This is a genomic window from Pseudomonas sp. RV120224-01b, from assembly GCF_003208145.1.
Classification (GTDB): Bacteria; Pseudomonadota; Gammaproteobacteria; order Pseudomonadales; family Pseudomonadaceae; genus Aquipseudomonas; species Aquipseudomonas monteilii.
This window is the reverse complement of record NZ_QKMQ01000003.1, coordinates 345,582-401,988: the sequence shown is the minus strand read 5'-3', so window position 1 is coordinate 401,988 and position 56,407 is coordinate 345,582. Positions and strand designations below refer to the sequence as shown.

The following is a 56,407-nucleotide window of genomic DNA, read 5'->3' as shown; positions in this document are numbered from 1 at the left end:
TGGACTACAAGCTCAACGGCCGCGAACGGCGCCTGCGCATCCGCCCCCACTCGCCGCTGATCGGCCACACCCTCGGCGAACTGGAACTGCGTACCCGGCACGGCGCCAACGTGATCGGCATCGAACGCCAGCACAAGTTCACCACGCGGGTGATGGCTGCCGACTCCAGCACCGTGCTGCACCAGGGCGACGTGCTGCTGCTCGACCTGTTCGCCAACCGCGACGACCTGCGCAGCCTGTGCCAGACCATGCAACTGGAGCCACTTCACTTCAAGGCCGCCTATTTCATCGACCAGTCCCAGGAACTGGGCATGGCCGAGGTCTCCCTACCACCGGGGTCGCAGCTGATTGGCAAGAGCATTCTCGAACTGGCCTTCCGTACCCGCTTCGACCTCAACGTGGTCGGCCTGCGCCGCGAGCAGGCAGCGATCGAAGACCAACTGGTGGAAGAAAAGCTGCGCCTTGGCGACACGCTGCTGGTGGTCGGCCCGTGGAAGGCCGTACGCCAGCTGCAAAGCAAGCCCAGGGACTTCCTGGTGCTGAGCCTGCCTGCCGAAATCGACCAGGTGGCCCCCGCCCGCACCCGCGCGCCGCAAGCGCTGCTGAGCCTGGCGGTGATGGTCGGGCTGATGGTCAGCGGTGCCGTGCCCAATGTCATGGCCGCGCTGATCGGCTGCCTGCTGATGGGCGCCGGCCGTTGCATCGACATGAACAGCGCTTATCGGGCCATTCATTGGCAAAGCCTGGTGCTGATCGTCGGCATGCTGCCCTTTGCCCAGGCGCTGCAGAAAACCGGCGGCATCGACCTGGCGGTGAGCGGGCTGGTCAGCGTGCTGGGGGGGGCCGGCCCCAGTGCCATTCTCGCCTGCCTGTTTGCCGTCACCGCGGTGATTGGCCTGTTCATTTCCAATACGGCCACTGCGGTGCTGATGGCGCCGGTGGCTGTCAGTACCGCAGCACAGCTGGGGATGTCGCCCTACCCGTTCGCCATGACCGTGGCGTTGGCTGCATCGGCGGCGTTCATGACGCCGGTGTCATCGCCGGTCAATACGCTGGTGCTGGGCCCGGGGCAGTACCGTTTCGCCGACTTCGTCAAAATCGGCGTACCATTCACCCTGCTGGTGATGCTGGTGACCGTGTTGATGGTGCCGTGGTTCTTCGGGCTGTGACGACACAATCGAGGAATGAAGGCAATTTGGCATTATCTCGACCGATCGCGGCAGATTGACATCAACTGCCCTGACGAAACACACTGCGGGTCATTGCCCCAGGTGCTTCAAGGCGTTGTCCTGGATTTCGTTTCCGCTTGCCGGTCGAGCCCATGGTTTTTGCTGCCCAATCGCGCTTGTTGCCTTACGTCGTTCTGCTCTGCCTGACCTTTGCCCTCACCCTGGGCGGCATCCTGGCACGCCCGATCGAATCGCTGTCGCTGTTCTGGCCGGTGAATGCCGTATTGGCCGGTGTACTGCTGCGCTACCCTCGCCAGGCCACGCTTACCGGCTTTGGCCTCGTGTGGCTGGCCATGGTCGGTGCCGACCTGCTGTGCGGCAGCGCCTGGGCCCCGGCCCTGTGGTTCAACCTGTGCAACCTGGGCGTGGTGGTAACCCTCTGGCAATTGCTGTCGCGCTTGCCGCGCCTGCACCGACGCATGCGTACCCCGCACGGCGTACTCAGCGTATTTGCCGCCTGCGCCGCTGGCGCCATGGTGGCGGCCAGCATGGCGGCGGCGATGGCCGCACCCTGGTTCCAACAATCGTTGCGCGCCACTTGGCTGGCCTGGTTCAGCGAACAGTTCTCGACCAGCGTGCTGGTGCTGCCGGTGCTGCTGACTGCGCCCTCGGTGCGGGCCTTGGTGCGCGGTGGTGCCCAGGCCATCCGCCTGGCACCGCTGCTGGTGCTGCTGGCCTCGCTGGCGTTCAGCATTGCCTTTGGCGGCCCCGGGGCCATTGCCTTCCCGATTGCCGCCTTGCTGTGGTGTGCCTGGACCTACTCGCCCTTCATGGTTTCGCTGCTGGCACTCACCGCCGGCAGCACCTTGATTGTGGCGGTGGCGCAAAACCTCATGCACTTTAGCGTGCCGCAAAGCGAGCCAGGGGTGACCACGCTGATGTCGGCGCGCCTGGGCATCGCCATGCTGGTGCTTGGCCCGCTGGTGGTGGCCTGCGTCAGCCAGGCCAACCGCAGCCTGATGGCCCGCCTGGCGCACCAGGCGACCATCGACCACCTTACCGGCGTGCTCACCCGCAGTGCCTTTACCCGCCGTGCCAACGCGTTGCTGGACAGCCGCCAACAGCATGCCCAGGCGCTGCCGCTGACCCTGATGATGCTGGACATCGACCATTTCAAGTCGATCAACGATGCCCACGGCCACGCGGTCGGTGACCAGGTGCTGCGCCAGTTCGCCAGCACCTTGCAAGACCAGTTGCACAACGATGAACTGCTCGCGCGCCTGGGTGGCGAGGAGTTCGTCGTCATTCTCCCGGGCCTTGCGCCAGAACGGGCCAAGTTCACCGCCGAACGCCTGCGCCGCGCCGTACAGGACCTGCATGTGGTGCAGGCCGACCAGCGCCTGCAAATTACCGTCAGTATCGGCCTGGCCGGCTGCGACGCCGACCGCCCGGCCCCCAGCCTGGACGCGCTGCTGGCAAGCGCCGACCAGGCGCTGTACCGGGCCAAGGCCCATGGCCGCAATCGCGTCGAGCAGGCCGAGGCGCAGCGCCAGGTGATCTGAGTCAACCGGCCAGCAAGTCCCACGACAGCTTGGCGATCAGCACGCACAACAGCACCAGGAACAACCCGCGGACAAAGCCGGCGCCCTTGCGCACTGCCAGCCAGGTACCGGTCAGCGCGCCCAGGATGTTGCACACCGCCATGGGCAGGGCGATGGCATACAACACGTTGCCCGTCGGCACGAAGAACACCAGTGCCGCCAGGTTGGTGGCGATGTTCACCACCTTGGCCGACGCCGAGGCGTGCAGGAAGTCCAGGGCAAAGAAGCGGATGAACAGGAAGATCAGGAAGCTACCGGTGCCCGGGCCGAACAGGCCGTCGTAAAAGCCGATCGCACCGCCGATCAGCACCGCCAGGCACTGCTCCTTGCGGCCGATTTGCGCAGGCTTGTGCAGGGTGCCGAAGTCTTTCTTGCAGAAGGTGTAGATGGCCATCAGCACGATCAGCACCAGCACCGCCGGGCGCATCACGCTGGGCGGCACCAGCGACACCGTGGCGGCACCGGCGAACGACATGACAAAGGCGCTGAGTGCAGCGGGAACGATCAGCCCCCAGTCCAGCGTCACCTTGCGGATAAACGACCGCGCCGCGAAGGCCGTGCCGCACACCGACGCCAGCTTGTTGCTGCCGAGCAATGCCGCTGGCTGTGCGGTGGGCAGCACATTGAACAAGGCCGGGATCTGGATCAGCCCACCGCCCCCCACGGCGGCATCGATCAGCCCAGCGGCAAAAGCGAACACGGAAAGTACAGCGATATCCATCATGATGCAGGCCCAGAGGCAGAGAAGACGCCTGCAAGGCTAATCAAAGTACCGTGCTTGTGTTGAAATGCCATATTGCGAAAACTGCAACAAGGAGCAGGCGATGGCATTGGACATGCTGCGGGAAATCCAGGCGTTCGTCAGCGTGGCACACAAGCGCAGCTTCGTCGCCGCTGCCCGCGCATTGGGGCGTTCTCCCAGCGCAGTTACCCGAGCTGTGCAAACCCTGGAAGACAACGCCGGAAGCAAGCTGCTCAACCGCAACGCCAACGCCGTGACCTTGACCGAAGCCGGCGAGCGACTGTTGCCGCACGCCGAACGCTTGCTGGATGTGCAACGCGATGCAGCCGACGAACTGGCCGCGCTCAGCGGCAGTGCCCAGGGCTGGATCCGCTTTGCCGTGCCGCAGTTGCTGGGGGAGCATGTGTTGCCGCAGGTGCTTGCCGAGTTTTCTCGCTGCCACCCGCAAGTGACCCTGGACGTGCAGTACAGCGACGAAGCCCTCGACCCACTGCAAGGCAAATTCGATTTCGTGGTGCGCGGCGCCTTCCCCCAATCAAGCGAGCTGATCGGCTACCCGCTTTGGCCCTATCAGCGCCACCTGTATGCCAGCCCCGCCTACCTGGGCCAGGCCGGCACACCGCAACACCCGGAAGACCTGGAGGGGCATACGCTGATCCTGCATACCGCGCCACGCATCCTCAAGGCCTGGCATTTCTGCCGCGAGGGCCAGATCACCAGCCTGCGCCCCAGGCCCAGGCTGCGCCTGGGTTCGGGTGATGCGGTGTACCACAGCACCCTGGCCGGTGCCGGTATCGCCCGCCTGGCCGCCTGGGTTGGCGAAGCGCAGGTCAAAACCGGGCGTCTGGTGCGGGTGTGCCCGCAGTACCGCCTGACCTCCAGCAGCGGCCAGGACCCGCAGATGCATGCGCTTTACCCTGCCGGCGAGCTGCCGGCACGGGTACGTGACTTGCTGGCGGCCCTGCGCCGAGCCGGCATGGCCCAATGAAACAGCCACTGAAACGGCTGTTCAATTTCTGCTCAATTTAACAGAGCCCGCCGTGGGCTTGGCTTACAGCACTTTATCCACAGACCTACCCACGTTTTTTGTGGACAGATTTCCCAGCGCAAAGAATGACTTATCCCATGCGCGGGTAAACGTTGAACCTCAGCTTGGCGGAATCGTGCCAAGAAGACCAATCAGAATGGTCAGTAGCAGAAAACCACCCAGGAATAGCGCCAGCTTGCCCATTGGAACCTCTACAGTTGTGATGCGGGAATGGGCATATTCTCGGCCTTGGGCTGATACGGTTACAGATTCAGCTTTATGGAAAAAAAGCGGATCAGATGGAAACCTGCTGAAGCTTTTCTGCAGGCAGCCAGCCCAGTTCGCCATTGCCATGGCGACGGCACCAGACCCACCCGTTGAGCGGGCGCAGCATCTGCACCCGTTGCCCGGGGTCGGCATCGAGCTCATGCGCTGAGTAATTGTCCAGTGCCCTGCCCTGGCACACGCTGATCCGCTCGATCAACTGGGCCGGTACCCAGCCAGGCTCCTGACCACTGCAGGTGCACAGGTACCAGTCCTGCCAGCCTGGCTCGCCTTCGTAGCGTGGCCCGATGTTCAGCAACGTGCCCTTGGCGAAGCGAATGGGCCGCGGGTATTCACTGCGATGGGGTTCAATGACAACGTAATGCATGGGCCTCTCCTTGGCCGGGTAAACCTTCGATTGGAGCAGCAGCGGAAAAACCACCGCTGCACCGCGTTTGTATCGTTATGTGTACCCATTGAGACCTGATACACAAATACGTTTCCAACGGGTCAACCGGACATATCGGCGATACAGCCGTCAACTTTACTGGCACACATCAACCCGCCCCACTGGCTCATGCCAAGGAGATGCCCGATGCCTGCCCGCCACTCGACCCACACCCTGTCACGCCGCTTCAACCATGCCCTGCTGGCCTGCACCGTGCTGCCGCTCGGGCTGATGGCGGCGGCCATGGCCACCGCCGCACCCGTACAGCCACAGCCAGCAAGCGCAGTGGCAGACAGGTTAGGCCCGCTGAAACACATCAACGCAGGCGTGCTCGATGTGGCTTACGTGGAGCAAGGCCCCGCCGATGGCCCGGTGGTGATCCTGCTGCACGGCTGGCCCTACGACATTCACAGCTTCGAGGAAGTTGCACCTGCCCTGGCGGCAAAAGGTTACCGGGTGTTGGTGCCCTACGTGCGCGGCTACGGCCAAACCCGCTTCCTGTCCGCGGCAACCCCACGCAATGCCCAACCCACCGCCCTGGCCAGCGATGTCGTCGCGTTCATGGACGCGCTGCATATCCAGCGTGCAGTACTCGCCGGTTTCGACTGGGGTGCGCGCACTGCCGATATTGTCTCCGCGCTGTGGCCAGAGCGGGTGAAGGCCCTGGTGTCGGTCAGCGGCTACCTGATCAGCAGCCAGGAAGCCGCCAAGGCCCCGCTGCCACCCAGCGCGGAACTTCAGTGGTGGTACCAGTACTACTTCGCCACCCCGCGCGGCCAGGCGGGCTACGAGCAGAACCGCCATGCCTTCGCCAAACTGATCTGGCAAACCGCCTCGCCCAAGTGGGCTTTCGATGACGCCACGTTCGAGCGCAGCGCCCAGGCCCTGGATAACCCCGATCAAGTGGCGATTACCGTGCACAACTACCGCTGGCGGCTGGGGCTGGCCCAAGGCGAAACCCGCTATGACCCGCTGGAAGCCAAGCTGGCCAGCTTCCCCGGCATCACTGTACCGACCATTGCCCTGGAGGGCGATGCCAACGGCGCCCCGCACCCGCCTGCAGAAGCGTATGCAAAGCGCTTTACCGGCAAGTACGAGTACCGGCTGATCAGCGGTGGCATTGGCCACAACCTGCCGCAGGAAGCGCCAAAAGCGTTTGCCCAGGCGGTCGTGGATGCGGACCACTTGTAACGCGCAAGCAATTGCTACACGAAGTTGCGAAGGGCACGGCAAGCCATTTTCAGGAAATTGCCGAGAGCCAGTAGGGACGAAGCCCCGTTGTGGCCAGGTATCACGCGGGGTTCAGCCAAGATTGAATGAAACGATTTGAAATGCAGCTTGTAGGATCTTTTACCACGCAACGTAGGAGTATTCGCCTCGAAGGGATTTCCCTGTATGAAAGATCAGTTTCTGCAGCAAAATCGAGCTGCTACGGTCCGGTTTTCCTACAACGGCACGGAAGCCCACAGCGTGAGAAAAGCATGGACCCGTACAATGCCTCGGCCCTGAAGCTGCAGAAGAATTTGCTGAACCTGCGCCTTGAGCGCGATCGCCTGAGAAGGGAGGGTAAGCACAACGAAGCGGACGCGTTGGCTGAACCGATCGCCAGGATAGAGGCGGCTATCCAGCAGTTACCGGATAGTTTGAAGCCCGTGACCTTGCAGTGACCGGTATCCTTTCTGGCCCCACAGGATTACGCTGAAGCTGAAACCAGCGCAAAACCTGTGGGAGCGGGCACGCCCGCGAACACCGGCGCAGCCGGTGCCATCCACCGCGTCGCCTGCTTCGCGGGCATGCCCGCTCCCACAGAGACCGCGCAAGATTTAGAGTATCTGTGCCCTCAGAACAGTTTGACCGTGTAACTCAGGATCAGCCGGTTCTCATCAATGTCCGTCCGGTAATTGGAACGCGCCATTACGTTACGCACCCGCACCCCCAACCCGGCCAACGGCCCGCTTTGCACCACATAGGCCAGGTCCAGATCACGTTCCCGATCTCGCCCTTCAAAGCCCAGCCCGGTGTCCACATCCCGCCCTTTCACATAGCGCAAGGTCGACGTCAGGCCCGGAATGCCCAAGGCGACAAAGTTATAGTCGTGCCGCACCTGCCACGACCGCTCCCCCGGCGCCGAAAACTCGTAGGTCGGCAGCGTGTTGCCCATCGGGTTGGTGTTGGCGCCCACCTGGATAAAGCCGTCATCACCGCCAATCTGCTGGTACCCCACGTAGAAGGTATGCCCGCCGGTCTTGGCCGAGAACAGGCTGAACAGTGCGTGATTGTCGTAATCGCCGGCAATCTTGCGCCCATCCTCGCGGGCATCGAAGTAGCCGGCATTCACCCCCAGCGTCCAGTCACCCAACGGCTCGGCATGCTTGAAGCTGTAGAAGCGCTGCTGGTAGATGTCTTCCAGCTGCGCCTGCCATACGCCCACACTGGTGCGGTTGTCGTTGAAGGCATAGTCGGCCCCCACGTAGTTGAAACGGTCGCTGGTAAAACGTGCCAGCCGCGCCGGGTTGATCGGGTCGTTGACCAGCGCGTACATCTTCTGGCTGTTGGACGAGTCACGCAGGCTGGTGGAGCGGAACTGCCCGGCATTCAGGGTCAGCCCGGCAAACTCGCGGGACTCCAGCATCGCCCCCTGGTAAGTCGGAGGCAGCAGGCGCAGGTCGCTGAACAGCAGCACGGGCAGGTTGGGCATCAACTCACCCACCTTCAGTTCTGTCTGCGACACCTTGAACTTGATCGCCGCCCCCAGGCGGCTGTATTCGTCCGCCGACTTGCCGCTGTCCAGACTGGGCAGCAACCCGGACTTGGCATGCGCCGGGCTGCTGTCGAGCTTGAAGCCAAGCAGGCCGGTAACATCGACACCGACGCCCAGCGTGCCCTGGGTATAGCCGGAGCTGGCATTGAGGATGAACCCCTGCGCCCATTCCTGGGTACGCGATTGGGTGCTCGCCCCCTTGATGTCGGCGTAGTCACGGCTGAAAAAGTAATTGCGCGCCTGCAGCGTGGCGCGGGCGCCGTCGATGAAACCGGCCTCTTCAGCCGAAGCCTCGGCACACAGCGCGGCGGCAATACAACCGCCGGCCAGGCGCGCAGACGAAGAAAAACGCGGTGCAGTGGAACCTTGCATGGGGCTACTCCTGAATTCTGGCAACAGCCACCCGGCGCGGCGGCCATGAACGGCCGCCGACGTGCGGGTTGCTTTTAGAGAGGGTTGGCAGGCGGGCACACGGCCCGCCTGTCCTGCCGTTGCGTGGAGGGCTGGGCCGCTAGCGGTTGACCAGCTTCGCCGGCAAGGCAATCACCAGGAAGCAGCTGAGAATCAGGCAGCCGGCAAACACCCACAGTGCCGCGTGAGAAGTACCAGTCAGGTCAGTGACCAGGCCCATCAGCGAGTTGCTGACCAGGCCGGCGATATTGGCCACCGAACAAGCCAGGGCGAAGCCGGTAGCCGCGGCCGTGCCCTTGAGGAAGGTGGCCGGCAGGCTGAAGAACACCGGCACCGCGCCAATGATGGCCGCCGAGGCGATGGCGAACAGCACCACGGTCATCACCAGGTTCTGGCTGAACAAGGTGCTGCTGGCCATGGCAATCGCACCGATGATGAACGGCACGATGATGTGCCAACGGCGCTCACGGTGGCGGTCGGAGCTGGCCCCGATCATCAGCATGCCGGCCAGCGCGGCCAGGCTCGGGATGGCGGTGAGCAAGCCAATGTGGAAGGTGTCGCTGACGCCCGCATCACGGATGAAGGTCGGCATCCAGAAGCCCATGGCATAGGCGCTGAGCAGAATCGAGAAGTCGATACCCCCCAGCATCCACACCTTCAGGTTGAAGAAACCGTCGCGGAAGCTGTGCTTGCTGTCTTTGCCCTCGGCATCGTCGGCGGCCAGGTCTGCTGCCAGTTGGGCCTTGTCGTCAGCCGACAGCCACTTGGCCTGCTGGAAGTGGTTGGGCAGTGCCCAGAACGTGAGGATGCCAAGCAGCACGCTGGGGATCGCCTCCAGCAGGAACAGCCACTGCCAGCCATGCAGGCCGTGCACCTGGTCGAAATGCCCCATGATCCAGCCAGAAATCGGCCCGCCGATCACGCTGGACAACGGCAAGCCGATCATGAACAGGGCAATGATGCGCCCACGCCGATAGGTGGGGTACCACATGGTCAGGTAGTACAACACGCCCGGCAGGAAGCCAGCCTCGGCAGCCCCGAGCAGAAACCGCAGGATGTAGAACTGGGTGGTGGTGCTGACGAACATGGTGCAGGCCGACAGCAAGCCCCAGGTGATCATGATGCGGGCGATCCACAGCTTGGCGCCAACGCGCTGCAGGATCAGGTTGCTCGGCACTTCGAAAATGATGTAGCCGACGAAGAACAGACCGGCACCCAGGCCGTAGGCTGCGGTGCTGAACTGCAGGTCTTCGAGCATTTGCAGCTTGGCGAAACCGACGTTGATGCGGTCGAGGTACGCGGCGAGGTAGCAGAAGCACAGGAAGGGTATTAGCCTCCAGGTGATCTTGCTGTACAGCGCTTTGGTGCCATGGTCGATGTCACTGTGGACCGTGGTTGCATTCGCAATTGGCATTTCCTGTCTCCTGGCGGGCGACTTTGTGGTTGTTTTAAGGCCAGCAGTTTTCGACGCGCCGGGCACCCCGCGCACTATACGCGGCGCGCCCCGGCAACGCCTGAAGACCCCGAGTGCTCCTGCGGGGCGACCGCCCGGACAGCAGGCGGTCATGGACGGGCTTCCGGCACCGTTCCTTGATTGTTATTGGGTAAAGGCCGCCCGGCGTTCAGCCGGCCAGGTGCCGCAGGTGTTGCATGGCGTCCTGCCGGGTGACGACATCCCCATACTTGCTGTCGATGTCGAACAGGTTGGCTTCATGCGGGTCGTTGTGGCGGTCACCCACACACTCACGCACCACGATGGTTCGAAAGCCGTGCTGCATGGCGTCCACCGCACTGGCACGGATGCAGCCGCTGGTGGAGCAGCCGGCCAGCACCACTGTGTCCACGCCTTGAGCATGCAGCAGCGGGGCCAGGCTGGTGCCGAAGAAGGCACTGGCGTACTGCTTGCTCAACACCACCTCCCCCGCCTGCGGTGCGACGGCCTCGCAAAACGCGGCCAGCGGGTTGCCTTCGACCATATCCTTCATCACCGGTGCCTTGCGCACCCACACACCGCCGTCGACAAAATGCGGCGGCTGGTAGCGGATGTTGGTGTGCACCACCAGGGTACCGCAGTCACGGGCCAGCGCCAGCAGGCCGGCAGCCTGCTCGACCGCCGCGACAACACCCGGGGCATACAGCGGCGCGCCAGGCGTGGTGTAACCCTGCATGAAGTCGATCATCAACAGGGCTGGCTTGCGGCCGAAGCCGATGCGCTGGCCCCACACACCCTGATAGTTGTCACGGGCGCTTTGTGTGTCGCTCATGTCAGCCTCCCGGTTTCAGTAAGCGCCCGACAGCAAGGCACCGGCGCCCGGCACGATCGGCTCCAGGTCCAGCGCCTTGAGCATGGCGTAGGTGGTGGCGATGGCCGCGGTAACCACTGGCTTGCCGGTTTGCGCCTCGACCTTGGCCACGGCTGGCAGCGACTGCATCTGCACGCAGGCCGAGAGCACCACCACATCCACGCCTTCCAGGTTCATGCCGGCGACGATGCCTGGCAGGTTGGCCGGGTCGTGTCGGGCCACGGCGAGGTTGTCGGGGATTTCCAGCGCGCGCCAGTCCTGCACTTCAAAGCCTTCCTCGCGGATGTAGTTCACCACCAGTTCGGTCAGCGGCTTCATGTACGGGGCGACGATGGCAATGCGCTTGGCCTTCATCACATGCAAGGCCTCTACCAGCGCACCGGCACTGGTGATGACCGGTGCCAACGCATCATTGTCGGCAGTGGCCTGTTGCAGGCGCTTTTCCGATTGGCGGTGGTAGCCCAGGCCCATGGCCATGATCGCCACCAGGCAGGCGTAGCCCAGCACATCGACCTTGGCGTCGGACAGCTCCACGGCGCAGCGGTCAGACTCGGCGTCCATCGCGGCCAGCTCTTCCTTCTTTACCTGCTTCATGCGCATGCGGCTGGAATGGAAGGTGAAGCGCTCGGGGCGGATGGCCTGGCGTGCATTGAGCATCGCCGGGATCTCGGTTTCCATGGTGGTGTTGGAACTCGGCACGATCTGGCCGATGCGGTATAGCTGGGTCATGTCTCGTGCTCCGTCAGACGAGGGGTTGGTCGAGGAAGTCGCCAAAGGCGGCGAAGAAGCCTTCAAGGTCATCCCAAGGGATCATGTGGCCGGCGTTGTCTACCTGTACCACCTGGATATCCGGCTTCAGCTCGCGGATTTCGGCTATGTCGCGGGGCTCGATCACCCCGCCGCGCCCCGCCACCATCAGCAGCGCCGGCTGGCGCACGGCAGGCAGGTCCTGGTGGATATCCACCTCGTGGAAGTCATCGAAGGCGCGCACGATTGCCGGCTCGTAACAGGTGTGCAGCCACTCGGCGCGCAGGGCCAGTTGCTCGTCGCTCCAGGTGGCACAGAAGGCGCGCATGTCGTCGCCGCTCATGCCAACCGTGGCCTGGCGGATGGAATCGACATACCACGGCAACTTGCTCGGGTAGGCGCGGCGCCCCGGCCCGGATACCGGCGGGTCGACCAGCACCAGCCGCTGCAACCCCGGCGCCCCTTGGGCAGCTGCACGAATGGCAAAGCGCGCGCCCATCGAGTGCCCGACCAGGTGATAGCTGCCCAGGCCCAGCGCAGCAGCAAACGCGGGGATGTCTGCGGCACAGGCGTCCGTGCCGTAATCCAGCCCTGGCCCGCTCTCAGACAGGCCGCGCCCGCGTACATCCAGCACATAGGTATCGAAGTACTGGCCAAGGCGCTCGGCCACGAAGCCCCAGGTAACCGCCGGGCTGGTGATGCCCGGCACCAGGATCAACGCAGGGCCCTTGCCGCCGTAGCGCAGGTAATGCTGGCGGATGCCATTGGCGCTGACGTTGCCGCCGGCGACGAAGGTACTCATGCCGCCTCCCCGCTTTTAAGCGGCTGCCCGTAGAGGTCGTAGCCGTAGACCCAGGCCGGGTCTTCCTGGGTGTAGAGCCAGGTGTTGGCGTTGGATACCGACTGCACCTGCGATGCCCGCTCCTTGCGGTTGGCTTCGTACAGGGCGAACGCGGTGCGGTGGTCGGACAGCCCGGTCTCTTGCAGGCAGCGGGTCAGCATGGCCGCATCCTCGATGGCCATGCAGGCACCCTGGGCCATGTGTGGTTTCATCGGGTGGCAGGCGTCACCCAGCATGACCAGGCGGCCACGGCTCCACAGCGGCAACGGATTGCGGTTGCGCAGCGGCCACTTGGTGATCGATTCGGTCGCGTCGATCAGCTTCTGCACGGTGGGGTGGTAACCCTCGAAGGCGGCGCGCATTTCCTCCTGGCTGCTGTCCACATAAGCGCCCTGGAAGTCCCAGGCTTCATGCGGTACACCGGTGACGAAGTAGTACTCGTCACGCTTGCCGGTGGTGTAGTAGACCATCATGTGGCGGTCTTCGGACCACCACTTCACGCAGGGCTCGAACACATCGGCATGCTGCGCCAGGTTCACCCCGCGGATCAGTGCCCGGTGCGCGACCCAACCGCTGTAGTTCGGCGCTTCAGCGCCCAGCAGTTCTTCGCGGATCTTCGAATGGATGCCGTCGGCACCGATGACGATGTCGGCCACGGTGTGCGTGCCGTCGGCGAAGTCCAGGCGCACCTGGTCGCCTTCGTCGACAATCTTTTGCAGGCGCTTGCCGAAGTGCACGGTGCCCGGCTTGATCGCGTCGATCTGCAGCGCGTGCAGGTCGCCACGGTGAATGGTGATGTAGGCGGCGCCGTACTCGCGACGGGCATATTCGCCCAGCGGAATGCGCGACAGGTAATCACCGGTATTGCCGTCGCGGCTGAACCAGAAGTCCGGGTGCGAGCCCATCAGCTCCAGCTTCTGCTCCAGCCCCATGCGGCGGAAGATTTTCATCACGTTAGGGCCGATATGAATGCCCGCGCCAAGGCGGGTGAACTCCGGCGCCTGCTCGAACACCTCGACATCGAACCCGGCCTGTTGCAGCAACGTGGCGGCGGCTGCCCCACCCAGACCCGCACCGACGATTGCGATTTTCTGCCTACCCCGCATGGGTATTTCTCCTCTTGTTCTGATGTGTGGCCGGCGGCTCGACCGCCTGACGATTTAGAGCGTATACGCTGTAATTGAATTTTGAAAAGAGGGGCAGGCAAATATTTTTCAAACAACTGATCGAAAAGCATGACCAGCGAATTGTTACCGTAATTACTGGACAAATGTGTGGATAGGTAACGTTTTACAGATAACTTGCGCTTGTCGGCGGGATGCGCTTTCATCTGCAAAAGTAGGGTGTACACACTATTAATTTGCACCGAGTTGAAGCGCCAGGCACCGCCTTGGTGCAGCACCTCTCCCCCATCAACGCCGCCCAGGAGAACCCCAATGCCGGTGAGCAATGCGCAACTGACCCAGATGTTCGAGCACGTACTGAAGCTGTCCCGCGTGGACGAGACGCAGAGCGTCGCCGTGCTCAAGAGCCACTACTCCGACCCGCGCACGGTCAACGCGGCGATGGAAGCTGCGCAGCGCCTGAAGGCCAAGGTGTATGCGGTGGAGCTGCCCGCGTTCAACCACCCCACGGCGATGGGCAATGACATGACCGCCTACTGCGGCGACACCGCGCTTACCGGCAACCTGGCGGCACAACGGGCACTGGAAGCGGCCGACCTGGTCGTCGACACCATGATGCTGCTGCACTCGCCCGAGCAGGAGCAGATTCTCAAGACCGGCACGCGTATTCTGCTGGCCGTGGAACCGCCGGAAGTGCTGGCGCGCATGCTGCCGACCGAAGACGACAAGCGCCGAGTCCTGGCTGCCGAAACCCTGCTGAAACAGGCGCGCAGCATGCATGTGCGGTCCAAGGCCGGCAGCGACTTCCACGCCCCGCTCGGCCAGTACCCGGCCGTGACCGAATACGGCTATGCCGACGAGCCGGGGCGCTGGGACCACTGGCCCAGCGGCTTCCTGTTCACCTGGCCGAACGAGGACAGCGCCGAGGGCACACTGGTGCTGGACGTGGGGGACATCATCCTGCCGTTCAAGAACTACTGCCGCGAGCGCATCACCCTGGAGATCGAGAAAGGCTTCATCACCGGCATTCATGGCGGCTTCGAGGCCGAGTACCTGCGTGACTACATGAAATACTTCAACGACCCCGAGGTGTACGGTATTTCGCACATCGGCTGGGGCCTGCAGCCACGCGCGCAATGGACGGCCATGGGCCTGCACGACCGCAACGACGGCATGTGCATGGACGCCCGCGCCTTCTACGGCAACTTCCTGTTCTCCACCGGCCCCAACACCGAGGTCGGCGGCAAGCGCAAGACCCCGTGCCACCTGGACATTCCGCTGCGCAATTGCGACATCTACCTGGATGACAAGGCCGTGGTCCTGGCCGGCGACGTGGTAGCACCAGAGGAGTCGCGGGCAAGATAGTGGTTATACTGGCCGGGCGCTCCGCTATTGGCGGCCGGCCAGCCTCTTTTCACCCAGCCCAAGCCATCCTATGTCAAAAAAAACCACCCCCAGCAGCGCCCCGCTTGACAACACCCCCTACGACGTTACCGAACAGGTCGGCCACTTGCTGCGCAAGGCCTACCAGCGGCACACGGCGATCTTCCAGCAGCAGGCTTGCGACCCGCAGCTGACCTCGATCCAGTTCGTCACCCTGTGCGCCCTGCGCGACCACGGCCCCAGCTCCCAGGCCGAGCTGATCAAGGCCACTGCGGTGGACCAGGCAACCATCCGCGGCATCGTCGACCGTTTGAAGGCACGCGAACTGGTGCAGTTGTCGCCAGACCCGAGCGACCGACGCAAGGTTATCGTTGAACTCACCGTCAGCGGTGCTGCCTTGCTGGACGAAATGATCCCCTGCGCCCGTCAGATCAGCGAGCTGAGCATGGGCAGCCTGAATGCCGGTGAACGCGTGGCCATCCTGTACCTGCTGCGCAAGATGATCGACAGCGACGAAAGCGCTGGCTGAAGCCACTCCCGGACAAGACCTGCCCAAAGCCCAGAATCTTGCGCGGTCACTGTGGGAGCGGGCATGCCCGCGAAGCGAGCGACGCGGTGTATGGCACCGGCTTCGCCGGTGTTCGCGGGCTCGCCCGCTCCCACAGGTACCCCACCGCCTCTGAGGCACTCCCCTTCAAAACCATCCCTGGCCTGCTTCTTGCTCACTCATTTCATGTAGTGAGTACTTACCGAATTTCTCTCTTCATTTGAGTCCTTCGGTAGCGCAAGCAACCTCCAGAGATGAGCCAATAATGCAAACAACCCTCTCCCTGCGGGTCAACGGCCAAGCCGTCGAAACCAGCGCCGCGCCCGACACACCGCTGCTGCTGGTCCTGCGCAACGACCTGTGCCTGAACGGCCCCAAGTACGGCTGCGGCCTAGGCGAATGCGGGGCGTGCACGGTGATCATCGACGGCGTGGCTGCACGCTCGTGTGTCATTCCCTTGGCCGGCGCCGAGGGCCGTGACATCACCACCCTCGAAGGGCTGGGCAGCAAGGCCGCGCCGCACGCAGTGCAACAGGCGTTCATCGACGAACAGGCCGCCCAGTGCGGTTACTGCATGAACGGCATGATCATGACCGCCAAGGCCTTGCTCGACCGCATCCCAAACCCCAGCGACGAACAGATCCGCAATGAACTGCGCGGCAACCTGTGCCGCTGTGGCACCCACGTCGAAATCCTGCGCGCCGTGCGCCGCGCTGCCCAGACCCGGAGCAAAGCATGAACCACTCTCAACAGGTGCCCAGCCGCGACCAGTTGCTGGCCAAGGCCGGCGTGTTGCTGATCGTCGACCAGATCACCCCGCCTTCCGGCCCCGTGGCCAAGGGCGTGACGCCCGTGGTCAAGGAACGCGAACTGGCGTTGTTCATCGCCGTCAGCGACGACGGCCTGGTCTACGCCTTCAACGGCCACGTCGACCTGGGCACCGGCATTCGCACCTCGCTGGCGCAGATCGTTGCCGAAGAACTGGACCTGCGCATGGACCAGGTACACATGGTGCTGGGCGACACCGAGCGGGCACCGAACCAGGGCGCAACCATTGCCAGCGCTACCTTGCAGATTTCCGCCGTGCCTTTGCGCAAAGCGGCGGCCACGGCGCGGCGTTTTTTGCTGCAACAGGCCGCGCAACGGCTTGCTTGCGCCCCCGAAGCCCTGCGCATTGAAGAAGGCGCGGTGATCGCCAGCAATGGCAGTACATTGAGCTTTGCCGAACTGGTGCAAGGCGAAAACCACCAGCTGTACATCGCCGACGATGCGCCGCTCAAGGCCATTGAGGACTACCGCCTGGTCGGGCGCAGTGCCGCACGGGTGGACATCCCCGGCAAGGCCACTGGCGAGCTGACCTACGTGCATGACATGCGCCTGCCCGACATGCTGCACGGCCGGGTCATCCGCCCACCCTACGCCGGCCACGACAGCGGTGACTTCGTCGGCAACAGCCTGCTGGCGGTCGATGAAGCCTCCATCGCCCACGTGCCCGGCGTGGTCGCGGTGGTGGTCATCCGCGACTTTGTCGGCGTGGTGGCCGAGCGCGAGGAACAGGCCATTCGCGCCGCCCATGACCTGAAAGTCAGCTGGAAGCCCTTTACCGCCAAGCTGCCTGACCTCAGCGATGTCGCCCAGGCCATCCGCGACAACCCGCGTGTGCAACGCACCGTGCTGGACAAGGGTGATGTCGATGGCGGCATTGCCAATGCCAGCCAGCGCCTTAGCCGCAGTTACTTGTGGCCTTACCAGTTGCATGCCTCTATCGGCCCATCCTGCGCACTGGCCGATTTCACTGAAGGGCTGATCCGCGTGTGGTCCGGTACACAAAACCCGCACCTGCTGCGCGCCGACCTGGCCTGGCTGCTGGAGTGCGCCGAAGACCGCATCGAAATCATCCGCATGGAGGCTGCTGGCTGCTATGGCCGCAACTGCGCCGACGATGTGTGCGCCGATGCAGTGCTGCTGTCGCGTGCCGTGCAGCGCCCGGTGCGGGTGCAGCTGACGCGCGAGCAGGAACATGTGTGGGAGCCCAAAGGCACCGCGCAACTGATGGAGATCGACGGCGGCCTGAACGCCGATGGCAGTGTGGCCGCCTACGACTTCCAGACCAGCTACCCGTCCAACGGCGCCCCAACCCTGGCGCTGCTACTGACCGGCGCCGTGGAACCGGTGCCGGCACTGTTCGAGATGGGCGACCGTACCTCGATCCCGCCGTATGACTACGAGCACATGCGCGTCACCATCAACGACATGACGCCGCTGGTGCGCGCCTCGTGGATGCGCGGTGTATCGGCCATGCCCAACAGCTTCGCCCACGAGTCGTACATCGATGAGCTGGCCTTCGCGGCGGGTGTAGACCCGGTCGAATACCGCCTCAAGCACTTGTCCGACCCGCGCGCCATCGACCTGGTCAAGGCCACCGCCGAACGCGCCGCATGGCAGCCGCATACCCAGCCCATGCAGACGCAGGCCGAAGGTGACGTACTGCGTGGCAGGGGCTTTGCCTATGCACGCTACATCCACAGCAAGTTTCCCGGCTTCGGCGCGGCCTGGGCGGCGTGGGTGGCTGATGTCGCGGTAGACCGGCGCACCGGCGAGGTCGCCGTCACCCGCGTGGTGATCGGCCACGATGCCGGGATGATGGTCAACCCGGAAGGCGTGCGACACCAGATCCACGGCAACGTCATCCAGTCCACCAGCCGGGTGCTCAAGGAACAAGTCAGCTTTGAAGAATCGACCGTGGCCAGCAAGGAATGGGGCGGCTACCCGATCCTGACCTTCCCCGAGTTGCCAGCCATTGACGTGATGATGCTGCCGCGCCAGCACGAACCGCCGATGGGCAGTGGCGAGTCGGCCTCGGTACCCAGCGCGGCCGCCATCGCCAACGCCATTTTCGACGCCACCGGCATCCGCTTTCGCGAACTGCCGATTACGGCGGAACGGGTGCGCGCCGCGCTCGGTGGCGAGGGCCAGGGGCCTGATGCACCCACACAGGAACACCCCACAAAGAAACGCTCGAAGTGGTGGTTCGGCTCGCTGGCCGGGGTAGTGGGCGCCGCCCTGGGCATGCTCGCCACCGCCCTGCCCTGGCGCGCTGAAATCGCCCCGGTAACCCCGCCGGGTGCCGGCAGCTGGAGCGCGGCGATGCTCGAACGCGGGCGCCAGGTGGCGGCAGCCGGTGACTGCGCCGTGTGCCACACGGTCAGCGGCGGTAAGGTCAATGCGGGTGGGCTGGCGATGGAAACGCCGTTCGGCACGCTGTACAGCACCAACCTCACCCCCGACCCGGAAACCGGCATTGGCCGCTGGTCATTCGCCGCCTTCGAGCGGGCCATGCGCGAAGGCATCAGCCGCGATGGCCGGCACCTCTACCCGGCCTTCCCCTACACCTCATTTCGCAACATCAACGATGCCGACATGCAGGCGCTGTATGCCTACCTGATGTCGCAAACCCCAGTACGCCAAGCGGCGCCCGCCAACGACATGCGCTTCCCGTTCAACCAGCGGCCACTGATGGCCGGCTGGAATGCGCTGTTTCTGAAACGCGGCGAATACCAGCCCGACCCGCAACGCAGCGCGCAGTGGAACCGTGGCGCCTACCTGGTCGACGGACTGGGCCACTGCACAGCCTGCCACTCACCGCGCAACCTGATGGGCGCGGAAAAAGGCGGCGGCAGCTACCTTGCCGGTGGCATGGTCGATGGCTGGGAGGCGCCGGCCCTGAATGCCCTGGGTAAGTCGGCAACGCCGTGGAGCGAGGACGAACTGTTCAGCTACCTGAGCACCGGCTTTTCCGAAAAGCACGGCGTGGCGGCAGGCCCGATGGGGCCAGTGGTCAGCGAGTTGGCCACATTGCCCAAAAGCGACGTACGCGCCATCGCCCATTACCTCAGCTCGCTCGACGGCGAGCCTGCGACGCTTGCAGCCAAAGCTGCACCGCAAGCAGATATCCAGGTGTCGCTGAGCAACGGTGAGCGGGTATTCAAGGGCGCGTGTCTGGCCTGCCACAGCGATGGCCTGGGGCCGAAGCTGTTTGGTGTCAGCCCGTCGATGGCGGTGAACAGCAACGTCCACAGCGACCTGCCGGACAACCTGCTGCGCGTGGTGCTGCACGGCATACCCACCCCGGCAACCCGAGACCTGGGCTATATGCCCGGCTTCAAGGACAGCCTGTCGGACCGCCAGGTCGCTGACCTGGCGGCCTACCTGCGCCAGCGCTTCGCCGCCGACAAACCGGCCTGGCAAGGGCTGGCAGCCAAGGCAGCGCAAATACGCGCCAACCCTGGCAGCCACTGAAGGTCAGCGGCGCAACCCGCGCAGGGCCAGGTCGCTGATGAAGGCCAGCCAATCGGCCTTGGCCTGCGGGTCGGCCAGGTCCACGGCCAGGAACGAGCTGAGGGTATGGCGGTTGGAATTATAGAAATAGCAGAGCGAGGCAATCATCAGGTAGGCGTGGGTGATGTCGATGTCGTCGCGGAACAGGCCCTTGGCCTGGCCCGCCTCGATGATCGGCCGCAGCACGCCGACCGCCTCGCCGGACAATGCCTTGAGGTTTTGCGACTTGCGCGCGTGCTGGCCCTGGTGAAGGTTTTCGGTGGCCAGGATGGTGACAAATTCGGGGTGACGCACGTAGTAGTCCCAGATGAACGCCACCAGCTCACGCAGAGCTTTTTCCGGGTCGGCCAGGTCGATGCGCAGCTTGGCTTCGGCCTGGTTGAAGCTGGCGTAGATGTGCTCCAGCACACTGATGAACAGCTTTTCCTTGTTGCCGAAGTAGTAATAGATCATCCGGTCGTTGGACTTGGCCAGCGTGGAGATCTGCTCGATACGCCCACCGGTGAAGCCTTCCTTGCTGAAGACCTTCACCGCGGCCTTGAGGATGTTGTCCCGGGCGCGGTCGGCCTGTTGGGCGCGTACACCGGTTTTGCGAGTTTGCATGTCGGTCCCTGTGGGGCTGGCCAGATACCCAACACTGCCACAGACGTTGGGCCATTGCGCGGCTTTTTCGGCTGGGCTGAGACGATATGAGCGAGGTAGCGGAGCATGCAGCATCTCGACCTGCAGGTGATCGACAAGGCCCTGCAATGGGCCAGGGCCGGGGACACGGTGTGGCTGTGCACGGTGTTGTCCACTTATGGCTCGGCCCCTCGCTCGCCCGGGGCGATGCTGGCTTGCCGCAGCGCACAGGATTGGGTCGGTTCATTGTCTGGCGGCTGTGTCGAAGAGGAATTTCTCGGCAACCTGGCGCAAGGTGCATTTACCCGGCAGGCACAGGTGGTGCGCTATGGCGATGGCCAGGAACAGAGCCGGCGCTTGCGCCTGCCTTGCGGTGGCGTACTGGTGGTGCTGGTGGAGCGGCGACAGGCGGACGGCGCATGGCTGGAACACCTGCAATCGCTGCGCGGGGCGCTGTTGGGCCAGCAGCGGGTAACGCGCAAGGTCAGTTTGCCGGCAGGTGATTTCAGCTTGCATGGCGACAACAGCGTGGCCGTGCGCATGGACGAAAGCGCCGTGCATATCGGCATCGGCCCCGCGCTGCGGCTGGTGCTGGCAGGGCTGTCGCCCGTCGCCGAAGCCTGCGCCGACATTGCCCGCACGCTGGGCTGCGAAGTCATCGCCTGCGACCCGCGTGAGGAGATGGCGCATGTCGAAATCGAGGGCGCACAGATGCATCGGGTGCTGCCCTCGCTGTTCATCGCCGCAGGTGGTTGCCATGCGGCTACAGCAGTGGTCGCATTGACCCATGATCCGAAAATCGATGATCTGGCATTGATGGAGGCGGTGAATACGCCGGCGTTCTACATCGGCGCAATGGGCTCGTCGGCCACTTCGGCCAAGCGCGCCGAGCGATTACAGCGGATTGGCGGACTGACCGACAAGCAGATTGAACGGCTGCACATGCCCATCGGGCTGGACCTGGGCAGCAAGTCGCCAGCGGAGATCGCGCTGGCGGTGATGGCAGATGTACTGCGGGTGTACCGGGGCAAGGCGCGGGATGCGTTGTAATGTTGAATTCCAGCCATTTGTAGGAGCGGCTTTAGCCTAATGCCAGTCAGTTAAGGTTATTGGGGCTGCTGCGCAGCCCCGATTCGCTTAACTGACTGGCATTAGGCTTTAGCCGCGAACACCGGCAAAGCCGGTGCCAGGCGCCACCGCCCTCTCAACCCATCAGGCAGCCTGCACCTGCATCCCCAACAACTGCCTTGCCTGCTTCAGGTCATCCTGCAAATCATGGTTCCACAACCAATCGAACCGCTCACCCAGCACCTTGCCCAGCACCTGCGGATCGTCCAGCACGGCAGGGTCACGAAACTCATATAGCTCACCCGCCTCCCACGAGGTGCGTTGCACCCGGCATGCGCGCGGGCGCCGCACCGCGTCATATGCTTGCAGCACCGCTTGTGGGCTGCCATGTAAAACCGCAGGGTCAGCCAAAAGCCGCGCCAGCAACCAGGCATCCTCCAGCCCCTGCCCTGCCCCTGCCCCCTGGTGCGGCAGCATGGCGTGAGCTGCATCGCCAATCAGCCCAACCCGGCCATGGCTGTACCCCGGCAATTCGGCAAGGTCGTGCAGCGCCCACAACGACGGCGTCTTGATGCTCTCCAACAGCACCTGCGCCGCATCGCCCCAGCCTTCGAACGCCTTCAGCATTTCTGCCTGCGTTGCCTGGCGCACCCAAGGCGCATCGCTCGGCCATGCCGGGTTCGGCTGGCTGCGGTCCGACACAAACGCCACCACGTTGATCAACCGTCCCTGTTTGACCGGGAAGGTCAGGATATGGCGGTCGAGCCCCAGGTACATCTGCGGCACATCGATCAGATGCTCACCAATGCCACGCGCCCAATAGGCCTCGCACAACTGCTCGCTGTCGATCAGCCCGCGGTAGGCGCACGTGCCACTGAACCGAGGCGAAACTCGCGACACGCCCAGTCCATCAAGCACATGGTCACGGATCGACGACTTGATACCATCGGCACCGATCAGCAAATCGCAGTGGTGTTCCGTGCCATCGGTAAAGCACACACGCACCCGCTCCCCCACTTGCTCGACCCGCTGAGCACGCTTGCCGAACTGGGCGATGCCTGCCGGCAACTGGCTGGCCAACGCATCGAGAAAGTCGGCCCGGTGCACCGACGACTGACCGACGCCCTGCGCCACGCTGCTGCCCAGGTACTGCGCATCGCGCCCGTCCCGCCACTCGAACCACACGTCCTGCCACGGCGCCGGCGTGCTGTCGGCAATTTTGGCGTAGGGCTCGGCAATGCCCAAACCGGCGATGGCACGCACGGCATTGGCACCAAACGACACGCCCGCGCCCACTTCACCAAAGGCAGCGGCCGATTCGAACAATTGAACGTTCAGGTGTGCATGGCGGCAAAGGTCGAGCGCAAGTGCAACACCTGCGATACCCCCACCAATAATGGAAACTTCAAGCGCAGTAGCGTTGTGCATTGCAAGGTACCTCGGGGCTGATTGTTATTGGAATACGCCAATCATTACGGCTGGCCCACCCTTGATAAATACTGCGAAACCCATAACTGGCATCACCCGCCTGAATATCCCTCAGCCGGGTAGTTGCCGAGCGCTGCGAATACCGGGTGTGCCAGCCTGACGCCGGATGAACAGCAGAACAGCCACTGCGCCGATGGCACCGGGTAGGGCAAACGCCAGGAAGCTGCTTTGATAAGGCAAGTTGGCGCCATGCAGCACTCCGCCCAACAGCGGCCCGACAATCGCGCCAAGCCGCCCTATCCCCATCGCCCAGCCAAGGCCGGTGGAACGTATGTGCGACGGGTAGTACTGCACCGCACAGGCATTGGCCAGAATCTGCGTGCCGATGGTAGAAGCACCCGCCACCGCAATAAGCAGGTAAAGCACTGCCGCCGGAGCCTTGAGCGCAAGCAGGCTGAGGGATAACGCCCCGCAGGCGAAGAAACACAACAACACGTTGGCGATTCCGATACGGTCGCCCAACCAGCCACCTGCTATCGCACCAATGATGGCGCCCGAGTTGAGCACCAACAAAAACGCCAGGCTTGAATTGAGCCCGTAGCCGGCACTGCTCATCAATTTGGGCAGCCATGAACTCAGGGCATAAACCATCAGCAGGCAGCAGAAAAATGCGACCCACAACGCAAGCGTGTTGAACGCACGGCCTTCTTTGAATATTTCGCGAATTGATACGTTTGCCCCACGCGCAGAGGCCTGGGCGAGTTGATCATTGCAATCTGGCAGATAAGTCGGCGTCGCTTGCGCCAGCAAAGCCCTGGCCCGTTCGGTCTGCCCGCTGCGCAATAAAAAGTTCATGGACTCTGGCAACTGGCTGATCAGCAATGGCAGCAACAACAACGGGATCACTGCCACATAGAACACGGCCTGCCACCCCCATTGTGGAATGAACAGCATGCCCAGCCCGGCCGACAACATGCCGCCCAGCGAATAGCCGCTGAACATGATTGCCACCAAGGTGCTGCGCAACTTGCCGGGGGCGTATTCGTTCATCAACGCGACCACATTGGGCATGACGCCACCGATGCCAAGCCCGGCAACGAAACGGCACAGGGCAAAGGTTTCGGGGGACGTGGCCAGCCCATTCAGCGCGGTGATGCCGCTGAACAGCAACACGCAGGCCATGATGGTCTTGCGCCGCCCGATGCGGTCCGAGAGCGAACCGAAGAACAGCGCCCCCACCATCATCCCGACCAGCGCACAACTGCCCAAGGCCCCCGCTTGCACGGCGCTCAGGTTCCATTCGCTCATCAGCGAGGGCAACACCACGCCATAGATCACCAGGTCGTAGCCATCGAAGATGATGATAAGCGCGCACCAGAACAGTAACCGCGCGTGAAAGGCATTGAACCGGGCCCCGTCCAACAGGGCCGCTGCATTGATGTTTCGCATGGCATCGCTCGTTCTTGTAATTGTTATGGGTGGGGCAAGCCCCTGATTGACTAGCGAGCACCATCATGAACAAGGCGCAACACCGCTCCTATGCAGCCACCCGAATAGTGGCTATTTCGGGTGTGAATACTGCTTATGCATACCCAGCAAGTCTGGTTTCGGGTAGCGTTGTATCGGGACGCTGATTCAATAAGAAAACAATACCCATCGCGTCTCGATCAATACCTGAGAGGTATCATGGAATTACGCGATCTGGACCTTAACCTGCTTCTGGTTTTCAACCAGTTGCTGATCGACCGCAAAGTTTCGACCGCTGCCGAAAACCTGAACCTGACCCAGCCGGCGATGAGCAACGCACTGAAGCGCTTGCGCACGGTGCTGCAAGACGAATTGTTCGTGCGCACCTACCAAGGCATGGAACCCACCCCCTACGCCCTGCAATTGGCAGAGCCGGTGACCACTGCCATTCACACACTGCGCGATGCATTTGCCAGGCAGGACACCTTCGACCCGCGCACCAGCAACCGCCGCTTCACCATGGCCATGACCGACATTGGCGAAATCTACTTCATGCCAAAGCTGATGGACGCCTTTGCCAGCCTGGCGCCCGGGTGCACCATCAGCACACTGCGCAACTCCACCGACACCCTCGCCGAAGGGTTGCAGAACGGCGCCATCGACCTGGCGGTTGGCCTGTTGCCGCATTTGCAGGCGGGGTTCTTCCAGCGGCGACTGTTCCACCATCGTTATGTGTGCCTGTGCCGCAAAGGGCACCCCGCTACGCGGCAGCCACTGACCGTGGAGCGGTTCGCAGGCTTCGATCATGTGAACGTGGTGGCAGCCAATACCGGGCATGGCGAGGTGGACACGTTTTATGCACGGGCGGGGGTGGTGCGCAACATTCGCCTGGAAGTGCCGCACTTTGTGGCCGTGGGGCATATCTTGCAGCGCACTGATTTGCTGGCGACGGTGCCCGAGCGGTTTGCCGCCAGTTGCGAGGTGCCGTTCGGGCTGAGCGTCCTGCCGCCACCGGTGGCGTTGCCGAACATCGAGATCAACCTGTTCTGGCACGGGCGGTACAACAAGGACCCGGCCAACCGATGGCTCAGGCAACTGATGTTCGATCTGTTTTCGGACACTCACTGACCGCTCGCCGGGCGCGTGTCAGGCAGTTGACCAGGTGCAGCCGCATGGCAGCACGGGCAGCGCCGGCATCCTTGCGGGTGATCGCGGCATGCACTTGCTCGCGCTCCCGCGCTTCCAGTGCCCGCTGCCCGGCATCACCCCCTGAAACTGCTGGCTGGGCCGCCAGCAAGGTATGCCCAAGGTGGGTCATGGTGTCGATGAAAAAGCTGTTGCCCGTGCATTGGGCTATCTGCAAGTGAAACTCGAAGTCGGTACGCATACAGGGCGCAGACTGCGTATCGACGGCCCCATCGAGCGCCGCCCGCATCGCAGCCAGTTGCTCCGGGGTGGCACGCTGGGCAGCAATGGCAGCCGCCTCGACCTCAAGGCACAGCCGCAACTCGATGATCGCCACCGCGTTGTATGCGCCGCCCATTCCGGGGCTGGCACTCTGGAAGTCACCTGCCGGGATGGCATCTACCACGAAGGTGCCGATACCACGGCGGGTTTCTACCAGGCCTTCGGCCTGCAACCGTGACATGGCTTCACGCACCACGGTACGGCTTACGCCACGTGCTTTGGTCACGGCTTCTTCGGTGGGCAATTTGCTACCCGCCGGCAATTCACCCGAGAGAATCTGCTGCGACAGGTCTTGTACCAGTTGCTGGGCGAGATTCAGGCGTTTTTCCGGGGTGGCAGAAGCCATTGGGCGAACCTTTGCAATACGGAAGAGCCCGGAGTATACCCGCTGCCCGGGGCCAAAACGCACTATACTGGCCGCTGCCCACACAAGAGCACAGCAATGCCGGACCCTATCACCAGCCCCACCCAACCGCCCCGCCGCCTGGCCGAAGCGCTGGTCGAACGCTTTGCCCAACGCATGCGCGAGGGCACGCTCAAGCGCGGTGACAAGCTGCCGACCGAAGCGACGCTGATCGAAACCGAAGGTGTCAGCCGCTCTGTGGTACGCGAAGCGCTATCGCGCATGCAGGCAGCGGGCCTGGTCGAAACCCGCCACGGTGTGGGCACCTTCGTGCTGGACATGCCTGCACCGGAGAGCTTCAACGTGGGGCCGGCAACCATCAGCCTGCTGTCCGATGTGCTCGACCTGCTGGAATACCGCCTCAGCCTTGAAGTGCAAGCCGCCGGCATGGCCGCCGAACGGGCCACGCCGCAAGCGCTCGAAGAATTGCAGCAAGCATTGGAGGCGCTGATGCAGGGCCCGGAAAAATCCGGCAGCACGACCAACGCCGATTTCCAGTTTCACCTGAAAATCGCCAAGGCCGCAGGCAACCAGTACCTGATCGACATCATGAAGCACCTAGGCACCAAGATGATCCCCCGCACGCGCATGAACTCTGCCTACACCGGGCAGAGCAACCGCAGCACCTACCTGGCCGGCATCAACGCCGAACATCAGCAGATCTACGACGCCATCGCCAGCCGCCAGGTCGACGCGGCACGCGCCGCCATGTACCTGCACCTGAGCAACAGCCGTATGCGCCTGCGGGAGGCGCAACGGCTACAGGCATTCTACAGCGAGGCCTGACTGAGGCTACGGTGCGGGCTCCACGTCCGTGTAGGCAAGCCCTTGGCTGCCCTGTACCTGCCAAGGGTTGGCGCCCCCGGTATCGGTAAAGCGAAGCCCGTCGAAGCGCGAATCCTTCAGGCCATCGATCTTCACCGGGGCCGGCCCACTGAAGCGCACCCGCTCGAACACCAAGCCCTGGTGCCAGGCGCCATGGCTGCTATCGCCTTTCACCTCGATGGCGGCTGTGCGGGCGTTTTCCACGCTCACGTCGCTGACCGTGATATCCCGGAACTGCCCCGCCACCGTCGAGCGTTTGTAATCGAGTTTGGCATTCGGGTCGTTGTAATCCAGGGTGAAGATGAAGGCCTGTTTCGCCGTGTTGCGGATGGCCGAATCCCGGAAGGTGACGTGGCGCGCACCACCGCCCATGAAGTTGGTGCTTTTCATGCGCAGCCCGGCATCGGTGCCATCCGAGACGTTGTCCTCGGCCAGGATGTTCTGAATCCACGCGCCGGTATGGCTGCCCGCCACGACCATGCCATGGCCTTTGCGGAAATAGTTGTTGAAGATCCAGGCATCCTCCTGCGCCTTCTGGTGGACCGCATCCGCCCCGGTACCGGCGGCGAAGTTGACGCAGTCGTCACCGGTGTCGAAGAAGTTGTTGAACACCAGGGCGCCGCGGCTGTTGGCAAACTCGATACCGTCGCCGTTGTTGGCGTCGTAGGTACGGTGCGTGGTGTTGGCCAGCACCACATTCTGCGTTTCCAGGTTCATGATGCCGTGGTAGGCCGGGTTCACCACCGTGAAGCCGCCATAGAACACGTTCGTCACATTGCGCAGGGTGATCAGCGACGAGCGCATCTGGCCGTAGGCGTCCTTGACGTTCATGCCCTCGGCCACCGCCCGCTCTACTTGCGCCTTGGCCAGCACGCCATCGTGCATGTAGCGGGTGTTGTCGCTGGGCAGGTAGAAGGGCAAGGCTTGCCCGCGCTCGTCGACCACGTCCGGGTTACGCTTCCAGCCATTGCCGTCGATGGTGCCCTTGCCGACGATGCGGATGTTCTCGAAGGCCTGGTGCGCATGCGGGTCGCGCGGCAAGGCATTGATCAACGAAGCCGGGCGCACGGTGGTGGAATACGGGTACTGGATATAGCCCTGGCGCGGGTAGTCCTCGGCACGTTCGGAACCCAACAGGGTCGCGCCCTCGGCGATTTCCAGGGTCATGTTGCTCTTGAGGTAGAGTGCGCCGCTTTTGTACGTACCGGCCGGCAGCAACACCTTGCAGCCCTTGCTGCAAGCATCGATGGCGCGCTGGATAGCAGCTGTTTCGAGTGCCTTGCCGTCGCCCTTGGCGCCGTAGCGCTGCACGTTGAACAGTGCCGGTACGGCGGTGGTTCGCTGCACCACCACGGGGCTGTCAGCAGACTCTTTGCCATGGCGATCGACCGAGCGCACGGTGAAGCGGTACTCGGTATCGGGTGCAAGCCCTTGGGCGGTGAAGCTGTGAATGGCGATGCGGTGGTGGAAGTTGTGCTGGTCCTGCTCGTAGAACCGGTCGATGTAGGGTTTGGCCGGTGACACCTGATCGTTGTTGGCGTTGCTGGCACCCAGCAATCTGCCATTGGCATACACGTGATAGTCGACGATTTCGGCATGGCTGGCGGGCTTTTCCCACACCAGGATGATCTGCCGGTCGTCGTAGGCCAGCGTCGGCACCTGGACCTTTGCGGGGGCCTCTACGGCCCACAGTGGCAAGCTGCTGCCCATGGCCAGGGCAGCCACGGCAGCACGCACCCGCGAAGCGGGCGCAGGGTTGGCATTCGGCATGTTCTTGTCTTCCTTGTAATTGCCGGGTTCAGGCCGACAGCGCCGGGGCAGCGTCGGCGCTGAAGTCGCGGCTGGCTTGCACCAGCATGCGGGTGTAATCGTGGGTGGCCTGGTCCTGGCTCAGTGCCCGGCAGTCCAGTTGCTCGACGATACGCCCCTGCTGCATCACCGCGACCTTGTCGCACAGGTGGCTGACCACGCCCAGGTCGTGCGTCACCATCAGGTAGGTGAGCTTCTCGCGCTGGCGCAGGTCCGACAGCAGGTTGAGAATCTCGGCCTGCACCGACACATCGAGGGCCGACGTGGGCTCATCGAGCAACAGCACCCTGGGCTCAAGAATCAACGCCCGGGCGATAGCCACGCGCTGACGCTGGCCGCCAGACAACTGGTGCGGGTAGCGGTAACGGTAGCTGTCGTTGAGACCAACCTTGATGAGGATGTCGTTGATGCGATCGTTGCGCTCATCCATGCCGTGGATCACCAACGGCTCGCGCAGTGCAGTGTCGATGGTATGGCGCGGGTGCAGCGAACCATAGGGGTCCTGGAACACCATCTGCACCTTGCGAAAGTGCTCCTTGGGAAGCTTGTGCTGCAACGGTACACCGTCGATGCTCAGCGCCCCGCTCCAGTGCCGGTACTGGCCGGCCAGGCAGCGCAGCACCGTGGTCTTGCCAGAGCCGGACTCCCCTACCAGGCCAAAGGATTCGCCATCTTCGACACTCAGGTCGACATTGTGCAGCACCTGGTTGAGCGCGGCGCCAACGCCAAAGCTCAGGTTCAACGCGTGTGCTTGGATCATGGACATGGTCAGTTACCTCAGCAGGAGAGCCACAGCGGGTCGCGTTGCAACACAGGCAAACGCGGGCGGCGGTTGTCCATGCTTGGCAAGGCGGCCAGCAGGCCTCGGGTGTAGGGGTGTTCGGCACGGTGCAGGTCGCTGGCAGCCAGCGACTCCACCACGCGCCCGGCATACATCACCAGCACACGGTCACAGTAATTGCGCACCAGGTTCAGGTCGTGGCTGACGAAGATCAGCCCCATCTGCTGCTCTACCACCAGCTCTTCGAGCACGTTGAGCACCTGCTGGCGTACCGACACATCCAGCGCCGAGGTCGGTTCGTCGGCAATGATCACTTCCGGGTTGGTGATGACCATCATCGCAATCATGATGCGCTGGCCCATGCCGCCGCTCACCTCATGCGGATAAAGGTCGTAGACGCGCTTCGGGTCGCGGATATGCACCTTGTCGAGCATCTGCAGCACCCGTTCACGGGCCTCGCTGCGGCTGGCCTTGTGGTGTGCCAGGTAGGCTTCGGCAATCTGGTCCCCCACACGCACCACCGGGTTGAGCGAGTACTTGGGGTCTTGCATGATCATCGAAATACGCTGGCCGCGAATTTTCTGCATGGCCTTTTCGCTGGCACTGAGCAGGTCGACATCGCCGAACTGCAGGGCCTTTGCGGTGATCTGCGCGCTGCCAGGGTGCAGCTTGAGCAAGCTGCGGCCAACCGTGGACTTGCCCGAGCCGGACTCACCGACGATGGCGAGCTTTTCCCGGCCCAGGGTGAACGACACATCACGCACTGCGTGCATCACTTTCTTGCCATTGACGAAGCGCACATTGAGCGATTCGACATTGAGTTTGACTGCTGACATAAAGCCTCCGGTTACTCGCTACGCGGGTCGAGAATGTCCCGCAGGCCATCGCCCAGCAGGTTGAACGCCAGGCTCACCAGCATGATTGCCGCACCGGGCACCGCTACCAGCCACCAGCACTCAAGCATGTAGCGCCGCCCCGTGGAGATCATCGCCCCCCACTCCGGCAAGGGCGCCTGCGCCCCCAGGCCGAGGAAGCCCAGCGCCGCCGCCGTGAGGATGATGCCGGCCATGTTCATGGTCAGGCGGATGATCACCGACGACAGGCACATAGGCACGATGTGGCGCAGGATGATGCGGGTCGACGACGCGCCCTGCAGCTCGACAGCCACCACGAAGTCGGCCTTGCGCAGCGACAGGGTTTCGGCGCGGGCCAGCCGTGCGATCGGTGGCCAGGAGGTTAACGCGATAGCCACCACCGCATGCTCAAGGCCAGGGCCCAGTGCAGCGATGAAGGCCAGCGCCAGCACCAGGCTGGGGAACGAAATGAAAATATCGGTGACGCGCATGAACACGGTATCGACAATGCCGCCGAAATAGCCCGACACCGTGCCGATGAACAGCCCGATGGGGCCGACGATGACCGTCACCAGGGCGATGATGTAGAGGGTGATGCGTGCGCCATAGACCAACCGGCTGAAGATGTCCCGGCCGTATTCGTCGGTGCCGAACCAGTGCGCGGCACTGGGTGCCTGCAAGGCGTTGGCCAGGTTCTGGATGACCGGGTCGTGGGTGGCAATCCACGGCGCGAACGCCGCCACCACGACCAGCAGCAAGGCCACCAGCAGGCCTGCCAGGGTCATCGGGTTGCGCACCAGCAGGCGCAGCACCCGAAGGCTGCTTTTGCCAAGGGCCTCAAGGCTGGACGCGGGGGCGTCGGCCTGCCGCTTGGCGGTGGTTTCGGTGGAAGAGATGTTGGCAATCATCGGCATGTTCTCGATGTGGAGTCATGGCCACTCGGGGTACCCGCAGGTGCCCCGGGTGGTTCTCAACGTTGCTTGTAGACGCCCAGGTAGCGGGTGGCCTCGGCGTCATCGCCGCTGAAGCCCTTGACGTCGGCTGCGCTCACTGCGGTGTCGGTCATCTGGGAAATCATCATGATCGGCCCCACCTCGTCGTCGTAAAGCTTCTGCGCCTGCTGGTACATGCCCAGGCGTTTGGCCGCATCGCGCTCGACACCTACCCGGTCGATCAGGTCATTCAGCGGGGGGCTGAAGAACGACGCTCGCCAGCCCTGGAAGTTGGGCAGGCCAGCGCTGTCACTGTTGTCGGGGTTGTAGACGAAGGTGCGCAGGCTGAAATACGGGTGCGGGTAACGCTCGGCGCCCCGCGCCACGATCATTTCAAAGTTGCGCGCGCGCATGGCGCCATACACCTGGTTGCCGGTACCGGTGACGATGTTGGCCTTGATGCCACCTTCGGCCAGGGTCGACTGCATGCGTGCGGCGATATCGATGAAGGGCGGTTCGGACAGCGTGCGGATGGTTGTGCTGAAACCTTGTGGGTAGCCCGCCTCGGCCAGCAGTGCCTTGGCTTTGGCAACATCCAGCTTGTAGCCAGGGTCGGGCAACCGGGCCTCGAGCCCAAGCTGCATCGGTTGCTGGTTGAGCTTGCCGTAATGCGGCATCACCTGCTGGTCCAGGCCTTGGTAGTCGATCAGGTTGCGCACCGCTTCGCGGACTTTGCGGTTGGCGAACTCCGGCTGCTTCATGCTCATCGCGACGTAGTACATAGTGCCGCGCTGCAGAGCCTGCACCTGGAGTTTGTCCGAGCTTTCAATGGCCTTGATATCCGGCGCCGCCATGCCATAGGCCAGGTCCAGGTCGCCGCGTTCGAGCATCAGGCGCAGCGACTGCGACTCGGTCATGTGGCGGACCAGCACCCGTTTCATCTTGGCCGGGCCAGCCCAGTATCCGTCGAAGCGGGTCATCACCAGCGCATCGTTGGCACTCCATTTGGTCAGGGTGAACGGCCCGCTGCCGGCTTCGTTGGTGACCAGCCAGGCCGCGCCCAGGTCGCCGTTCTTCTCATGCTTGAGCACTTGCTGGCGGTCGACCACCACGGCGCTGGGCGACACGGCCAGCGAGTCGATCACCAGCAAAGGGTCTACCGGCTGCGGCAGGTCGACCACCAGGGTATGGCTATCGGTCGCGCGGATCAGCGTTTGAATGTTATCGACACTGTAGCCGTACGCCTTCCAGGTGGTGGCCAGGCCATAGTTGAGCTTCATCACCCGGTACAGCGACCAGGCCACATCCTCGGCAGTGAGCGGGTTGCCGGAATGGAACGTGACATCAGTGCGCAGGTGGAAGGTGATCTGCTTGCCGTCTTCGCTGATATCCCAGCGTTCGGCCAGTTGCGGCAGGTGCTTGTCCGGGTTGCCCTGGTCGCGCTTGATGAGTGTGTCGTAGAGATTGGCGTTGATGCCAGAGGCATCCAGGCCGGGGGCGTTGGCCGGGTCGATGGAGAACAGGTTGACCATGCTCATGCCGACGATCAGCTGGTCGGCAGGGGTTTTCGCCTGCACCGCCGCGAGCGGGCCGAGCAGCAGCGCCGCGCCCAGCACAGCCATGCGCAGCGGTGGGAATACAGTCTTCATGGGGCATCCTTCTTTTTATAGTTATTCAATGTGTTCACGCTGATTGGGGGCTAGCGGGTCCTTGGGTCGAACACCTTGTACAGGGCGTCGCTGATCAGGTTGAGTGCGACGAAGATCAGGCCGATGATCAACACGCAGCCCATCACCGCGTTCATGTCACCGAGCATCAGGCTGCTGGTGAGGTACTGGCCGAAACCGGGCCAGGCAAACACGGTTTCGATCAGCACCGCCCCCTCCAGCAACGAGCCATAGGCCAGGGCGACCACCGTGAGCAACTGCACGAGGATGTTGCGGAACGCGTGGTTCCAGACCACCTGGCGCCGTGAAAGCCCCTTGACCCTGGCGGTGATGATGTATTCCTGCGACAGCTGCTCGAGCATGAAGCTACGGGTCATGCGGCTGATGTAGGCCACCGAGTTCAGCCCCAGGATCAACGCCGGCAGGACAATATGGCGCAACGCGCTGGTGAAGGCCTCCCAGTCACGCGCCAGTGCCGTGTCGATCAGCAGCAGGCCGGTAACCTCATCGACCATGCCGTCATAGGCCAGGTCGATGCGCCCTGCCCCACCTGCCCAACCCAGCCAGGCATAGAAAACCAGCAGGCCCATCATGCCGACCCAGAAAATGGGGGTGGAATAGCCGAACAGGGTAATCACCCGCGCCACGTGGTCGCCGACCCGGCCCTGGTTGCTGGCCGCGACCACCCCCAACGGCAGGCCGATCAGCACGCCGAACAGGATTGCCAGGGTCGCCAGTTCGATGGTGGCCGGGAACACGCGCTTGATGTCTTCGAGCACCGGGTGGCCGGTGAGCAGCGCATTGCCGAAGTCGCCATGCAGCAAGTCGTTCAGGTAGAGCCCGAACTGGACCCAGATCGGTTTGTCCAGGCCCATCGCCCGGTACACCTGGTCGTAGGTGGAGCTGTCGGCATCCGGGCCGACCACTGCCAGCACCGGGTCCAGCGGCATGACCCGTCCGATGAAGAACGTCAGCGCCAGCAGGCCAAGCAAGGTCACCAGCACCGTGCTGGCCCGGCGAGCGGTGCCCGAGACACGGGCACCCATTACAGAGGCAGTCGAAGCAAACATAACAGGCTCCTGAAAAAGCATTCACCAATCACGCAGGCTTTGCCTCAACGCGACTTGTAGACGTCTTTGTAACGGGTGGTGGCCGCGGTATGGCCCTGGTAGTCCTGCACATCGTGGTAAAGCACCACGGTGTCGGTCATCTGCGACACGGGCAGGATGGCCCCCACCTGCTCGTCCAGGGTTTTCTGGATTTGCTGGTACTGAGCCAGCTGCTGCGCCTTGTCGGGCTCGACTTCCGCCTGCTCGATCAGGCGGTTCAGCTCGGGGCTGTAGAACGAGGTACGCCAGCCCTGGAAGTTGCTCAGCTTGGCTTCGTCGCGGTTGTCCGGGTTGTACACCAGGGTGCGCAGGCTTGAATGCGGGTGCCGCTCAGCGCCACCACCACCGCGCCCGACCAGGATGTCGAAGCTGCGCTCACGCATGGCACCGTAGATCTGGTTGCCGGTACCGGTGACGATGGTGGCCTTGATACCGGCCTGGGCCAGGGTCGACTGCAGGCTGGACGCAATGTTGATGAAGGGCGGCTCGGTGAGCACACGGATGGTGGTCTTGAAACCCTCGGGGTAACCGGCTTCGGCCAGCAGCTTTTTCGCTTCGGCCACGTTCAGGGCATAGCCCGGGTCATCCAGCCGTGCTGGCAGGCCAAGCGGTAGCGGGCGCTGATTGAGCTGGCCATAGTGCGGCATCACCGTCTGGTTGATGCCTTGATAGTCGATCAGCGAACGCACCGCCCGGCGTACGCGCACATCGTCGTAGGGCTTGTTCTTCACGCTGAGGGCCACGTAGTACAAGGTTCCGCGCTGCACGGTCTGGGTGCGAACGTTGTCAGACTTCTCCAGCGCCTCGATGTCTGGCGCGGACATGCCTTTGGCCAGGTCCAGGTCGCCCCGCTCCACCATCAAGCGCAGTGACTGCGACTCGGTCATGTTGCGCATGACGATGCGCTTGAGCTTGGCCGGGCCGCCCCAGTACCCATCAAAACGGTTCATCAGGATGACATCGTTGGCGCGCCACTCCTTGAGCACGAACGGCCCACTGCCCGCCGCGTGGGTGGTCAGCCAGGCACTGCCCATGTCATCGCCCTTCTGGTGCTGCTGCACCACCTTGCGGTCGAGGATGAAAGCGCTGGGCGAGGTTGCCAGGGTATTGAGCACCAGCAACGGGTCAGTCGGCCGTGGCAGCTCGATCACGAAAGTAGCGTCATCAACAGCGCGCATGTGCTGGTCGACATTGCCCGCCGAAAACCCGTAGGCCTTCCAGGTCGACGCCAACGCCAGATTGAGTTTGAGTACACGCTGCAGCGACCAGGCGACATCCTCGGCACTCAGCGGGTTACCGGACTGGAACGTCACGCCCTTGCGCAGGTTGAACGTGAGGGTCTTGCGGTCATCGCTGACCTGCCAGCTTTCAGCCAGGGCCGGCAGCAGCCGGTCCGGCTGCCGCACGTCCTGCACCAGCAGCATGTCGTAGAGGTTGGCATTGACCTCGGACACATCCAGCCCGGTGGCTGCCGCCGGGTCGAGGGACAGCAGGTTGATCATGCTCATGCCGACGATCAACTGATCGGCCGGGGTTTTTGCAAAAGCAGCAGGTACCGAGGTCAGCGCCAGAGACGCAGCAAAGACCCCCGCCCAGAGTGTGGGGATAACGCTCATGTGAGATCGCCTTCTTATAGTTATTGGACGCTCGGGCGGCACGCAGCGACGCGTGCCGCCATGACGAATCAGAAGCTCTGCAGCGTATTGGTTTCGACGTAGTCGAAGTCGATGTCCTCACCCAGGCCCGGCAAGTTCGACAGGTGCACGAAGCCGTCTTCGTCCATCGGGTCGACCAGGCGTTTGAGGTAGGCAGGCACCTCGTCATAGTCAAGGTACGGGTGCAGCAGGCCGCGCTCGTACCAGGTGCAGTTCTTGATCGCCCCCACGACCGCCAGGTTGGCGGCACCGTTGCCATGGATCTCGCAATCCATGCCGAACGATTCGGCCATGTGCGCAACCTTCAGGCACGGTGCAATGCCCCCCACACCAGCAACCCCCGCTCGCAGGATGTCGCACACATCGTTCTTCACCCAGCTGGCCCGGCTCAGGTGCTTGCCGCCGAGGCTTTCCGGGCCAAGCACCGGGATATCCAGCTGCCCGGCCAGCCAGGCGTAGGACTCGGCGGAGTCTTCCATCATCGGCTCTTCGAACCAGGCGAAGTCGAGCTTTTCCAGGGCGCGGCCGATGGTGAGGGCCTCGGTACGGCTGTACCAGTGATAGCCATCGATCATCAGCGCGATGTCCGGGCCCACGGCCTCGCGTACGGCGGCGCATGCCTTGATGTCCATGCTCACGCTGGGCGCGAACGACACCGGTGGCATCCAGGTGTGCAGCTTGATGGCCTTGTAGCCGCGCTTGACCAGGGTTTCGGCGAAGCGGCCGTACTCCTCCGGCGTCGACAGGCCGCCCGGCAACTCATCACCGCACATGGTCGAGCCATAGGCCGGCACCTTGTCGCGGTAGCCACCAATCAGCTTGTGCACGGGCAGGTTCAGCTTGCGCCCGGCCCAGTCCCACAGTGCCTGTTCGACCAGCGCCAGGGCACGGTCGGTCAGCTGGCTGGCGCTGCCGCGCTGCCAATGAGCCAGGTCATGCCAGATTTTTTCACGGTCGAAGGCATTGGCGCCAACCAGCACCTTGCGCACGAAATTATCCAACACATAAGGGCGAATGAGTTCGGGCGCACCCAGCGCATAGCCTTCGCTGCCGCACTCGGTCCTGATGCGCAGCAGGGCCATTCTGGCCTGGGTCACATCACCTGGGTGGGCATGGCCGGCGCTGTCTACGGCGCGGCGCGTGGGGTAGGAAAACACCTGGACGTTTACAGCAGTAATGATCATGGACGTCTGAGCCTTCTTATTGGATTTGTGGCGGGTGAGTCACGCTCTGGAGGTCATCCTACGTCATCATACAACATTTGAAAAGCATGACTTTAAAGTCGCGAAAAACCCCGATTCATGATGCTTACGGCAATCATGAGAACCCCATCACAAAGCATTGCAATAGCTGAAAGCACCGAAATAGAGCCATCAAAACAGGTGATCAGACAACATTTCAATAATTCGTAGACAGCCTCACAGTCGTACGATAACTTATTTGAAAAATCACGGAGCGCTCACCACCTCACCCCACCTTGCTCACACGCCTCATCACGTCCTCAACAAAAACAAAAAAAGAGATCGCATGAACATCACACTTCGCCGCCTCATCGCCGCCAGTACGCTCGGCCTGTCGTTCTACGCCTGCGCGGACTCCGCCAGCATCAACTACCGGCACGGCTTCACCGAAGACGACAGCATTCACTCCGACCGGATAAAGCTGAGTTACCGCAAGGACAGCGGCCTGGGGTTTGCCGCAGAAATCAAATACAAGACTGCCGGCGACCGCGAAGACGTCGCCTACGACAACATGGTCAACAACGGCCATGAGTTCACCGTGGACTACAACTACAAGACCAGCCCCAAGTCGACCTGGACTCCCGCCTTCCAGATGGACAGTTCCAAGGATGCGACCACCTACAAGTTCGGTTTGAAGTACAGCTACAAGCTCAGCGACACCTGGTATGTCGCCACCCGCGTGCGCCACGACGCCCGTAGCCTCGACCGGGATCAGGTCGACCACAGCAAGGCTGACCGCGCCAAGGACGACCAGAACACCACCCGCCTTGAAGGCTGGCTCGGCTACACCCCCAGCGGGCCGTGGGCATTCGAGTACCAGTACATCCACTTCACCACCGACTACATCCGCTACGACAACAAGAAGCGCGACTACGAGCAGAACCTGATCATCAAGTACAAGCTCAACAAGCAGTGGGCACCGTTCATGGAAGTGGGTGACATCAAGGTCAACAGCTACACGGACGATCGCCAGGCCCGTTGGCGCCTGGGCATCCAGTACAACTTCCTGTAAGGGCAACCGCCCACCCATGCCGGTGTCGTTCCCCCACGGCACCTTCATGCCGTTTCAGTAAAAGGCCCCAAGACAATGACCAAGATCACACGCAAACCCTTCAACCGCCTGCTGCTCACCGGTGCCGCCGGCGGGCTCGGGCACGTGCTTCGCGAAGCACTGCAAGCGCACGCCACCATCGTGCGCGCATCGGACATCAGCCCCATGGCAACAGCTACGGGCGAGCATGAAGAAGTCATCAACTGCGACCTGGCGGACAAGGCCGGCGTACTGGCCCTGGCCAAGGATGTAGACGCCATCGTGCACCTGGGAGGCATCTCCACCGAGCGCGCCTTCGAAGAAATTCTGCAAGCCAACATCGTCGGCACCTTCCACATCTATGAGGCCGCCCGTAAGCACGGCATCAAACGCGTGGTGTTCGCCAGCTCCAACCATGTCACCGGCTTTTACCCTCAGGACGAACAAGTGGATGCGCATTCGCCACGCCGGCCAGACTGCTATTACGGGCTGTCGAAGGCCTACGGCGAAGACCTGGCGACGTTCTACTTCCATCGCTACGGCATCGAAACGGTCAGCCTGCGCATCGGCTCTTCATTCCCCGAACCCCGCAATGTCCGCATGTTGTCCACCTGGCTGAGCTACGCAGACCTGGCACACCTGGTGGAGCGCGCATTGCTGGCCGAGAACGTTGGCCACACCGTGGTGTATGGCGTCTCGGCCAACCGCGACCTGTGGTGGAACAACCGCCACGCCGCACACCTGGACTTCAACCCGAAGGACAGCGCGGAGCGCTTCCGCCCGGCACTGGAGCAGCAGCCAAAGCCCGCAGCAAATGACCCGACGGCCCATCTGCAAGGCGGCGCCTTCACCGCTGCCGGCCCTTTTGGCGACTGACCCCGATAGAGCGCAGAATGCTTCCATGACAGCCGAACTGATTACCGACGCACGCAATGCCACGGGCGAGAGCCCGGTCTGGCACCCGCAGGAAAATGCCTTGTACTGGGTGGATATACCGGCAGGTCGCCTGCACCGCTGGCAGATGGACGGCCAGACAACCCACTGGACCGCAGACGAAATGCTGGGCTGCATTGTCCGCAGCCAGCAAGGCCATTGGCTGGGGGCACAGGAGAGCGGGATCTTCCACCTCACCCCCCAGGCAGACGGCCGCCTGCTGGCCGACAAACGTGCCAGTGTCGAACACGCCAGGCCCGGCATGCGCTTCAATGACGGGCGCTGTGACCGCCAAGGGCGCTTCTGGGCCGGTACGATGCAAACAAACATGGGCGCCGAGCCGGTGGGTGCGCTTTACCGGTATGACGCGACGGCAGACGCAACGGTAAAACCATTGCAAGCACGACTGGACAAGCTGATCGTGCCCAACGGCATGGCCTTCAGCCCGGACGGCAAAACACTGTATATCTCCGACTCACACCCCAGCGTCCAGCTGATCTGGGCCTTCGACTACGACATCGACAGCGGCACACCGCACAACCGCCGAATCTTCGTCGACATGAACCAGCACGCCGGCCGACCGGACGGGGCCGCGGTGGATGCCGAAGGTTGCTATTGGATCTGTGCGATCGATGCCGGCCAGGTACTGCGCTTCACCCCCGAAGGCAAACTGGACCGCGCCCTGCCGCTACCGGTGAAGAAACCGACCATGTGCGCATTCGGTGGCCCGCAGCTGGATACGCTGTTCGTGACGTCGATTCGCCCACAAGGCATCGACCTGAGCGACCAGCCACTGGCCGGCGGCGTGTTCGCACTGAACCCCGGCGTAAAAGGCCTGCCGGAGCCGATTGCCGGGGGCTGAAGCCTGAGCCGGCAATGGCTGACACCAGGGGTATGCTCAGTAAGCCGCCTTGCTGGACATCCCCCTGCGACCTACCCCAAGGCAAGTGACCGCAAAAGCAATCACCAACGCCCCGGTACCCAACAGGAAAATCAACTGCTGGTTGGAGCCCTCCACCAACATGGCAATCAGTGCGGGCGTCACGGCTGCAGCTCCCATCAACGTGATGCTGACCAGCGGCGTCAGCTTGCCGGTCGGGTCGTTGGTGGTGATCAGCGCCATGTAATACGACAGTGACAGCACCCAGCCAAAGTTGATCAGCAACAACGCCACGAACAACTGCATCGGTGTGCGGGTATGGCCCGTGAGCATGGCGATGGAAACGAACACCGCCACCAACCCCACAGCAATCATCAGTTGGCGGTTGACCCGCGCCCCCAGCAGGCTTGGCAGCCCTGCCCCAGGCAACCCGCCAATGGCCGACAGGCCGAACGCCCAACCGATGTCGACCCCGCTAATACCCTGGTCTCGCGCCAGCTGGTCGATGAAGCCCCACACGCAGTAGATGGCGATCTGCATGAACAGCATGCCCACCAGCGCCGTACGCCCGGTACGTGCCGAACCACCCTGGGCAGGTGAGCCTTCGCCACTGGCCAGCAACGCCGCCGGACGGCGCGGCAACACCAGGCTGGCGCCGCAGATCAGCAAGTACCACAGGCCGAACGCGCACAAGGCAGTCACCGTGCCACTTTGCGCGGCAAGCAACGGCAACGCTGCGGAGAACAGCGAGTATTCCGGTGTTTGCAGCAACAGCATCAACCCGAACGATCGGTCCTGGTTGGGCAAGCGGCCCAGCATGCACACCGCGTAGGCATAGACCAGCCCCGCACAGGTGCCGGCCGCCAGGCGCACGGCCAGCAACATCGTGTTGGTGGTGGCAAAGGCGGTGGCGATACTCAACGCCACGCACAGCGCGCCAACGAACAGGCACAGACTGCGCCCGCCATGGCGCTTCATCAGCAGCGGGCACAGCAAGGTGCCCAGGGTCATGCCGATCATCTCGACCGACACCACCCAGCCTTGCTGGTCGAGTGACAGGCTCAATTGTTCCGTGACCAAACCCATGAAGATGGGTTGCACACCACAGACGATGAAGGAAGTACAGGCGATGAAAATCAGCGCGGCACGCAGCAGCTTGGAATCGTAGGTCATGGGAGGACTCCGACACGGCATTTGTTTTTATTGTGTGTGAGGCCCGGCTCTGGAAGGCGCCATGGCAGGCGGCTGGGCCGATCTGGGGCTCAATCCTGGGCCGTGATCGAACGCTTTGAAAGTTAATTATCAGAATCGAATGCAGTGGGCTTTTTAATGCAGGGCAACTTCACCAGCCTGCATCCAGAAATGCACTGATCCCAATCCTGATAATTAATTGGAGACATGCCCGCATCCGCCCTACCGTGGTACGTCACTCAAGCCGTTAGTAAAAAAGGCCCGATCATGAACGACCGTGAGTTCATCAACGCCATCGACGCCGATGGCCTACCCCTGCACATTGCCGTAACCAACGGCCGAATCACCCACATCGGCCCGCAACGCGCCAGCACACCCGCCCGCGAAACCATCGACCTCGAAGGCCTGCTGGCGCTGCCGGGCTTTGTCGACGGCCACATCCATCTGGACAAAAGCTTCGTCGGCGATCGCTGGCGCCCGCATCAGCCCGCGGCCAGCCTGCGCGAGCGCCTGGCCGTGGAGAAACGCGAACTCGCCAGCGCCCCGCCCATCGTCGAGCGCGCCGATGCGCTGATGCGCCAGGCCGCCTCGTTTGGCACCCTGGCCATGCGTTGCCATGTGGACGTGGACGCCACCACCGGCCTTTCCAACCTGCATGCAATGCTCGAAGCCCGGGACATGTGGAAAGACCTGCTCGCCATCGAGCTGGTGGCCTTCCCCCAGGCCGGAGTGGTGACCTGCCCCGGCACCGCTGAAGTGATGGAAGCGGCCATCCGCGAAGGCGTGCAGGTGGTCGGCGGCATCGACCCGACCACCCTTGATGGCGATGCCGATGGCCAGCTCGACATCGTGTTCGGCATCGCCGACCGACATGGCGTGAAGGTCGATATCCACCTGCATGAGCCTGGCGATATCTGTATCGCCCAACTCGAACGCATCGCCGCCCGCACCCAGGCACTGGGCATGCAAGGCCTGGTGGCGGTCAGCCACGCCTATGGGCTGGGCGACGTATCCGATGCCGTGGTCGACCGCACCGCCGAAGCGCTGGCTGGCGCCGGTATTTCCATCATGACCAACGCCCCCGGCGAGCATGCTTTCCCACCCGTCCTACGCCTGCGTAAAGGCGGCGTGCGGGTGTTTACCGGCAACGACAACATCCAGGATGCCTGGTGGCCCTACGGCAACGGCGACATGCTGCAACGGACCATGCTGGTCAGCTACCGCTCAGGCTTCAACACCGACGAGGAACTGCGGGTAGCGCTGCACATGGCGACCGAAGCGGGTGCCGGCGTGATGGGTAAAAAGGATTACGGCTTGAAGGTGGGCAATGAAGCCAGCTTCATCCTGTTCAAGGCACCGAATGCCGCTGCGGCAGTGGCGGCTGCCATTCATGAGCGAGTGATCGTGCGCCACGGTGCATTCTGGGGCGGGCCTGCGCATTTGCAGTTGAAGGCCACGCAGTTTGCTGCAGAAGTACGCCGCCACTAACAGGCAAAAAAACCTGGGGCCGCTTCGCGCCCCATGGCCCTGACTGACAGCCACTAGACCAAGACTTACTCTGCCTCTGCCCGCAAAATTCCAATCAGAATTTCGGCCAACTCCATAACCATCGGGTCTGCCGTCGGCCGATGAAATATCGCCGCCTCAAACACCTTAATCGGCTTGAATCCTTCTTCCCCCCCTAGCACCCGATGCCCCGCCGTCACCACCCGCAATGGCAACAGGCTTACCCCTAACCCATTGGCGACGGCCTCCTGAATCCCTGCCAGGCTCGAACTGGTGAATGCGATACGCCAGCTCCGCCCCATGGCCTCGACCGCGCTGATCATGTCGTCCCGGTACAGCCCACGCGGCGGGAAGGTCACCAGCGGAATCGGGTCCTGGGCAAAGCACGGGTACTGCGCACTGTCGATCCACTCGATACGCTCTGGCTGGCAAGCATTGGCCTCACGGCTGTGCCGCCGCTGCTTGATCAACACCAGGTCCAGTTCGCCCCGATCATAGGTGCTCATCAGGTCACGGCTAAGGCCACCGGTAATCTCCAGTTTCACCGTCGGATTACGCCGGTTGAACGCCGCCAACGCCTGCATCGTCTTGCCCGCGACAAAATCGTCCGGCAGGCCGATGCGCACGGTTACCGTCACCCCACCCGACATGGCCTCGGTCAACTGGCTGCTCACCGCCAGCAGGTGCCGAGCGTAACGCAGCAGGGTTTCACCGGCGTCGGTCGGGTGCACCTCGCGGTTGCTGCGGTCGAGCAGCTGGTGGCCGACCATTTCTTCCAGCCGGCGCACCTTCTGGCTGACTGTGGACTGGGTGGAATGCAGGCGGGCTGCGGCGGCGGTGAAACTGCCGCAGTCGGCCACCATGACCACGGTGCGGAGCATGTCCAGGTCGTAGATGGCGCGGTTGGGGTTGGGGGATTCAGGCATTTGGCGCGTTCAGCTTTTCGATAGGGCTGGGTACATGATGCCTGAAGCCGGGGCGCATGACGCATTGCCCGCGTGCGGGGCATGCTTTGTACGCATGCACGAACGACCTGTCAGGGCACCAGGGTCTTCTCGAAATAAACGCGCTTGAAACCGTCTTCCGTCCGTTGCCCTACATTCACATAGCCGAGCTTGGGGTAAATCGACAGGTTCTCGGTCATCTTCTCGTTGGTATAGAGATGGACGGCGCCTACCCCCTGTTGCCGGGCTGCATCTTCACAGAAGCGGATCAACGCCTTTCCTACACCCTGCCCGGCTGCGCTGGGCAGGACCGCGACGTTTTCCAGCAGCATGTGGCCGTGCTCGGCATAGAACACAATGAAACCCTGGAAGACCGCCCGATCATCCGTCGCAACATACACCACACCGTCCGCTATCTGCCTGGCGAAGTCTGCGGTCATCGGGGCAGGCTTGCGCCCGATGAGTGGCACATACCGAGCGTAGGCCTGCTCGGCACACTGCCTGACTTCAGGCTCATCGGTTGCTACGGCCAGCCGGATCATGACGGTCTCCCTGGTTACCGGATAGTGCGTTACTCAAGCAGCAACGCCTCGTTCGCCATCATCGCTGACTTCGAACTGCCCCACCAGCTTCTGCAACTTGCCGGCATCCACCTTCACCTTCTGCGCACTGCTTTGCAGCACCACGGCGGTCTGGCGCATCTCGCTGGACGACTGGTTGACCTGCTCGATGGTCTTGCCGTATTCCACACTGCGCCGGTTGAGCTGCTGGATGATGGCGAACATGCCCTCCACCGCCTGGTGCAGTTGCACATTTTCCGAAGAGGCGTCCTCGGCGAGGCGCAGACTGTTGTCGACGTCCTGCACGCCCTGCTCCATGAAGCTTACGGCCTGACGGGTTTCGCCCTGCAGGCTTTCGACCATATGGCGAATGTCGTCGGCAGCACGCGAGGTACGCGCGGCCAGGCTGCGCACCTCGTCGGCCACCACTGCAAAGCCACGGCCATGCTCCCCGGCGCGCGCCGCCTCGATGGCGGCATTGAGCGCCAGCAGGTTGGTCTGGTTGGTGATTTCGCTGATCAACCCGGTAATGTTGTCGATCTCGACCATGCGGCTGTCGAGCCGCTGCACGCTGGACGACGAGCGCGCCACCACATCGCGGATCGACTGCGTGCCCGCCTGCACCGCCAGGTACTGCTCGCGTGCGCGGCTGACCACTTCGTCCATGGCCTGCTTCATCTGCTCGGCACTGACCGAGGCCTGCTGCAACTCGCCAAGCTGCTCTTCCATGATGATCATCATCTGGTGCACGGCGTCTGCCACATCGGCGGAGCTCACGCTGGCTTCCTGGCTGCGCCCGAGCATCATCTGGTTGGTGCTGCCGACGGTTCGACTGGCCTTGACCACCTGCCCCACCACCGCGTCCAGGCGGTCGATGAAGCTGTTGATCCAGCGCGCCATGTCGCCGCTTTCGTCGTTGGCCAAGGTGCTGGTGTCCAGGCGCTGGCGCAGGTTGCCTTCTCCCTCGGCGATGGTGCGCAGCACGCCGCTCATGCCATTCAGCCTGGCCGCCAGGCGCTTGGGCCCGAGCACACCGAACAGCAACGTGGCGCCGAGCATGCTCGCGGCCTCGATCGCGTCGTTCAGCCCTTGCGGCAGGCCTGCACAGTGCTGCACCAGGTAGTTGCAGCCGAAAAGGCCCGCCATGATCGCCACATAGGGCTTCATCAAACCGTAGCTCAGCGAGCGCCGGCGGTAGACCTCCTCCAGGTCTGCCTCGCACATCATGCCCCAGCGGTCGGGTGAGCCCGGCAACTGGAACGTTACGCCCTTACCTACCACCGGTACGTGGCGATAGTCCGAATAGCCGGGGTAGGTCACGAACAGGTTTTCACCGCGCCTGATGGTCTCCCTTACGCCCGGGTGCAGTTCCCGCGTGGAGGGGTCGGTGAAACGCAGCTCCAGTTCGGTATGGCGCTGGACCTGCACCGTGGTCCAGGGGGTGTGCACGCCGCTCTTTAGGTTTTCGCCATGGGTGAAGGTGGCGTCTTCGAAGCGCGAGCGGGACAGCGCGATGCCAGGCTGAATGGCAAGGTCGAAGCGCGATTGCGCCATGAACAGGTAGTTGTCACCCGAATCGGGGTAGATGTGCCCGGCCTCGCGCTGGATCAGATCGCCCAGCACGTCGTTGGGCACCCGCCCGCACAGGCAACCGAGCACTTTGCCCGCGTGCCTGAGGGGCTGGTAGAACATCAGCGTGACTTCGTCGTGAAAGCGTGAGGATGACGGGCCGATCTGCAAGGTCAGTGGGTCGCTGTAGGGACCGTGCAGAAAGGGGGCTTTCAGCCCTTGTGCCAGGGCTGACATGTGCTCGATACGCGGCGTGCCACGTTGGGGCCAGGTCGAAGCGATGACGTTGCCGTGGGCATCGACGATAAACAGTTCGGAAAAGTCCTCGGCCTGGGCCAGCGTGCTGCGCAACATCGCGCTATCGACTTGAGCGAGCCCGGGCGCCAGTTGATCGGCCAGCTCGGCCAGATGCTCCCACTGCTCGCGCGCCCACTCATGCAGCAACTGCACACGGGTGTGGGCGATGGCTTCGAAGGTTTGCTCGATCTGCGGGTAACTGGCCCGGTTAAGGCGGCACGCCCAGCCCATGCTGAATTTGCCGGTTTTACCAAACCACGGCAGCCAGCCCTTTTCATGCGACGACAACTGCATCGAACCACTGGAAAGCGACATTATCTTCACCATACGCGACATCGAATGGCAATCTGATAGCAAGTCGCACGCCAACGCGGCAGGGGTGATTAATGGGTGATTTCGCGAGCCTGCTGCACTTGATCAGTGCAGAACCGTGGCAGAGAAGCGCAGAGCGCACCAGCGAGGGGCAACAATGAAGGGATCACACGTTCAATTTGAGTGAGGCAAATAGCTTCCGGAACTGCTCGCACATCGCACAACAGTTCGATAATCGCACGAATTCAGCCAAACCCCCTCTACTGTTGCCCTATCTTGCGGCACGCTATAGCGAAAGTCAGCAAGTAATTTCAAGCGCTGACAGGCCCCATCGCTTCACGCGCTCCGGCCAGCCCGACAACCACAACTCCAGGAACAACCAGGAGCTCGCCTTGATCAATAAAACGTACGAGTCCATCGCCAGCGCGGTGGAAGGGATTACCGACGGTTCGACCATCATGGTCGGTGGCTTTGGCACGGCTGGCATGCCGTCCGAGCTGATCGACGGCCTGATTGCCACCGGTGCCCGCGACCTGACCATCATCAGCAACAACGCCGGTAACGGCGAGATCGGCCTGGCCGCCCTGCTCATGGCAGGCAGCGTGCGCAAGGTGGTCTGCTCGTTCCCGCGCCAGTCCGACTCCTACGTGTTCGACGAACTGTACCGCGCCGGCAAGATCGAGCTGGAAGTAGTCCCGCAGGGCAACCTGGCCGAGCGTATCCGCGCCGCGGGTTCGGGCATTGGTGCATTCTTCTCGCCAACCGGCTACGGCACCCTGCTGGCCGAAGGCAAGGAAACCCGTGAAATCGACGGCCGCATGTACGTGCTGGAAATGCCGCTGCACGCCGACTTTGCGCTGATCAAGGCGCACAAGGGCGACCGCTGGGGCAACCTGACCTACCGCAAGGCCGCCCGCAACTTCGGCCCGATCATGGCCATGGCCGCCAAGACCGCCATCGCCCAGGTCGACCAGGTTGTCGAGCTCGGTGAACTGGACCCGGAACACATCATCACCCCGGGTATCTTCGTCCAGCGCGTGGTCGCCGTTACCGGTGCTGCCGCTTCTTCGATCGCCAACGCTGTCTGAGGCCTGCCATGACCATCACCAAAAAGCTCTCCCGCACCGAGATGGCCCAACGCGTGGCCGCAGACATTCAGGAAGGTGCCTACGTCAACCTGGGCATCGGCGCACCCACCCTGGTGGCCAACTACCTGGGCGACAAGGAAGTGTTCCTGCACAGCGAAAACGGCTTGCTGGGCATGGGCCCAAGCCCGGCCCCGGGTGAAGAAGACGATGACCTGATCAACGCCGGCAAGCAGCACGTGACCCTGCTGACTGGCGGTGCGTTCTTCCACCATGCCGACTCGTTCTCGATGATGCGCGGCGGCCACCTGGACATCGCCGTACTGGGCGCCTTCCAGGTGTCGGTGAAGGGCGACCTGGCCAACTGGCACACCGGCGCCGAAGGTTCGATCCCGGCCGTAGGCGGCGCGATGGACCTGGCCACCGGCGCCCGCCAGGTGTTCGTGATGATGGACCACCTGACCAAGAGCGGCGAAAGCAAGCTGGTGCCTGAGTGCACCTACCCGCTGACCGGCATTGCTTGCGTCAGCCGTATCTACACTGACCTGGCCGTGCTGGAAGTGACGGCTGAAGGACTGAAAGTGGTCGAAATCTGTGCGGATATCGACTTTGACGAGTTGCAGACGTTGAGTGGTGTGCCGCTGATCAAGTGATCGGCGAAACCTTCTGGCAAGACGCAATCTCTGTGGCTTGCCTGCGATGGGCTGCGTAGCAGCCCCCACGGCCCCAATCAACAGCCACTGTCATTGCTCACTCAGGCGATACCGATACTTGCCAGCAACGTTCCACCACCCGCACTAAAACTTCACCTTGCCCCGCCCCGCCTTGACGGTGCTCCGCCTGGCTTTTCCTTCGAGGCGGCGGGTCTTCGAGCCGAGGGTCGGTTTGGTGGGGCGGCGTTTCTTCTCGGTCTTGCCGGCAGCGATGATCAACTCGGCAAGACGCGCCAATGCGTCAGCACGGTTCTGCTCCTGGGTGCGGTACTGCTGAGCCTTGATGATCAACACGCCGTCGCCAGTGATGCGACTGTCGCGCAGCGCCAGCAGCCGCTCTTTGTAGAACTCGGGCAATGATGAGGCCGGGATGTCGAAGCGCAGGTGCACGGCGCTGGACACCTTGTTGACATTCTGCCCACCCGCGCCTTGCGCACGGATGTAGGTCAGTTCGATTTCGGCATCCGGCAGATGCACGTTGTTGGAGATGGTCAGCATGACATGGTCCTGATAATTGCCCCATTATCACAGCCTCCGTCGCTCTCCCATAGAACAACAGCACGCAAAGTGTGGCCGCCTTTGCCTTAGGCGCAGCGCCTAAGACTGGACGTTGTTGCGGCGTGCACGCTGAAAGCGTGTAACCACAAATTGCACCGCACCGGCCACAAGGCACAGCACACCTATTTTCCAGCCCCCTTCCACGCCAAAGTTATCGGCGATCGTACCTACGATCATCACGCTTACGAAGATGGCGGCGGGCAGGATCAGTTTGTTCATTTTGGCAATCCGAATGCGAGCGACAGAATGTGTGAAGAGGCACAGTCTACACAGAGACAGCGCCCGCGCTGATCAGGATTTCGTAACCAGGCCGGTAACCTGTGGAAATACTCAAGCCGCCTAGCGGTAACCGCCAATGGGATACCATCTGCCATTCAGGCATTGCGGTCACCGCCCTGCACAAGATGGAAAGGTAAGGATGCTTTATCCATGACGAGCTGGAACGCTTTCTACGAACGCACAAACAGGCGCGCTCCCTCTCTGCTGCTCAGTTGCGCCATTGATCATGCCAAGCACCTACGCCCCCTGCATGCAGTAGACCTGGGGTGCGGTGCCGGTAATGAAACGTTGCAACTGATTCAGGCGGGCTGGCAGGTGCTGGCCATTGATAAAGAGCCTGAAGCCATCGCACGCACGGCCAGCAAATGCTCATTGGAGGAGGCCCGTATGCTGGACGCCAAGGTGGCAGACTTTGAGTACCTTGCCGAGCTACCGCCGTCGAGCCTGATCCATGCCGGGCTTGCCCTTCCCTTTTGCCACCCTGGGCGATTCGATCACCTGTGGAATCTGATTTGCAAAGCGCTGGTTCCCGGAGGTGTCTTTGCAGGTCATTTCTTCGGGCTAAGGCACGGCTGGGCTAGCCAGGGGCATATGTCGTTTCATAGCGTTGAAAATGTTCAGGCGCTTGCTGCGGGGTTGGAAACCGTCCTGCTGCGCGAAACCGAATCAGCCATGGTCATCGATTCCGGAACGGTGAACTGGCATCGGATTGATGCGATTCTGCGAAAGGCGTGATGCCGAAGCCCTGAGAAGATCTGGGCTTTTCTGGACTTGAAAGTCGTTGGACTTGTTGGACTCAGGCCCTCTGCCTTCAGAGACTCATTTTACGGCCCCAAAAACGCAAAAAGCCCTGAATAATCAGGGCTTTGAATGTGGCGGAAGCGTAGAGATTCGAACTCTAGGATAGTTGCCCATCGACGGTTTTCAAGACCGTTGCCTTAAACCACTCGGCCACGCTTCCAGCTCGTTTTGCGGCCGCCATAATACCTTAATGAAACACGCTGTCAAACTCTCTGTGTCGCGGGTTGTGGGAGCTCTGATAGACTCCTAGCATCTGAACGTTCGAAACCACAGGTTTTACCAAGGAGTGTCGCCATGCGCGAACAGGATTACGCCGTACACCACGGCCAGCAGGTCGAGCAGCAGGAGATCAGCAAGGTCCTGCGCAACACGTACAGCCTGCTGGCACTTACCCTCGCCTTCAGCGGTGTCATGGCCTTCGTGGCCCAGCAGATGCGCGTCGGCTACCCGAACGTGTTCGTGGTGCTGATCGGCTTCTACGGGCTGTTCTTCCTCACCAACAAGCTGCGTGATTCGGCCTGGGGCCTGGTGTCTACCTTTGCCCTCACCGGCTTCATGGGCTTCATCCTCGGCCCGATTCTCAACCGCTACCTGGGCATGGCCGGCGGCGCTGAAGTGGTCAGCTCGGCGTTTGCCATGACTGCACTGGTGTTTGGTGGTCTGTCGGCCTATGTGCTGATCACCCGCAAGGACATGAGCTTCCTCAGTGGCTTCATCACTGCTGGCTTCTTCGTTCTGCTGGGTGCTGTCGTGGCCAGCTTCTTCTTCCAGATCAGCGGCCTGCAACTGGCGATCAGCGCTGGCTTCGTGCTGTTCTCGTCGGTGTGCATCCTGTTCCAGACCAGCGCGATCATTCATGGTGGCGAGCGTAACTACATCATGGCGACCATCAGCCTGTATGTGTCGATCTACAACCTGTTTGTCAGCCTGCTGCAGCTGTTCGGCATCATGGGTCGTGATGACTGATTGATGACTGTGCGAGAAAGCCCGCTTCGGCGGGCTTTTTTGTGGGCGCTATCAAGCCCCAGAAAGCACAACCAATAACTGACCAAAAAGTCAGATAACTAGGCGCATGGTCGCCGATCGTGCCGCCATCGTGCTTTTCTCTACCGCAATCTCTCATCACCCCGTAGAATGCGCTCCTTTTTTCTTCCGGGGCAGCTTCCAGCAATGAGCTCACACGAACACAGCCCAGGCGCGGCGGCGCCTGCCAATGAACTGGTGCTTGGCCTTGAGGACAAGCCACGGCTGGTGATCGGCCTGCTGGCGGCCCTGCAGCACCTGCTGGCGATCATCGTGCCGATCGTGACCCCTGGCCTGCTGATCTGCCAGGCGCTGGGTGTTTCGGCGCGTGATACCAACCTGATCGTTTCCATGTCGCTGGTGATCTCGGGTATTGCCACCTTCGTTCAGTGCAAGCGCTTCGGGCCATTCGGCGCCGGGCTGCTGATTGTTCAGGGCACCAGCTTCAACTTCGTCGGGCCGCTGATTGCTGGCGGTGCGCTAATGGTCAAGCAAGGCACGCCGGTAGAAGGCGTGATGGCGGCTATCTTCGGCGTGGTGATCGCAGGCTCGTTCGTGGAGATGGGCGTTTCGCGCATCCTGCCCTTCGTAAAGCGCCTGATCACCCCGCTGGTGACCGGCATCGTGGTGCTGATGATCGGCCTGACGCTGATCAAGGTCGGCCTGATCAGCATGGGTGGCGGCTTTGGCGCCATGGCCAACGGCACCTTCGCCAATGGCGATAACCTGCTGCTGTCGGGCGTGGTGTTGGCAATTATCGTAATTCTCAACCGCGTCCCGGTGGTGTGGATGCGCAGCTGCGCCATCGTCATCGCCTTGGCGGTTGGTTATGCGTTGGCCGGTTACATGGGCCGCCTGGATTTCACCGGCATGCATGAAGCCGCGCTGTTCCAGGTGCCTACGCCACTGCACTTTGGTTTGGGCTTCTCGTGGGCGCTGTTCATTCCAATGCTGGTGATTTACCTGGTGACGTCGCTGGAAGCCATTGGTGACGTTACCGCCACCAGCAAGGTGTCGCGCCAGCCGGTCGAAGGGCCGGTGTGGATGCAGCGGATCAAAGGCGGCGTGCTGGTCAACGGTGCCAACTCGCTGCTGGCCGGCTTGTTCAACACCTTCCCCAGCTCGATTTTTGCGCAGAACAACGGCGTGATTCAGCTGACCGGTATTGCCAGCCGCCATATCGGTATCTGGATTGCTGTGATGCTGGTGCTGCTGGGCCTGTTCCCGAGCGTTGCCGGGGTGATTCAGGCGGTGCCGGAGCCGGTGCTGGGTGGTGCGGCCATGGTGATGTTCGGTGCGGTTGCGGCTTCGGGGATCAATATTCTGGCTAGCACCCGGCTGGACCGCCGCGCACTGCTGATTATTGCGGTGTCGCTGGCCTTGGGCCTGGGTGTGGCACAGGTGCCGGAATTCCTGGCGCATATGCCGGCTGCGATCCGCAATGTGCTGGAGTCGGGGGTAGCCACGGGCGGTATCTGTGCCCTGGTGTTGAACTGGTTCCTGCCGGAGAGCAAGGAACACGCCTGAGCCCTTCAGGCCTGACAGAAAGCCCGCCCCGCCATGCACAAGCGGGCGCGGGCTTTTTTGCTTTATCATGGCACCATTCCTTTGCATGAGTTACCCATGAAATTCGCTATCGCGGTGTTCTCTCCGGCCCATGCGCCCTCTTCACGGCGCGCCTTGCGCTATGCCGAGGCGGTGCTGGCCGGTGGGCATGAGATTGCCCGGTTGTTCTTCTATCAGGACGGGGTGCACAGTGCCTCGGCCAACGTGGTCGCACCCCAGGACGAACTGGACGTGGCGGGCCAATGGCGCGCCTTTATCGAGGCCAACCAGCTGGACGCCGTGGTGTGCATCGCTGCCGCCCTGCGCCGTGGCGTGCTCGATGAAGCCGAAGCCAGCCGCTACCAGCGCCCGGCCGTGAACCTGCCTAAGCCTTGGGAGCTGTCGGGGCTTGGCCAGTTGCATGAGGCTGCGCAGGTAGCCGACCGCCTTGTCTGCTTCGGAGGCGACTGAAATGGCCAAATCCTTGTTGATCATCAGCCGCCAGGCACCGTGGAACGGCCCATCCGCCCGTGAAGCACTGGACATCGCCCTGGCCGGCGGCGCCTTCGACCTGCCGCTGGGCATGCTGTTCCTGGACGATGGCGTGTTCCAGCTTGCGCCCGACCAGCAACCCACCGCCGTGCAACAGAAGAACCTGGCCGCCAACCTGCAAGCACTGCCGATGTTCGGTGTTGAAGAGCTGTTTGCCTGTAGCCACAGCCTCACCCGCCGCGGCCTGGCAGCCGACACCCTGGCACTGCCGGTACAAGTGCTCGATGACGCAGCGCTAACCACGCTGATCGCCCGTTTCGACCAGGTGGTAACGCTCTGATGACGACCCTGCATGTAATTGCCCACTCCCCGTTCGGCGACGAGCGCCTGGCCAGCTGCCTGCGCCTGCTCGGTGCCGACGACGCGCTGCTACTGTGCGGCGATGCGGTGTATGCCTTGCGCAGCGGCAGCGAGCCGCACCACCAGCTGCAAGCTGCCGGCCTGGCACAGCGCCTGTTCGCCCTGGAAGAGGACGTGCAGGCCCGCGCAGTCGGCAACGACCTGGCCAAGGCCGTGGACTACGCTGGCTTCGTCGAACTGTCCCTGCACTACGACAAGGTCAACAGCTGGCTATGAATACGCTCAACGTTGGCGAAAACGCCATCGCCTTGGACAAGGACGGCTTTCTGGTCGACCTGCAAGACTGGTCCCACGCTGCCGCCGAGGCCTTGGCCGAGCGCGAGGGCATCCCGTTGACCGCAGACCATTGGGAAATCCTCGAACTGCTGCGTCAGTTCTATCAGGAGTACCAGCTGTCCCCGGCCACGCGCCCGCTGATCAAGTACACGGCCCTGAAGCTGGGCCCGGAAAAGGGCAACAGCCCGCACCTGAACCGCCTGTTCAACGGCACCCCCGCCAAACTTGCCGCCAAGCTGGCGGGCCTGCCCAAGCCGACCAACTGCATATGAACGAACCTCGCCCACTTACTCTGGAAACCCCGGCCGAACACCCGTTCGCCGAATTCGTGCGCATTCTCGGCAAAGGCAAACGCGGCGCGCGTGGCCTGACCCGAGAAGAAGCCCGCGCAGCCATGACCCTGCTGCTGGAAGGCAAAGTCGAGGACACCCAGCTGGGTGCATTCCTGATGCTGCTGCGCCACAAGGAAGAAAGCGCCGAGGAACTGGCCGGCTTCACCGAGGCCCTGCGCGCCCACCTGCAGGCACCGAGCATTGCAGTGGACCTGGACTGGCCCACCTACGCCGGCAAAAAGCGCCACCTGCCCTGGTACTTGCTGGCGGCCAAATGCCTGGCCGGCAACGGCGTGCGCATCCTGATGCACGGTGGCGGCGCCCACACCGCCGGGCGCATGTACACCGAGCAACTGCTTGAGCTGCTGCAAATCCCCCTGTGCCACGGCTGGGCCGCTGTCGGCAGCTCCCTCGACCAGCACCAACTGGCGTTCTTCCCACTGCACGACTGGGCGCCGCAGTTGCAGCGCATGATCGACCTGCGCAACACCCTGGGCCTGCGCTCGCCCATCCACTCACTGGCGCGTGTGCTTAACCCGCTGGGCGCACGCTGTGGCCTGCAAAGCATCTTCCACCCCGGCTACCAGGCGGTGCACCGCGAGGCCAGTCGCCTGCTGGGCGATCATGCGGTGGTAATCAAGGGCGATGGCGGCGAGATCGAAGTAAACCCCGATGTCATCAGCCACCTTTACGGCACCACGGCAGGCGAAGCGTGGGATGAGGAGTGGCCAGCGCTGAGCGAACGCCGCCATGTGAAACCGGCCAGCCTGCAAGCCGAACACTTGCTGGCATTCTGGCGGGGCGAAGTGGAAGACAGCTATGGCGAGAAGGCCCTCATCGCCACCATGGCCTTGGCCTTGCGTGGTTTGGGGCAAGAGCGCGAGCAGGCCTTCGCAACAGCACAAAGTTATTGGGATACGCGGAACAAATCGATTTAACCGATCATAACCCCCGGTTATTTGCGCTATTTATTCGAACGATTTGGCCTAGACTGGGCTCCAACGACAAACAACTTTGTTCCGAGGAGCTCACTCATGGGCCTTTTGATCGACGGCCGCTGGCATGATCAGTGGTATGAAAACGGCAAGGACGGCACGTTCAAACGCGAAAACGCCCAACGCCGTAACCAACTGCCCGCCCCCGAGGCCGGCCGCTACCACCTATACGTCTCGCTGGCCTGCCCATGGGCCCACCGCACCCTGATTGTCCGCGCACTCAAAGGCCTGGAGCCCTTGATCGATGTGTCGGTAGTCAGTTGGCTGATGCAGGACCACGGCTGGACCTTCGACGTGCAGCAAGGCTCCACGGGCGACCACCTCGACGCCTTGCAGTACCTGCACCAGCGCTACACCCAGGATGACCCGCACTACACCGGCCGCGTGACCGTACCCGTGCTGTGGGACAAGAAAGAGAAGCGCATCGTCAACAATGAATCGTCAGAGATCATCCGTATCTTCAACAGCGCGCTCAACGAGCTGACCGGCAATACACTGGACCTGTACCCCGAACCGCTGCGCCCAACCATCGAGGCGCTTAACGAGCGCATCTACCCGGCCGTGAACAACGGCGTGTACCGCGCAGGCTTTGCTACCACGCAGGAAGCGTACGAAGCGGCGTTCGACGATGTGTTCAATGAGCTGGATTATCTGGAAGACCTGCTAAGCCGCAATCGCTACCTGGCGGGTGAATACCTGACCGAGGCTGATGTGCGTCTGTTCACCACGCTGGTGCGCTTCGATGCCGTGTACCACGGGCACTTCAAGTGCAACCTGCGCCGCCTGAGCGACTATCACAACCTGTCGAACTGGCTTCGCGAGCTGTATCAGTGGCCTGGGGTGGCGGGCACGGTGGATATGGAGCATATCCAGAAGCACTATTACATGAGCCACAAGACCATCAACCCGACCGGGATCGTGCCCAAGGGGCCGTTGCAGGACTTTGGCCTGGCACATGACCGGGAGCGGTTGGCGGGCAAGGGGATTTGGCAGGTTTGAGATTGCCGGGGCTGCTTTGCAACCCATCGCAGCGGTTCGTCGCCACGACAAGCCAGCTCCCACAGGTACTGCACAAGGCTCCAGGCCTGTGAGATACCTGTGGGAGCTGGCTTGCCTGCGATGGGCCGCAAAGCGGCCCCAACGATATCAGCTGTTTTGCGAACCTTCGAACCAGGCCAGCTTTTCACGCAGTTGCACCACCTCCCCCACAATCACCAGGGTAGGCGCATGCACTTCATGCCGCGCCACCAGCTCTGGCAAATCCGCCAGGGTACCGGTGAATACCCGCTGGTTACGCGTAGTGCCCTGCTGAACCAACGCAGCTGGCGTACTCGCCGCCCGCCCATGGCGAATCAGCTCGGCACAGATGGTCGGCAAGCCCACCAACCCCATGTAGAACACCAAGGTCTGCGCTGGCGCCACCAAGTCATCCCACGGCAGGTTGCTGGTGCCATCCTTCAGGTGCCCGGTCACGAAACGCACCGACTGGGCGTAGTCGCGGTGAGTCAGCGGAATCCCGCCATAAGCGGAACAGCCGCTGGCCGCCGTAATGCCTGGCACCACCTGAAACGGAATGCCATGCTCGGCCAGCTCTTCGATCTCTTCGCCACCACGGCCAAAGATGAACGGGTCG

The 56,407-nt window shown here is 62.6% G+C and carries 54 protein-coding genes and 1 tRNA gene (2 of these 55 only partly in view); 27 read left to right on the top strand and 28 right to left on the bottom strand.

Going from position 1 to position 56,407, the window contains the following annotated elements; genetic code table 11:
• Positions 1-1,169, top strand: the 3' portion of a protein-coding gene (locus tag N436_RS07865; protein WP_110740744.1) for an SLC13 family permease. 661 nt of this gene lie to the left of the window's left edge; the window shows 1,169 of its 1,830 coding nt (coding positions 662-1,830); the start codon falls outside the window, past its left edge; the stop codon is at positions 1,167-1,169.
• A gap of 137 nt (positions 1,170-1,306) precedes the next feature.
• Positions 1,307-2,731, top strand: coding sequence for a GGDEF domain-containing protein (locus N436_RS07860; RefSeq protein ID WP_105946662.1), 1,425 nt, complete (start codon positions 1,307-1,309; stop codon positions 2,729-2,731).
• Between the two features lies 1 nt (position 2,732).
• Here N436_RS07860 and N436_RS07855 read toward each other — a convergent pair whose 3' ends face one another.
• Positions 2,733-3,494 carry a TSUP family transporter gene (locus N436_RS07855; RefSeq protein ID WP_016711449.1) on the bottom strand — a complete coding sequence of 254 codons (762 nt, stop codon included), beginning with the start codon at positions 3,492-3,494 and terminating at the stop codon, positions 2,733-2,735.
• 100 nt (positions 3,495-3,594) lie between these two features.
• On the opposite strand from N436_RS07855, the gene N436_RS07850 reads away from it, so the two are divergent.
• Complete coding sequence (locus tag N436_RS07850) at positions 3,595-4,500, top strand: LysR family transcriptional regulator (protein ID WP_105946661.1); 906 nt, start codon at positions 3,595-3,597, stop codon at positions 4,498-4,500.
• Positions 4,501-4,834: 334 nt separating this feature from the next.
• Here the strand turns inward: N436_RS07850 and N436_RS07840 are convergent, their stop codons facing one another.
• Positions 4,835-5,191, bottom strand: a complete 357-nt coding sequence (locus N436_RS07840; protein ID WP_019096764.1) for an SH3 domain-containing protein — start codon at positions 5,189-5,191, stop codon at positions 4,835-4,837.
• A gap of 207 nt (positions 5,192-5,398) precedes the next feature.
• On the opposite strand from N436_RS07840, the gene N436_RS07835 reads away from it, so the two are divergent.
• Positions 5,399-6,442, top strand: coding sequence for an alpha/beta fold hydrolase (locus tag N436_RS07835; RefSeq protein ID WP_110740743.1), 1,044 nt, complete (start codon positions 5,399-5,401; stop codon positions 6,440-6,442).
• A 290-nt stretch (positions 6,443-6,732) separates the two neighbouring features.
• Positions 6,733-6,918 carry a hypothetical protein gene (locus N436_RS07830; RefSeq protein ID WP_110740742.1) on the top strand — a complete coding sequence of 62 codons (186 nt, stop codon included), beginning with the start codon at positions 6,733-6,735 and terminating at the stop codon, positions 6,916-6,918.
• 173 nt (positions 6,919-7,091) lie between these two features.
• Here N436_RS07830 and N436_RS07820 read toward each other — a convergent pair whose 3' ends face one another.
• From N436_RS07820 to nicC, 6 genes are all read right to left on the bottom strand, one after another.
• Positions 7,092-8,384, bottom strand: coding sequence for an OprD family porin (locus N436_RS07820; protein ID WP_110740740.1), 1,293 nt, complete (start codon positions 8,382-8,384; stop codon positions 7,092-7,094).
• Positions 8,385-8,523: 139 nt separating this feature from the next.
• Positions 8,524-9,837, bottom strand: coding sequence for an MFS transporter (locus N436_RS07815; protein ID WP_105946656.1), 1,314 nt, complete (start codon positions 9,835-9,837; stop codon positions 8,524-8,526).
• 208 nt (positions 9,838-10,045) lie between these two features.
• Entirely contained in the window at positions 10,046-10,687 is a 642-nt protein-coding gene (locus N436_RS07810; protein ID WP_105946655.1) for an N-carbamoylsarcosine amidohydrolase, read from the bottom strand.
• 15 nt (positions 10,688-10,702) lie between these two features.
• On the bottom strand, positions 10,703-11,455 hold the full coding sequence (locus N436_RS07805; protein ID WP_086977785.1) for an Asp/Glu racemase: 753 nt from the start codon (positions 11,453-11,455) through the stop codon (positions 10,703-10,705).
• Between the two features lie 13 nt (positions 11,456-11,468).
• Positions 11,469-12,275, bottom strand: coding sequence for an N-formylmaleamate deformylase (gene nicD / locus N436_RS07800; protein WP_110740739.1), 807 nt, complete (start codon positions 12,273-12,275; stop codon positions 11,469-11,471).
• Entirely contained in the window at positions 12,272-13,420 is a 1,149-nt protein-coding gene (gene nicC, locus N436_RS07795) for a 6-hydroxynicotinate 3-monooxygenase (RefSeq protein ID WP_019096757.1), read from the bottom strand. The genes nicD and nicC overlap by 4 nt, the downstream gene beginning before the upstream one ends.
• 330 nt (positions 13,421-13,750) lie before the next feature.
• On the opposite strand from nicC, the gene N436_RS07790 reads away from it, so the two are divergent.
• The 4 genes from N436_RS07790 to N436_RS07770 all read left to right on the top strand — a co-directional run bounded on the left by N436_RS07790 (position 13,751) and on the right by N436_RS07770 (position 19,667).
• Positions 13,751-14,803: a 2,5-dihydroxypyridine 5,6-dioxygenase gene (locus N436_RS07790; protein WP_003251118.1), complete on the top strand. Its 1,053-nt coding sequence runs from the start codon at positions 13,751-13,753 to the stop codon at positions 14,801-14,803.
• Positions 14,804-14,873: 70 nt separating this feature from the next.
• On the top strand, positions 14,874-15,350 hold the full coding sequence (locus N436_RS07785; protein WP_105946653.1) for a MarR family winged helix-turn-helix transcriptional regulator: 477 nt from the start codon (positions 14,874-14,876) through the stop codon (positions 15,348-15,350).
• Positions 15,351-15,633: 283 nt separating this feature from the next.
• Entirely contained in the window at positions 15,634-16,107 is a 474-nt protein-coding gene (locus tag N436_RS07775) for a (2Fe-2S)-binding protein (protein ID WP_019096755.1), read from the top strand.
• Positions 16,104-19,667, top strand: coding sequence for a molybdopterin cofactor-binding domain-containing protein (locus tag N436_RS07770; protein WP_110740738.1), 3,564 nt, complete (start codon positions 16,104-16,106; stop codon positions 19,665-19,667). Before N436_RS07775 ends, N436_RS07770 begins: the two co-directional genes overlap by 4 nt.
• Positions 19,668-19,670: 3 nt before the next feature.
• On the opposite strand, the gene N436_RS07765 is transcribed toward N436_RS07770, so the two are convergent.
• Positions 19,671-20,309: a TetR family transcriptional regulator gene (locus N436_RS07765; protein ID WP_110740737.1), complete on the bottom strand. Its 639-nt coding sequence runs from the start codon at positions 20,307-20,309 to the stop codon at positions 19,671-19,673.
• A gap of 105 nt (positions 20,310-20,414) precedes the next feature.
• Here N436_RS07765 and N436_RS07760 point away from each other — a divergent pair, with 105 nt between their 5' ends.
• Entirely contained in the window at positions 20,415-21,377 is a 963-nt protein-coding gene (locus N436_RS07760; RefSeq protein WP_110740736.1) for an XdhC family protein, read from the top strand.
• A 162-nt stretch (positions 21,378-21,539) separates the two neighbouring features.
• Here the strand turns inward: N436_RS07760 and salA are convergent, their stop codons facing one another.
• Both salA and N436_RS07750 read right to left on the bottom strand, forming a co-directional pair.
• Positions 21,540-22,823: a salicylate 1-monooxygenase gene (gene salA, locus N436_RS07755; RefSeq protein WP_110740735.1), complete on the bottom strand. Its 1,284-nt coding sequence runs from the start codon at positions 22,821-22,823 to the stop codon at positions 21,540-21,542.
• 111 nt (positions 22,824-22,934) lie between these two features.
• Positions 22,935-24,272 carry an aromatic acid/H+ symport family MFS transporter gene (locus N436_RS07750; RefSeq protein WP_105946647.1) on the bottom strand — a complete coding sequence of 446 codons (1,338 nt, stop codon included), beginning with the start codon at positions 24,270-24,272 and terminating at the stop codon, positions 22,935-22,937.
• A 237-nt stretch (positions 24,273-24,509) separates the two neighbouring features.
• Between N436_RS07750 and N436_RS07745 the strand changes: the two genes are divergently transcribed.
• A complete protein-coding gene (locus N436_RS07745) occupies positions 24,510-25,418 on the top strand; it encodes a LysR family transcriptional regulator (protein WP_105946646.1) in 909 nt (302 codons plus the stop codon).
• Here the strand turns inward: N436_RS07745 and N436_RS07740 are convergent.
• On the bottom strand, positions 25,378-26,103 hold the full coding sequence (locus tag N436_RS07740; protein ID WP_110740734.1) for a FadR/GntR family transcriptional regulator: 726 nt from the start codon (positions 26,101-26,103) through the stop codon (positions 25,378-25,380). The two genes, N436_RS07745 and N436_RS07740, sit on opposite strands and share 41 nt — an antisense overlap.
• A 96-nt stretch (positions 26,104-26,199) precedes the next feature.
• Between N436_RS07740 and N436_RS07735 the strand changes: the two genes are divergently transcribed.
• Positions 26,200-26,946, top strand: coding sequence for a FadR/GntR family transcriptional regulator (locus tag N436_RS07735; protein WP_110740733.1), 747 nt, complete (start codon positions 26,200-26,202; stop codon positions 26,944-26,946).
• 6 nt (positions 26,947-26,952) lie between these two features.
• Here the strand turns inward: N436_RS07735 and N436_RS07730 are convergent, their stop codons facing one another.
• The 8 genes from N436_RS07730 to N436_RS07695 all read right to left on the bottom strand — a co-directional run bounded on the left by N436_RS07730 (position 26,953) and on the right by N436_RS07695 (position 36,976).
• A complete protein-coding gene (locus N436_RS07730) occupies positions 26,953-28,755 on the bottom strand; it encodes a glycosyl hydrolase family 28 protein (protein ID WP_110740732.1) in 1,803 nt (600 codons plus the stop codon).
• Between the two features lie 28 nt (positions 28,756-28,783).
• Positions 28,784-29,560, bottom strand: coding sequence for an ABC transporter ATP-binding protein (locus N436_RS07725; protein ID WP_025753685.1), 777 nt, complete (start codon positions 29,558-29,560; stop codon positions 28,784-28,786).
• Between the two features lie 11 nt (positions 29,561-29,571).
• On the bottom strand, positions 29,572-30,411 hold the full coding sequence (locus N436_RS07720) for an ABC transporter ATP-binding protein (RefSeq protein ID WP_105946643.1): 840 nt from the start codon (positions 30,409-30,411) through the stop codon (positions 29,572-29,574).
• 11 nt (positions 30,412-30,422) lie between these two features.
• Positions 30,423-31,337 carry an ABC transporter permease gene (locus N436_RS07715; protein ID WP_105946642.1) on the bottom strand — a complete coding sequence of 305 codons (915 nt, stop codon included), beginning with the start codon at positions 31,335-31,337 and terminating at the stop codon, positions 30,423-30,425.
• Positions 31,338-31,399: 62 nt separating this feature from the next.
• The gene (locus tag N436_RS07710) at positions 31,400-33,010 is read right to left on the bottom strand and encodes an ABC transporter substrate-binding protein (protein ID WP_110740731.1); all 1,611 of its coding nucleotides are present in this window, start codon (positions 33,008-33,010) and stop codon (positions 31,400-31,402) included.
• A 50-nt stretch (positions 33,011-33,060) separates the two neighbouring features.
• Positions 33,061-34,074 carry an ABC transporter permease subunit gene (locus N436_RS07705; RefSeq protein ID WP_016711470.1) on the bottom strand — a complete coding sequence of 338 codons (1,014 nt, stop codon included), beginning with the start codon at positions 34,072-34,074 and terminating at the stop codon, positions 33,061-33,063.
• Between the two features lie 68 nt (positions 34,075-34,142).
• On the bottom strand, positions 34,143-35,753 hold the full coding sequence (locus tag N436_RS07700) for an ABC transporter substrate-binding protein (protein ID WP_110740730.1): 1,611 nt from the start codon (positions 35,751-35,753) through the stop codon (positions 34,143-34,145).
• 68 nt (positions 35,754-35,821) lie between these two features.
• On the bottom strand, positions 35,822-36,976 hold the full coding sequence (locus N436_RS07695; protein ID WP_019096746.1) for a mandelate racemase family protein: 1,155 nt from the start codon (positions 36,974-36,976) through the stop codon (positions 35,822-35,824).
• A gap of 343 nt (positions 36,977-37,319) precedes the next feature.
• Between N436_RS07695 and N436_RS07690 the strand changes: the two genes are divergently transcribed.
• The 3 genes from N436_RS07690 (at position 37,320) to N436_RS07680 (ending at position 39,858) form a co-directional block, all read left to right on the top strand.
• The gene (locus N436_RS07690; RefSeq protein ID WP_016711473.1) at positions 37,320-38,045 is read left to right on the top strand and encodes an oligogalacturonate-specific porin KdgM family protein; all 726 of its coding nucleotides are present in this window, start codon (positions 37,320-37,322) and stop codon (positions 38,043-38,045) included.
• Positions 38,046-38,120: 75 nt separating this feature from the next.
• On the top strand, positions 38,121-38,939 hold the full coding sequence (locus N436_RS07685) for an NAD(P)-dependent oxidoreductase (RefSeq protein ID WP_105946638.1): 819 nt from the start codon (positions 38,121-38,123) through the stop codon (positions 38,937-38,939).
• Positions 38,940-38,964: 25 nt separating this feature from the next.
• Complete coding sequence (locus N436_RS07680) at positions 38,965-39,858, top strand: SMP-30/gluconolactonase/LRE family protein (RefSeq protein ID WP_110740729.1); 894 nt, start codon at positions 38,965-38,967, stop codon at positions 39,856-39,858.
• A 36-nt stretch (positions 39,859-39,894) separates the two neighbouring features.
• Here the strand turns inward: N436_RS07680 and N436_RS07675 are convergent, their stop codons facing one another.
• Entirely contained in the window at positions 39,895-41,049 is a 1,155-nt protein-coding gene (locus tag N436_RS07675) for an MFS transporter (protein ID WP_110740728.1), read from the bottom strand.
• Between the two features lie 285 nt (positions 41,050-41,334).
• On the opposite strand from N436_RS07675, the gene N436_RS07670 reads away from it, so the two are divergent.
• Positions 41,335-42,555: an amidohydrolase family protein gene (locus N436_RS07670; RefSeq protein ID WP_110740727.1), complete on the top strand. Its 1,221-nt coding sequence runs from the start codon at positions 41,335-41,337 to the stop codon at positions 42,553-42,555.
• Between the two features lie 65 nt (positions 42,556-42,620).
• On the opposite strand, the gene N436_RS07665 is transcribed toward N436_RS07670, so the two are convergent.
• The 3 genes from N436_RS07665 to N436_RS28895 all read right to left on the bottom strand — a co-directional run bounded on the left by N436_RS07665 (position 42,621) and on the right by N436_RS28895 (position 44,743).
• Positions 42,621-43,499, bottom strand: a complete 879-nt coding sequence (locus tag N436_RS07665; protein WP_110740726.1) for a LysR substrate-binding domain-containing protein — start codon at positions 43,497-43,499, stop codon at positions 42,621-42,623.
• A gap of 110 nt (positions 43,500-43,609) precedes the next feature.
• On the bottom strand, positions 43,610-44,059 hold the full coding sequence (locus tag N436_RS07660) for a GNAT family N-acetyltransferase (RefSeq protein ID WP_105946633.1): 450 nt from the start codon (positions 44,057-44,059) through the stop codon (positions 43,610-43,612).
• Positions 44,060-44,092: 33 nt separating this feature from the next.
• A complete protein-coding gene (locus N436_RS28895) occupies positions 44,093-44,743 on the bottom strand; it encodes a methyl-accepting chemotaxis protein (protein ID WP_371921622.1) in 651 nt (216 codons plus the stop codon).
• A gap of 1,904 nt (positions 44,744-46,647) precedes the next feature.
• Between N436_RS28895 and N436_RS07650 the strand changes: the two genes are divergently transcribed.
• Together N436_RS07650 and N436_RS07645 are read left to right on the top strand one after the other, a co-directional pair.
• Positions 46,648-47,343: a 3-oxoacid CoA-transferase subunit A gene (locus N436_RS07650; RefSeq protein WP_026020319.1), complete on the top strand. Its 696-nt coding sequence runs from the start codon at positions 46,648-46,650 to the stop codon at positions 47,341-47,343.
• Positions 47,344-47,351: 8 nt separating this feature from the next.
• Complete coding sequence (locus tag N436_RS07645) at positions 47,352-47,993, top strand: 3-oxoacid CoA-transferase subunit B (RefSeq protein WP_110740724.1); 642 nt, start codon at positions 47,352-47,354, stop codon at positions 47,991-47,993.
• 144 nt (positions 47,994-48,137) lie between these two features.
• Here the strand turns inward: N436_RS07645 and arfB are convergent, their stop codons facing one another.
• Positions 48,138-48,551, bottom strand: a complete 414-nt coding sequence (gene arfB / locus N436_RS07640) for an alternative ribosome rescue aminoacyl-tRNA hydrolase ArfB (RefSeq protein ID WP_110740723.1) — start codon at positions 48,549-48,551, stop codon at positions 48,138-48,140.
• A 99-nt stretch (positions 48,552-48,650) separates the two neighbouring features.
• Positions 48,651-48,830 carry a hypothetical protein gene (locus N436_RS07635; protein WP_110740722.1) on the bottom strand — a complete coding sequence of 60 codons (180 nt, stop codon included), beginning with the start codon at positions 48,828-48,830 and terminating at the stop codon, positions 48,651-48,653.
• 210 nt (positions 48,831-49,040) lie between these two features.
• Between N436_RS07635 and N436_RS07630 the strand changes: the two genes are divergently transcribed.
• Positions 49,041-49,625, top strand: a complete 585-nt coding sequence (locus tag N436_RS07630) for a trans-aconitate 2-methyltransferase (protein ID WP_110740721.1) — start codon at positions 49,041-49,043, stop codon at positions 49,623-49,625.
• 138 nt (positions 49,626-49,763) lie between these two features.
• Here N436_RS07630 and N436_RS07625 read toward each other — a convergent pair.
• Positions 49,764-49,851, bottom strand: a tRNA-Ser gene (locus N436_RS07625).
• Positions 49,852-49,985: 134 nt separating this feature from the next.
• Here N436_RS07625 and N436_RS07620 point away from each other — a divergent pair.
• The 8 genes from N436_RS07620 (at position 49,986) to N436_RS07580 (ending at position 55,773) form a co-directional block, all read left to right on the top strand.
• Positions 49,986-50,657, top strand: coding sequence for a Bax inhibitor-1/YccA family protein (locus tag N436_RS07620; protein WP_003251184.1), 672 nt, complete (start codon positions 49,986-49,988; stop codon positions 50,655-50,657).
• Between the two features lie 204 nt (positions 50,658-50,861).
• The gene (locus N436_RS07610; RefSeq protein ID WP_105946626.1) at positions 50,862-52,241 is read left to right on the top strand and encodes a nucleobase:cation symporter-2 family protein; all 1,380 of its coding nucleotides are present in this window, start codon (positions 50,862-50,864) and stop codon (positions 52,239-52,241) included.
• 96 nt (positions 52,242-52,337) lie between these two features.
• Complete coding sequence (tusD, locus tag N436_RS07605; RefSeq protein WP_105946625.1) at positions 52,338-52,730, top strand: sulfurtransferase complex subunit TusD; 393 nt, start codon at positions 52,338-52,340, stop codon at positions 52,728-52,730.
• A gap of 1 nt (position 52,731) precedes the next feature.
• The gene (tusC, locus tag N436_RS07600; protein WP_110740720.1) at positions 52,732-53,091 is read left to right on the top strand and encodes a sulfurtransferase complex subunit TusC; all 360 of its coding nucleotides are present in this window, start codon (positions 52,732-52,734) and stop codon (positions 53,089-53,091) included.
• The gene (tusB, locus tag N436_RS07595; RefSeq protein WP_105946624.1) at positions 53,091-53,387 is read left to right on the top strand and encodes a sulfurtransferase complex subunit TusB; all 297 of its coding nucleotides are present in this window, start codon (positions 53,091-53,093) and stop codon (positions 53,385-53,387) included. The genes tusC and tusB overlap by 1 nt, the downstream gene beginning before the upstream one ends.
• A complete protein-coding gene (locus N436_RS07590; protein WP_105946623.1) occupies positions 53,384-53,719 on the top strand; it encodes a TusE/DsrC/DsvC family sulfur relay protein in 336 nt (111 codons plus the stop codon). The genes tusB and N436_RS07590 overlap by 4 nt, the downstream gene beginning before the upstream one ends.
• Entirely contained in the window at positions 53,716-54,717 is a 1,002-nt protein-coding gene (locus N436_RS07585; RefSeq protein WP_110740719.1) for a glycosyl transferase family protein, read from the top strand. Before N436_RS07590 ends, N436_RS07585 begins: the two co-directional genes overlap by 4 nt.
• A gap of 96 nt (positions 54,718-54,813) precedes the next feature.
• Positions 54,814-55,773, top strand: coding sequence for a glutathione S-transferase family protein (locus N436_RS07580; RefSeq protein WP_110740718.1), 960 nt, complete (start codon positions 54,814-54,816; stop codon positions 55,771-55,773).
• A gap of 147 nt (positions 55,774-55,920) precedes the next feature.
• On the opposite strand, the gene cysG is transcribed toward N436_RS07580, so the two are convergent.
• Positions 55,921-56,407, bottom strand: the end of a protein-coding gene (gene cysG, locus N436_RS07575; protein ID WP_110740717.1) for a siroheme synthase CysG. 905 nt of this gene lie beyond the right edge of the window; the window shows 487 of its 1,392 coding nt (coding positions 906-1,392); the start codon falls outside the window, past its right edge; it ends in the stop codon at positions 55,921-55,923.

Coding starts and splice junctions, on each gene's coding strand:
- N436_RS07855 (WP_016711449.1), bottom strand. CDS start 3,494: ATGATGGATATCGCTGTACTTTCCGTGTTCGCTTTTGCCGCTGGGCTG.
- N436_RS07850 (WP_105946661.1), top strand. CDS start 3,595: ATGGCATTGGACATGCTGCGGGAAATCCAGGCGTTCGTCAGCGTGGCA.
- N436_RS07840 (WP_019096764.1), bottom strand. CDS start 5,191: ATGCATTACGTTGTCATTGAACCCCATCGCAGTGAATACCCGCGGCCC.
- N436_RS07835 (WP_110740743.1), top strand. CDS start 5,399: ATGCCTGCCCGCCACTCGACCCACACCCTGTCACGCCGCTTCAACCAT.
- N436_RS07830 (WP_110740742.1), top strand. CDS start 6,733: ATGGACCCGTACAATGCCTCGGCCCTGAAGCTGCAGAAGAATTTGCTG.
- N436_RS07820 (WP_110740740.1), bottom strand. CDS start 8,384: ATGCAAGGTTCCACTGCACCGCGTTTTTCTTCGTCTGCGCGCCTGGCC.
- N436_RS07815 (WP_105946656.1), bottom strand. CDS start 9,837: ATGCCAATTGCGAATGCAACCACGGTCCACAGTGACATCGACCATGGC.
- N436_RS07810 (WP_105946655.1), bottom strand. CDS start 10,687: ATGAGCGACACACAAAGCGCCCGTGACAACTATCAGGGTGTGTGGGGC.
- N436_RS07805 (WP_086977785.1), bottom strand. CDS start 11,455: ATGACCCAGCTATACCGCATCGGCCAGATCGTGCCGAGTTCCAACACC.
- nicD (WP_110740739.1), bottom strand. CDS start 12,275: ATGAGTACCTTCGTCGCCGGCGGCAACGTCAGCGCCAATGGCATCCGC.
- nicC (WP_019096757.1), bottom strand. CDS start 13,420: ATGCGGGGTAGGCAGAAAATCGCAATCGTCGGTGCGGGTCTGGGTGGG.
- N436_RS07790 (WP_003251118.1), top strand. CDS start 13,751: ATGCCGGTGAGCAATGCGCAACTGACCCAGATGTTCGAGCACGTACTG.
- N436_RS07785 (WP_105946653.1), top strand. CDS start 14,874: ATGTCAAAAAAAACCACCCCCAGCAGCGCCCCGCTTGACAACACCCCC.
- N436_RS07775 (WP_019096755.1), top strand. CDS start 15,634: ATGCAAACAACCCTCTCCCTGCGGGTCAACGGCCAAGCCGTCGAAACC.
- N436_RS07770 (WP_110740738.1), top strand. CDS start 16,104: ATGAACCACTCTCAACAGGTGCCCAGCCGCGACCAGTTGCTGGCCAAG.
- N436_RS07765 (WP_110740737.1), bottom strand. CDS start 20,309: ATGCAAACTCGCAAAACCGGTGTACGCGCCCAACAGGCCGACCGCGCC.
- N436_RS07760 (WP_110740736.1), top strand. CDS start 20,415: ATGCAGCATCTCGACCTGCAGGTGATCGACAAGGCCCTGCAATGGGCC.
- salA (WP_110740735.1), bottom strand. CDS start 22,823: ATGCACAACGCTACTGCGCTTGAAGTTTCCATTATTGGTGGGGGTATC.
- N436_RS07750 (WP_105946647.1), bottom strand. CDS start 24,272: ATGCGAAACATCAATGCAGCGGCCCTGTTGGACGGGGCCCGGTTCAAT.
- N436_RS07745 (WP_105946646.1), top strand. CDS start 24,510: ATGGAATTACGCGATCTGGACCTTAACCTGCTTCTGGTTTTCAACCAG.
- N436_RS07740 (WP_110740734.1), bottom strand. CDS start 26,103: ATGGCTTCTGCCACCCCGGAAAAACGCCTGAATCTCGCCCAGCAACTG.
- N436_RS07735 (WP_110740733.1), top strand. CDS start 26,200: ATGCCGGACCCTATCACCAGCCCCACCCAACCGCCCCGCCGCCTGGCC.
- N436_RS07730 (WP_110740732.1), bottom strand. CDS start 28,755: ATGCCGAATGCCAACCCTGCGCCCGCTTCGCGGGTGCGTGCTGCCGTG.
- N436_RS07725 (WP_025753685.1), bottom strand. CDS start 29,560: ATGTCCATGATCCAAGCACACGCGTTGAACCTGAGCTTTGGCGTTGGC.
- N436_RS07720 (WP_105946643.1), bottom strand. CDS start 30,411: ATGTCAGCAGTCAAACTCAATGTCGAATCGCTCAATGTGCGCTTCGTC.
- N436_RS07715 (WP_105946642.1), bottom strand. CDS start 31,337: ATGATTGCCAACATCTCTTCCACCGAAACCACCGCCAAGCGGCAGGCC.
- N436_RS07710 (WP_110740731.1), bottom strand. CDS start 33,010: ATGAAGACTGTATTCCCACCGCTGCGCATGGCTGTGCTGGGCGCGGCG.
- N436_RS07705 (WP_016711470.1), bottom strand. CDS start 34,074: ATGGGTGCCCGTGTCTCGGGCACCGCTCGCCGGGCCAGCACGGTGCTG.
- N436_RS07700 (WP_110740730.1), bottom strand. CDS start 35,753: ATGAGCGTTATCCCCACACTCTGGGCGGGGGTCTTTGCTGCGTCTCTG.
- N436_RS07695 (WP_019096746.1), bottom strand. CDS start 36,976: ATGATCATTACTGCTGTAAACGTCCAGGTGTTTTCCTACCCCACGCGC.
- N436_RS07690 (WP_016711473.1), top strand. CDS start 37,320: ATGAACATCACACTTCGCCGCCTCATCGCCGCCAGTACGCTCGGCCTG.
- N436_RS07685 (WP_105946638.1), top strand. CDS start 38,121: ATGACCAAGATCACACGCAAACCCTTCAACCGCCTGCTGCTCACCGGT.
- N436_RS07680 (WP_110740729.1), top strand. CDS start 38,965: ATGACAGCCGAACTGATTACCGACGCACGCAATGCCACGGGCGAGAGC.
- N436_RS07675 (WP_110740728.1), bottom strand. CDS start 41,049: ATGACCTACGATTCCAAGCTGCTGCGTGCCGCGCTGATTTTCATCGCC.
- N436_RS07670 (WP_110740727.1), top strand. CDS start 41,335: ATGAACGACCGTGAGTTCATCAACGCCATCGACGCCGATGGCCTACCC.
- N436_RS07665 (WP_110740726.1), bottom strand. CDS start 43,499: ATGCCTGAATCCCCCAACCCCAACCGCGCCATCTACGACCTGGACATG.
- N436_RS07660 (WP_105946633.1), bottom strand. CDS start 44,059: ATGATCCGGCTGGCCGTAGCAACCGATGAGCCTGAAGTCAGGCAGTGT.
- N436_RS28895 (WP_371921622.1), bottom strand. CDS start 44,743: ATGGACGAAGTGGTCAGCCGCGCACGCGAGCAGTACCTGGCGGTGCAG.
- N436_RS07645 (WP_110740724.1), top strand. CDS start 47,352: ATGACCATCACCAAAAAGCTCTCCCGCACCGAGATGGCCCAACGCGTG.
- arfB (WP_110740723.1), bottom strand. CDS start 48,551: ATGCTGACCATCTCCAACAACGTGCATCTGCCGGATGCCGAAATCGAA.
- N436_RS07635 (WP_110740722.1), bottom strand. CDS start 48,830: ATGAACAAACTGATCCTGCCCGCCGCCATCTTCGTAAGCGTGATGATC.
- N436_RS07630 (WP_110740721.1), top strand. CDS start 49,041: ATGACGAGCTGGAACGCTTTCTACGAACGCACAAACAGGCGCGCTCCC.
- N436_RS07620 (WP_003251184.1), top strand. CDS start 49,986: ATGCGCGAACAGGATTACGCCGTACACCACGGCCAGCAGGTCGAGCAG.
- N436_RS07610 (WP_105946626.1), top strand. CDS start 50,862: ATGAGCTCACACGAACACAGCCCAGGCGCGGCGGCGCCTGCCAATGAA.
- tusD (WP_105946625.1), top strand. CDS start 52,338: ATGAAATTCGCTATCGCGGTGTTCTCTCCGGCCCATGCGCCCTCTTCA.
- tusC (WP_110740720.1), top strand. CDS start 52,732: ATGGCCAAATCCTTGTTGATCATCAGCCGCCAGGCACCGTGGAACGGC.
- tusB (WP_105946624.1), top strand. CDS start 53,091: ATGACGACCCTGCATGTAATTGCCCACTCCCCGTTCGGCGACGAGCGC.
- N436_RS07590 (WP_105946623.1), top strand. CDS start 53,384: ATGAATACGCTCAACGTTGGCGAAAACGCCATCGCCTTGGACAAGGAC.
- N436_RS07585 (WP_110740719.1), top strand. CDS start 53,716: ATGAACGAACCTCGCCCACTTACTCTGGAAACCCCGGCCGAACACCCG.
- N436_RS07580 (WP_110740718.1), top strand. CDS start 54,814: ATGGGCCTTTTGATCGACGGCCGCTGGCATGATCAGTGGTATGAAAAC.